At 72.3% G+C, this 57,671-nt stretch carries 35 protein-coding genes and 1 pseudogene (1 of these 36 running past the window's edge); 17 read left to right on the top strand and 19 right to left on the bottom strand.

Features of this window, described 5'->3' with window-relative positions; translation table 11 throughout:
- The 10 genes from GA0115233_RS11210 to mftA all read right to left on the bottom strand — a co-directional run.
- Window positions 1-251, bottom strand: partial view of an adenylate kinase gene (locus GA0115233_RS11210; RefSeq protein ID WP_093720022.1) — the 5' end (the start) only. It extends 304 nt beyond the left edge of the window; 251 of the gene's 555 nt are visible here — the first part of the coding sequence; the start codon lies at window positions 249-251; its stop codon lies beyond the left edge, outside the window.
- 118 nt (window positions 252-369) lie between these two features.
- Window positions 370-1,023, bottom strand: a complete 654-nt coding sequence (locus tag GA0115233_RS11205; RefSeq protein WP_093720021.1) for an SDR family NAD(P)-dependent oxidoreductase — start codon at window positions 1,021-1,023, stop codon at window positions 370-372.
- Between the two features lie 18 nt (window positions 1,024-1,041).
- A complete protein-coding gene (gene acs / locus GA0115233_RS11200) occupies window positions 1,042-2,946 on the bottom strand; it encodes an acetate--CoA ligase (RefSeq protein ID WP_093720020.1) in 1,905 nt (634 codons plus the stop codon).
- A gap of 127 nt (window positions 2,947-3,073) precedes the next feature.
- Window positions 3,074-4,555 (bottom strand): mycofactocin biosynthesis glycosyltransferase MftF, encoded by a 1,482-nt coding sequence (mftF, locus tag GA0115233_RS11195; protein WP_093720019.1) that lies wholly within the window; start codon window positions 4,553-4,555, stop codon window positions 3,074-3,076.
- Window positions 4,552-5,337 (bottom strand): mycofactocin-coupled SDR family oxidoreductase, encoded by a 786-nt coding sequence (locus GA0115233_RS11190; protein WP_093720018.1) that lies wholly within the window; start codon window positions 5,335-5,337, stop codon window positions 4,552-4,554. Before GA0115233_RS11190 ends, mftF begins: the two co-directional genes overlap by 4 nt.
- Window positions 5,334-6,080: a mycofactocin biosynthesis peptidyl-dipeptidase MftE gene (mftE, locus tag GA0115233_RS11185; RefSeq protein WP_093720017.1), complete on the bottom strand. Its 747-nt coding sequence runs from the start codon at window positions 6,078-6,080 to the stop codon at window positions 5,334-5,336. The genes GA0115233_RS11190 and mftE overlap by 4 nt, the downstream gene beginning before the upstream one ends.
- Window position 6,081: 1 nt before the next feature.
- On the bottom strand, window positions 6,082-7,254 hold the full coding sequence (gene mftD / locus GA0115233_RS11180) for a pre-mycofactocin synthase MftD (protein ID WP_093720016.1): 1,173 nt from the start codon (window positions 7,252-7,254) through the stop codon (window positions 6,082-6,084).
- Entirely contained in the window at window positions 7,251-8,486 is a 1,236-nt protein-coding gene (mftC, locus tag GA0115233_RS11175; RefSeq protein ID WP_093720015.1) for a mycofactocin radical SAM maturase, read from the bottom strand. The genes mftD and mftC overlap by 4 nt, the downstream gene beginning before the upstream one ends.
- Complete coding sequence (mftB, locus tag GA0115233_RS11170) at window positions 8,483-8,788, bottom strand: mycofactocin biosynthesis chaperone MftB (protein WP_093720014.1); 306 nt, start codon at window positions 8,786-8,788, stop codon at window positions 8,483-8,485. Before mftB ends, mftC begins: the two co-directional genes overlap by 4 nt.
- Before the next feature lie 10 nt (window positions 8,789-8,798).
- Window positions 8,799-8,912 (bottom strand): mycofactocin precursor MftA, encoded by a 114-nt coding sequence (gene mftA, locus GA0115233_RS11165; RefSeq protein WP_093720013.1) that lies wholly within the window; start codon window positions 8,910-8,912, stop codon window positions 8,799-8,801.
- A gap of 356 nt (window positions 8,913-9,268) precedes the next feature.
- Between mftA and mdo the strand changes: the two genes are divergently transcribed.
- The 4 genes from mdo to mftM all read left to right on the top strand — a co-directional run bounded on the left by mdo (window position 9,269) and on the right by mftM (window position 14,303).
- Window positions 9,269-10,561 carry an NDMA-dependent methanol dehydrogenase gene (mdo, locus tag GA0115233_RS11160; protein WP_093720012.1) on the top strand — a complete coding sequence of 431 codons (1,293 nt, stop codon included), beginning with the start codon at window positions 9,269-9,271 and terminating at the stop codon, window positions 10,559-10,561.
- Between the two features lie 77 nt (window positions 10,562-10,638).
- Window positions 10,639-11,808: an AAA family ATPase gene (locus GA0115233_RS11155; RefSeq protein ID WP_093720011.1), complete on the top strand. Its 1,170-nt coding sequence runs from the start codon at window positions 10,639-10,641 to the stop codon at window positions 11,806-11,808.
- Between the two features lie 13 nt (window positions 11,809-11,821).
- Entirely contained in the window at window positions 11,822-13,351 is a 1,530-nt protein-coding gene (locus GA0115233_RS11150; RefSeq protein ID WP_093720010.1) for a VWA domain-containing protein, read from the top strand.
- Between the two features lie 13 nt (window positions 13,352-13,364).
- Entirely contained in the window at window positions 13,365-14,303 is a 939-nt protein-coding gene (gene mftM, locus GA0115233_RS11145) for a mycofactocin oligosaccharide methyltransferase MftM (RefSeq protein ID WP_093720009.1), read from the top strand.
- Window positions 14,304-14,316: 13 nt separating this feature from the next.
- Here the strand turns inward: mftM and GA0115233_RS11140 are convergent, their stop codons facing one another.
- The 3 genes from GA0115233_RS11140 to GA0115233_RS11130 are packed head-to-tail and all read right to left on the bottom strand — an operon-like array spanning window position 14,317 to window position 17,634.
- Window positions 14,317-14,982 carry a MadR family response regulator transcription factor gene (locus GA0115233_RS11140; protein WP_093720008.1) on the bottom strand — a complete coding sequence of 222 codons (666 nt, stop codon included), beginning with the start codon at window positions 14,980-14,982 and terminating at the stop codon, window positions 14,317-14,319.
- Window positions 14,979-16,349, bottom strand: a complete 1,371-nt coding sequence (locus GA0115233_RS11135) for a MadS family sensor histidine kinase (protein ID WP_093720007.1) — start codon at window positions 16,347-16,349, stop codon at window positions 14,979-14,981. Before GA0115233_RS11135 ends, GA0115233_RS11140 begins: the two co-directional genes overlap by 4 nt.
- A gap of 10 nt (window positions 16,350-16,359) precedes the next feature.
- The gene (locus GA0115233_RS11130; RefSeq protein ID WP_093720006.1) at window positions 16,360-17,634 is read right to left on the bottom strand and encodes an iron-containing alcohol dehydrogenase; all 1,275 of its coding nucleotides are present in this window, start codon (window positions 17,632-17,634) and stop codon (window positions 16,360-16,362) included.
- 224 nt (window positions 17,635-17,858) lie between these two features.
- On the opposite strand from GA0115233_RS11130, the gene GA0115233_RS11125 reads away from it, so the two are divergent.
- From GA0115233_RS11125 to GA0115233_RS11095, 7 genes are all read left to right on the top strand, one after another.
- The gene (locus GA0115233_RS11125) at window positions 17,859-19,097 is read left to right on the top strand and encodes a helix-turn-helix domain-containing protein (RefSeq protein ID WP_093720005.1); all 1,239 of its coding nucleotides are present in this window, start codon (window positions 17,859-17,861) and stop codon (window positions 19,095-19,097) included.
- Between the two features lie 123 nt (window positions 19,098-19,220).
- Window positions 19,221-20,738 (top strand): aldehyde dehydrogenase, encoded by a 1,518-nt coding sequence (adh, locus tag GA0115233_RS11120; protein ID WP_093720004.1) that lies wholly within the window; start codon window positions 19,221-19,223, stop codon window positions 20,736-20,738.
- Window positions 20,738-21,142 (top strand): DUF779 domain-containing protein, encoded by a 405-nt coding sequence (locus GA0115233_RS11115; protein WP_093720003.1) that lies wholly within the window; start codon window positions 20,738-20,740, stop codon window positions 21,140-21,142. The genes adh and GA0115233_RS11115 overlap by 1 nt, the downstream gene beginning before the upstream one ends.
- 99 nt (window positions 21,143-21,241) lie before the next feature.
- Window positions 21,242-21,640 carry a hypothetical protein gene (locus GA0115233_RS11110; RefSeq protein WP_093720002.1) on the top strand — a complete coding sequence of 133 codons (399 nt, stop codon included), beginning with the start codon at window positions 21,242-21,244 and terminating at the stop codon, window positions 21,638-21,640.
- Entirely contained in the window at window positions 21,641-21,910 is a 270-nt protein-coding gene (locus tag GA0115233_RS11105) for a hypothetical protein (RefSeq protein WP_093720001.1), read from the top strand.
- 4 nt (window positions 21,911-21,914) lie between these two features.
- Entirely contained in the window at window positions 21,915-22,478 is a 564-nt protein-coding gene (locus GA0115233_RS11100) for a suppressor of fused domain protein (protein WP_093720000.1), read from the top strand.
- Window positions 22,479-22,493: 15 nt separating this feature from the next.
- Window positions 22,494-23,150 (top strand): class I SAM-dependent methyltransferase, encoded by a 657-nt coding sequence (locus GA0115233_RS11095; RefSeq protein ID WP_093719999.1) that lies wholly within the window; start codon window positions 22,494-22,496, stop codon window positions 23,148-23,150.
- Window positions 23,151-23,163: 13 nt separating this feature from the next.
- Here GA0115233_RS11095 and GA0115233_RS11090 read toward each other — a convergent pair whose 3' ends face one another.
- Window positions 23,164-23,469 carry a hypothetical protein gene (locus GA0115233_RS11090; RefSeq protein ID WP_093719998.1) on the bottom strand — a complete coding sequence of 102 codons (306 nt, stop codon included), beginning with the start codon at window positions 23,467-23,469 and terminating at the stop codon, window positions 23,164-23,166.
- Between the two features lie 450 nt (window positions 23,470-23,919).
- Between GA0115233_RS11090 and GA0115233_RS11085 the strand changes: the two genes are divergently transcribed.
- On the top strand, window positions 23,920-24,129 hold the full coding sequence (locus GA0115233_RS11085) for a hypothetical protein (protein ID WP_093719997.1): 210 nt from the start codon (window positions 23,920-23,922) through the stop codon (window positions 24,127-24,129).
- On the opposite strand, the gene GA0115233_RS11080 is transcribed toward GA0115233_RS11085, so the two are convergent.
- From GA0115233_RS11080 to modA, 4 genes are all read right to left on the bottom strand, one after another.
- Entirely contained in the window at window positions 24,108-28,271 is a 4,164-nt protein-coding gene (locus GA0115233_RS11080; RefSeq protein ID WP_255310137.1) for a bifunctional nitrate reductase/sulfite reductase flavoprotein subunit alpha, read from the bottom strand. The genes GA0115233_RS11085 and GA0115233_RS11080 overlap by 22 nt on opposite strands.
- Before the next feature lie 258 nt (window positions 28,272-28,529).
- Window positions 28,530-29,612, bottom strand: a complete 1,083-nt coding sequence (locus GA0115233_RS11075; RefSeq protein WP_093719995.1) for an ABC transporter ATP-binding protein — start codon at window positions 29,610-29,612, stop codon at window positions 28,530-28,532.
- Window positions 29,609-30,481, bottom strand: a complete 873-nt coding sequence (modB, locus tag GA0115233_RS11070; RefSeq protein WP_093719994.1) for a molybdate ABC transporter permease subunit — start codon at window positions 30,479-30,481, stop codon at window positions 29,609-29,611. The genes GA0115233_RS11075 and modB overlap by 4 nt, the downstream gene beginning before the upstream one ends.
- A complete protein-coding gene (modA, locus tag GA0115233_RS11065; RefSeq protein ID WP_093719993.1) occupies window positions 30,478-31,305 on the bottom strand; it encodes a molybdate ABC transporter substrate-binding protein in 828 nt (275 codons plus the stop codon). The genes modB and modA overlap by 4 nt, the downstream gene beginning before the upstream one ends.
- A 342-nt stretch (window positions 31,306-31,647) precedes the next feature.
- On the opposite strand from modA, the gene GA0115233_RS11060 reads away from it, so the two are divergent.
- Both GA0115233_RS11060 and GA0115233_RS11055 read left to right on the top strand, forming a co-directional pair.
- A complete protein-coding gene (locus GA0115233_RS11060) occupies window positions 31,648-32,175 on the top strand; it encodes a GNAT family N-acetyltransferase (RefSeq protein WP_093719992.1) in 528 nt (175 codons plus the stop codon).
- Between the two features lie 35 nt (window positions 32,176-32,210).
- The gene (locus tag GA0115233_RS11055; protein ID WP_093719991.1) at window positions 32,211-32,951 is read left to right on the top strand and encodes a MerR family transcriptional regulator; all 741 of its coding nucleotides are present in this window, start codon (window positions 32,211-32,213) and stop codon (window positions 32,949-32,951) included.
- 51 nt (window positions 32,952-33,002) lie between these two features.
- Here the strand turns inward: GA0115233_RS11055 and GA0115233_RS11050 are convergent.
- Window positions 33,003-34,656 (bottom strand): annotated as a pseudogene (locus GA0115233_RS11050) (TlrC/CarA/OleB/SrmB family ABC-F type ribosomal protection protein).
- A 375-nt stretch (window positions 34,657-35,031) separates the two neighbouring features.
- On the opposite strand from GA0115233_RS11050, the gene GA0115233_RS11045 reads away from it, so the two are divergent.
- The 3 genes from GA0115233_RS11045 to GA0115233_RS11035 are packed head-to-tail and all read left to right on the top strand — an operon-like array spanning window position 35,032 to window position 57,644.
- On the top strand, window positions 35,032-36,357 hold the full coding sequence (locus GA0115233_RS11045) for an MFS transporter (protein ID WP_176711728.1): 1,326 nt from the start codon (window positions 35,032-35,034) through the stop codon (window positions 36,355-36,357).
- A 60-nt stretch (window positions 36,358-36,417) separates the two neighbouring features.
- On the top strand, window positions 36,418-49,911 hold the full coding sequence (locus GA0115233_RS11040) for a non-ribosomal peptide synthetase (RefSeq protein WP_093719989.1): 13,494 nt from the start codon (window positions 36,418-36,420) through the stop codon (window positions 49,909-49,911).
- Window positions 49,908-57,644: a non-ribosomal peptide synthetase gene (locus GA0115233_RS11035; protein ID WP_093719988.1), complete on the top strand. Its 7,737-nt coding sequence runs from the start codon at window positions 49,908-49,910 to the stop codon at window positions 57,642-57,644. The genes GA0115233_RS11040 and GA0115233_RS11035 overlap by 4 nt, the downstream gene beginning before the upstream one ends.
- Window positions 57,645-57,671: the final 27 nt, after the last annotated feature.

Here is a 57,671-nt window from a genome sequence, read left to right as displayed (position 1 = left end):
TCGAGGAGGTAGCCGCCGCTGGCGTCCGGGAGTGCGAGGCGTTCGCGCACCATGCCGGCGGTGACGTGGTCGGGGACGAGTTCCCCGGTGTCGAGGTAGCGCTGGGCTTCCTGGCCGAGCGGGGTCCGGCGTGCGACATGGTCCCGGAACAGGTCTCCGGTGGAGATGTGGGGGACGCCGAGCCGCTCGCTCAAGGCGACGGCCTGGGTGCCCTTGCCCGCTCCGGGAGGCCCGATGAGGATGATTCGCATCAGCGATGCGCACCTTTCCGTGAGAGCTGTTCGTCGGTGGCCCGTTCGGCCGATTGCTTGATCGCAATATCCGCTGTCGGACTCGCGGTTCGGTCGGTTCCCTCTGGCAGCACGGTGGTCAGGCGGCCCGGGAGGCGCAGTCGGGTTCGGCGCTGAGGACCAGCACCGGGCCCTGGGCCGGATCCATCCGGTGGGTCAGCAGATCGCACAATACTTCGGCCAGGCCGACGAGGTGCGCCGCCGCGTCCAGCGACGGGCTGGGGATCAGCGTATGTACGTCCACCCGGGGTGCCAGCTCGGCGGCCAGCGACTCGGTGAGTTCGGTCAGCCCGGCCAGCGTGGCGTCCCGGGCGCCGCCGCGCCCCGTCGCCGCGACCACGTTGACCACCGATCCGCCGTGCGCCGCCATCCAACGCCGGTAGGCGCGCTGGACGAAGCTCAGCGGCATCACCAGGTCCCGCTGGAACGTTTCGCGCAGATCCAGCGGATCCAGTTCCATCAGCGGTCCCGTGCGGGGGCGGCCCGCGACCAGGTTCACCACGTGGTCCAAACGGCCGAGCCGCTCCACCACCGTGTCGACGACCCGGCCGGGTCCGGCAGCGTCCGACGGGGTGAAGGGCAGCGCGAGCACGGAGGAACCCCGCGGAACGGGCGCGCCGGCGACTGCCACCCGCGCCCCGCGTGCCACGAGGCTCGCCGTCACCGCCGGGGCCGGCTCGCCCTCCCCGGTGACGAGGACGACCCGGCCGGTCAACGTACTGATGTGTCCCATGACCGCACACCCTGCCGATCAGCCGGACTGCTCGGACGCGTCGGCCAGACCGGCGTGGATGCGGTCCATGACCGAGGCGTCCGCGAGCGTGGACACATCACCGACCTGCCGGTTCTCCGCGACATCCCGCAACAGCCGCCGCATGATCTTGCCCGAGCGGGTCTTGGGCAGCTCGGGGACGACCAGGATCCGCCGCGGCTTGGCGATGGGCCCGATCTCCCGCGCCACGTGCTCGCGCAGGGCGTCCACCGCGACCTCGCCCCCGGCACCCTCGCGCAGGATGACGAAGGCCACGATCGCCTGCCCCGTCGTCGCGTCCGAGGCACCGACCACCGCCGCCTCGGCCACCGCCGGGTGGGAGACGAGCGCCGACTCCACCTCGGAAGTGGAGATCCGGTGCCCCGACACGTTCATCACGTCGTCGACCCGGCCCAGCAGCCAGATGTCGCCGTCGTCGTCGTAGCGGGCGCCGTCCCCGGCGAAGTAGTAGCGCTGCGCCGCGAACCTCGCCCAGTACGTCTGCCGGTAGCGGTCGTCGTCGCCCCACACCCCGCGCAGCATCGACGGCCACGGCTGGTCCAGCACCAGATAGCCGCTCTCGCCCTTCGCGACCTCCACGCCCTGGTCGTCGACCACCTTCGCGGAGATCCCCGGCACCGGCGTCTGCGCCGAACCGGGCTTGAAGGAAGGGGAGTCGGGCGACGGCGCGATCATCACGGCGCCCGTCTCCGTCTGCCACCAGGTGTCCACGACCGGCGCCCGCCCGGCCCCGATGTGCTCGCGGTACCACCGCCACGCCTCCGGGTTGATCGGCTCACCCACACTGCCGAGCACCCGGATCGAGGACAGGTCGTGGCGGGCCGGGATGTCCTCGCCCCACTTCATGAACGTCCGGATGAGCGTGGGCGCCGTGTAGTACACGGACACCCCGTACTTCTCGATGATCTCGAAGTGCCGCCCCTCGTGCGGGGTGTTGGGCGTGCCCTCGTACAGCACCGATGTCGTGCGGTTGGCGAGCGGGCCGTAGACGATGTACGAGTGCCCGGTGATCCAGCCGATGTCGGCGGTGCACCAGTACACGTCGGTGTCCGGGTCCAGCCCGAACACCGTGCGGTGTGTGCAGGCGGCCTGCGTGAGATAGCCGCCGGAGGTGTGCAGGATGCCCTTCGGCCTACCCGTAGTGCCCGAGGTGTAGAGGATGAACAGCGGGTGCTCGGCGTCGAACGCCTCCGGCTCGTGCCGGTCGGACTGGACGTCCACCAGCTCGTGCCACCACAGGTCGCGGCCTTCCGTCCACGGCACGTCGGTGCCGGTGCGCCGGACCACCAGGACATGCTCCACGCCCGGCGTGTCGCGGGTCGCCTCGTCGGTGTTCGCCTTCATCGGCTCGACCCTGCCCCGGCGGTACTGGCCGTCCGAGGTGATCAGCAGCCGCGCCCCGGCGTCCTCGATCCGGGACTGCAGCGCGGCCGGTGAGAACCCGCCGAAGACCACGCTGTGCGGCAGCCCCAGCCGGGCGCACGCCAGCATCGCGAACACCGCCTCCGGGATCATCGGCAACTGGATCGCCACCCGGTCACCGGCCCGCAGACCGAGCGACAGCAGCGCGTTCGCCGTACGGCAGACCTCGCGCCGCAGCTCCGCGTACGTGATCGTGCGGGTGTCGCCCGGCTCGCCCTCCCAGTGGAAGGCCACCTGATCGCCGTGGCCGGCCGCCACATGCCGGTCGACGCAGTTGTACGCCACGTTCAGCTTCCCGCCGGTGAACCAGCGGGCGAACGGGGCGTCCGACCAGTCCAGGACCTCGCTCCACTCGGTGTCCCAGTCCAGCTCGCCCGCCTGCCGCGCCCAGAACGCGAGGCGGTCGTCCACGGGCTGCGCGGTCTGGCCGTGACGGCTGTGGTGGTCGGAACGGGGCGACATACGGTTCCTCCAGTGAGGTGCGGGTGCGGCCGACGGCCCCGCTGAGGGCGGCGGGACCGTCTCCGAGAGCCACAGTGGGCGGACAGGGTTGGCGGCAGGTTGGCGGCGCCGAGGCCCTTCGTTCCGATCAGCCCGGCTGCGGCCGGGCGCCGGTCCAGCGGCTCACCATGCGCAGGGCGAGCCGGGGCCGCAGCGGGGCGGTGGTGCGGTGGCGCACGGCGCCCTGCCAGACGCCCCAGCCGTAGGCCAGGTCGTCCAGGCGGCGCAGCGCGAGATGGGTGAGCGGTGGGAGCGGGCTGCCGGAGCGGCGGTGGTCGAGCAGTCCGTCGGCGACGGCGGCGGTGAGCAGGAGCCATCGGGCCCGCTTGTCCACGGCGGCCGCGGCGAGCGCGACCGGCCAGTGGTGGCGGGTGGCGCAGCGCAGCAACTGTTCCGCGGTGCCCCGCACGGCGGCGACGGACAGCAGGGCGCCCGCGCGTGCCGGGTGGTCGGCGTCGGGCATCCGGCGCGCCACCCGTACGGCCGTCACCCCGGTCAGTACGGCCGCGGCGGCCACCGGCACGGGCCTGCCCCGCAGCAGCAGGGCACAGGCGGTCAGCGACCAGGGCGCCGCGTACAGCGGCGGCACCTGCCCGGGGTGCCGCAGCGCCAGGGCGGCGGCCCCGGTGCCGTAACTCGCGCGCTGCGCCAGCCAGTTGCGCAGGTCCGTGCGGTGGCGATGGCCGACCCTCGCGGAAGGTACGTACCGCACACGCCAGCCCGCCTCGTGCAACCGCATGCACAGGTCGACGTCCTCACCGACCCGCAGAGCCGTGTCGAACCCGGCGCCCACGGCCGCCCTGCGCACCACGATCGTCGCGCTCGGCACGTACGACAGCGCCGACACCGGCACCACCGGCCCCTCCGCCGCGCCCATGTCCAGCGGCGAGCGCAGCTTCTCGTACCGGTCCAGCAGCCCCGGCGACGGCACCGGCAACGCCACCACACGCGGCGCGACGAGCGCCACCGCCGGATCGGTGAACTGCGCCAACAGCGGCGCCAGCCAGCCTGGTTCGGGCACCACGTCCGAGTCGCAGAACGCCACGAATGCGCTACGACAGTGCCGCAGCCCGGTGTTGCGGGCGGCGGCCGGGCCCTGGTTGTACGGGTGCGTGAGCAGCCGGGCTCCGTGCCTGCGAGCCACGTCCGCCACGGCGGCGGGGGAGTGGGAGGTGTCGTCGACGACCAGCACCGGCAGACCGGTGGTGGCCGGGTCGCGGCGCAGGGCGTCGAGCAGCCGGTCGAGTTGGTCGGCGCGGTCACGGACGGGGATGACGACGGTGGTGTCCCGCACCGGTACCGGAGCGGGGCGCGGGTGGGCGATCCCGGCGTCCAGCAGGCGCCGGGCGAGCGCGGCGCTGGGGCCGTCCGTCACGGAGAACCGGCCGTCACCGAGGCGCCGTACCGCCGCCTCGGTCAGCCTCATCAGTCGCAACGGCGAGCCGCCCATCATCAGCCGCCCGTCCGCCGAGCGGTGAGAGCCGGGGGCGAGTTCGACGGTGAACCCGTCGGGGAGCCGGTCACCGGCCGGGGGAGCGAGGAGGTCCGGTGGGGCGGGTGCCAGTGTCATGAGGTGAATCCTCCGTCCGCGTGCAGTACGGAGCCGGTGACGGAGACCGAGTCGGCCGAGCAGGCCCAGGCGACCACGGCGGCCACCTCCTCCGGTTCCAGGGGGCGTTCGGTGAGCTGCCGGTCGGCGAGTGTGTCGACGTCGGTGAGGCCGTACAGGCCGGCGGTGGCCCGGAGCATGGCGGTGCGGGTGGAGCCGGGGGACACGGCGAGGGCGTTCACGCCGGTGCCGCGCAGGTCGCAGGCGAGGCCGCGGACCAGGCCGACGACGGCGTGCTTGGCGGCACAGTACGCGCCGAGCCGCCACAGGCCGCGGTGCGCGGCGGCCGAGGCCAGCGCCACGAAACGGCCGCTGCGGGGCTCCGGGCGGCGCAGCAGCGCGGGTACGGCGGTTCGGGCGAGGTGGGCGACGCCCAGGACGTCCACGTCGAGCAGGGTTCGCCACTGGGCGTCGGTCTGCTCCCACACGGGGGCGCCGCCGAGGATGACGGCGGCCCCGGCGACGGCGGCGTCGAGTCCGCCGAACTCGCGCTCGGCGAGGTCGACGGCGGTGCTCAGCGCCTGCTCGTCGCGCACGTCCGCCCGGACCGCGCGTACCAGCTCGAACTCCTCGGCGAGGGCATCGAGTTGGCCCGGTTCGGCCAGCGGATACGGCACCTCGGGGTCGTCCGCGCAGCGGTCCACGGCGACCACCGCCCATCCGCTCCCGGCCAGCCGCCGCACGGTCGCTGCCCCGATCCCGCGCGCGGCGCCGGTGACCACGGCGACCCTGGGGCCGGTCATCGTTCGGCCCTCGCGGGCTGCCCGAGCCGGCCCCGCGCCGACACCTGCCAGGCGCGGATGTCGGTGGCGAGCCGGTCCGCCATGCCGTCGAGAAGCCGTTCGCCCTCGCTCGCGCGGGCCCCGGCCGGATCGCCGAGCACACCGGACGGGCTCACCCCGCGCACGGACTCGGTGACCAGCCGGTCCATCAGCAGATGGACGGGCTGGGTCGGCCCGGCCACGGCTCGTTCCTTCCGCACCGCGGACGACCGCAGCCGCAGCATCATCGAGGTCTCGGTGTGGCCCGCGTGGGCGTCGGAGCCCGGCGGCATACACGGCCACCACGCCACGTCCCGGCTCTCGTCGCGCAGCCCGCGCACCGCGTCGGCCAGGCTCACCAGGTTGCCGCCGTGCCCGTTGACCACGAGCAGGCGGCCCGCCCAGCGCAGCATGGAGCGGCCGATCTCCGTGATCAGCAGCCGTAGCGCGTCATGGCCGACGGACACCGTGCCCGCGAACCCCTCGTGCTCACCGCTCGCCCCGTACGACTGCGGCGGCGCGACCAGCACGTCCACGTCGCCGTCCAGCCGCTGGGCGGCACGCGCCGCGACCACGCAGGCCACGGTGGAGTCGGTGTCCAACGGCAGGTGCGGGCCGTGCTGTTCGCAGGAGCCCAGCGGCAGCAGCACCAGCGGGGCCCGGCCGGTCAGGTCCGGCCAGGCGAGATCGGCGAGCCGGGGCGCCGGGGCCGGTCCGGGCGTCATCTCACACCGCGCCCAGGGTCCGGGTGAAGCCAGGCGGGATCACCACGTCGTCGCGGGTCAGTTCCCGCACGGAGGAGCGGCCGAGGCCCAGCAGTGCCGAGTCGATTCCGCCGCGCAGAATGTCGAGTACGTTCTCCACCCCGCTCTGCCCGCCCGCGGCCAGCCCCCATAGGTAGGCGCGGCCGATCATCACGGCTCGGGCACCCAGCGCCAGAGCCTTCACCACGTCGCTGCCCCGGCGCACCCCGCTGTCCAGCAGGATCTCCACCTGGGAGCCGACGGCGTCCGCGATCGCGGGCAGCGCGCGGATGGGGGCCGGGGTGCTGTCGAGGTTGTTGCCGCCGTGGTTGGACACGGAGACGGCGGTGACCCCGGCGTCGACCGCGCGCAGGGCGTCGTCGACCCGGCACACGCCCTTGAGCAGGAACGGCCCGTCCCACTGGGCGCGCAGCCAGGCCACGTCCTCCCAGGACGGGGGAGGGGTGCCCATCCACTCGCCGTACGCGCCGAAGAACGTCGGCGGGTCCTGGCCCTCCTCGGTGAGATTGGGCGTGGTCAGGTCGGGCAGCCGCCCGGACTTGACGAAGTCGAGCAGCCAGCGCGGACGGGCGACGGCCTCGGGGGCGAAGCGCACCATCTCCTTGAGGGTCAGCCGCTCGGGAATGCGGGGGCTGCCCCAGTCACGGCCGTGCGAGAACGACCAGTCGAGGGTGACGATCAGCGCCTTGGCGCCCGCCTCCCGCGCGTACTGCATACGGCGCAGCATCGCGTCCTTGGAGCCCATCCAGTACATCTGGAAGAAGACCCGCGGATTGGCCGCCACCACCTCCGTCAGCGGCTTGCTCGCGAACGAGCTGAGGCCCATCGCGGTACCGCGTGCCGCGGCGGCGCGGGCGACCGCCACCTCGCCGTCGGGGTGCACGGCCTGCACCCCGGTCGGGGAGATGATCACCGGCAGGGAGATCTCCTCGCCGAGCACGGTCGTCGACTGGTCGCGCTTGGCCGACAGCCCGGCGACGTGCGGGGCGAAGCCCAGCTCCGCGAACGCCTTGGTGTTGTCGTCGTAGGACGTGCCCTTCTCGGAACCGGCGAGCAGGGCGCCGTACACCGACTTCGGCAGTCGCCTGCCCGCCCTGCGCTGGGCCTCGGCGACCGTCTCGAACCACTTGCTCATGACGTTCCTTTCAGGTGCTGCGCGAGGGGGGCACCGGCCAGCGGGCTCTCGTCGCAGAGGCGGTCGGGCCGCGCGGTGCGCACCGCGGGCATGCCGAGGGGAACGGTCCGGTGGGAATGGTCCTTGCCCTGGCGCGGCAGCGCGCCGGCGTCCACCGAGGCGAGCGCGGCGGCGCCGTGGCCCTTGACGCACTCGGGGTCGGGTCCGTCCAGCGGCAGGCCAGTGAAGAACTTGGCGGCCATACAGCCGCCCTGGCAGGAGTCGTACGCCGGACAGCCCGAGCAGGCGCCCGCGGTGGTGGGTCTGCGCAGGTCGGCGAAGAGCGCTGACTCCCGCCACACCCGGTCGAAGCCGCCGGGGGAGCGGACGTTGCCCGCCTTGAACGCGTCGTGAATGGCAAAGGGGCAGGCGTACACATCACCCACCGGGTCGATCAGGCACACCACGCGTCCGGCGCCGCACAAGTTCAGGCCGGGCAGCGGATCGGAGCCGAGCGCGTTCAGGTGGAAGAAGGAGTCACCGGTGAGCACGCGTTCGCCGTGCGCCAGCAGCCAGGTGTAGATGTCGAGCTGCTGCGCGGAGGTGGGGTGCAGGTCGTCCCACACATCGGCGCCGCGGCCGGACGGCCGCAGCCGGGTGATGCGCAACTGGGCACCGTAGTAGTCGGCGATCGCGGCGAAGTCGTCAAGCTGAGGCACGTTCTGACGAGTCATCACCACGGAGATCTTGAAGTCGCCGAAGCCGGCCTCCGCCAGGTTCTCCATGGCGCGGATCGCCATGTCGTACGAACCGGGGCCGCGTACGGCGTCGTTGACCTCGCGGGTGGCGCCGTCGAGGCTGATCTGGATGTCGACGTAGTCGGTCGCGGCGAGCCTGCGCGCCCGCTCGGGGGTCAGGCGCAGCCCGTTGGTGGAGAACTTGACGCCGACCTGGTGGCCGACGGCGTAGTCGAGCAGTTCCCAGAAGTCGGGGCGGACGGTGGGTTCACCGCCGCCCACGTTCACGTAGAAGACCTGCATGCGCTGGAGTTCGTCGATCACGGACTTGATCTCTTCCGTGGACAGCTCCAGCGGGTCGCGCCGCCCGGAGGAGGACAGGCAGTGCGCGCAGGACAGGTTGCACGCGTACGTCCACTCCCAGGTCAGGCAGATCGGGGCGTTGAGGCCCCCCTTGAACTGCTCCACGAGAGCGGGCACGCGCTCGGCGGGCGGGGGATCGTGCAGGGTGGTCATGGCGGCGCTCCGGTTCCACTGCGCTGGGGGACGATCATGTCGGCGGCGGCCAGGGAGGCCAGGGCGCGCCGGAAGGCGGCCCGCCGGGTGTCGGGCACACCGGCCAGGGCGTGCCCGACGCTGGGATGGCGGTCGAGTCCCCGTACCAGTTCGACGAGTTCGGGTGCCTTCAGGAAGGACAGCCGGCGGTTGCCGAAGTGGTAGGCGAGCGCCCCGAACGGCTCGGGGCGCAGCGCGACGGACGGGCTCAACCGGTATGGCGCCGCCAGGTCGAGAGCGGCGGCCTTCGCGTGGCTGGACATGGGGCCGGGGCTAGTAGACGCCGCACATCCCGTCGATGGAGACCTCTTCCACGAGGACCTCCTCGACGAGTTCGTCGGCGTGGTGCGCGGTGTCCGTCTCCGCGGTGATCTGTTCCTCGTGCATGGCGAGCCTCCAAGGGAGTGGGGTGCGGGGAACGCCGGTTCGCCGACCGGCCGTTCTCGACGCTACGAGCGGCCCGCCGCGCCGCTCACCCTGCATCCGGCCCCCCTCGACCTGACCGGTCGGACAGGTGCGCCCCCGCCACCGCCGGGGCCCTCTCCGATCGGTCAGGCCGGGCCCCCTCCGACCGCGCCCCGCTGCCGTCCGAGCGGCCGGTGTCGCCGCCCGGCGCATTCCCGGAGGGTGAGGCACGCCACCAACACCGGCACCGTCCGCGCTCCACCCGGACCCTGCGCCGCCGGCGAGGGAGCAGCCGGACACCGTACGCGCCTCGTTGCGCGGAGAGGAATGTCGCGATCATGCAGGTCGAAGAACTTCTCAAGCCCTTCCCGATCAAGGAGTTCCACCCCTTCCCCCGGGCGCTGATGGGTCCGGGCGCCCACGAGCTGATCGGCCCCGAGGCCAAGAAGCTGGGATTCCGGCGCACCCTGGTGATGACCACCGGGCTGCGCGGCAGCGACACCGTGCACAAGATCGTCGAGTCGATGAAGTACCACGGGCTCGAAGTCGTCGTGTACGACAAGGTCGAGTCCAACCCCAAGGACTACAACGTCATGGACGCCGTGGCGCTGTACCAGGAGAACAAGTGCGACTCCTTCGTGTCGATCGGCGGCGGCTCGTCGCACGACGCGTGCAAGGGCGCCCGGATCTCCGTGGCCCACGACGGGCGCAGCGTCAATGACTTCGAAGGCTTCAACAAGTCCGAGAACCCCAAGAACCCGCCGCACATCGCCGTCTCCACCACGGCCGGAACGGGTTCGGAGACGTCCTGGGCGTACGTCATCACCGACACCACCACCGACCCCGACAACCCGCACAAGTACGTGGCGTTCGACGACGCCTCGGTGGCCACCCTCGCCATCGACGACCCGACGCTGTACTACGACTGCCCGCTGGACTACACCGCCCAGTGCGGCTTCGACGTCCTCGCCCACGCCTCCGAGCCGTACGTCTCCCGGCTCAACTTCCAGCCCTCGCTGGGCAACGCGCTGCACGCCATCCGCCTCACCGCCCGCCACCTGCGCCAGGCGGTGTGGAACGGCCAGGACCTGGCCGGCCGCGAGGGCATGATGTACGCCCAGTACATCGCCGCGCAGGCGTTCAACTCCGGCGGACTGGGCATCATCCACTCCATCTCGCACGCGGTCAGCGCCTTCTACGACACCCACCACGGCCTCAACAACGCCATCGCGCTGCCCCGCGTCTGGGCGTTCAACATGCCCGCCCACTACGAGCGGTTCGCCGACATCGCCGAGGCGATGGGCGTCGACACGCACGGCATGACCAAGGTGCAGGCCGCCGAGGCCGCGCTCGCCGCGGGCATCCGGCTGCTGCGCGACGTCGGCATCCCGGAGAAGTTCACCGACGTCCAGCAGGACACCTACTCCAAGAACCGCCTCGGCCAGGGCCCGACCAAGTTCTACGAGCAGGCCAAGGAGATCAAGGGCGACGCGCAGGACATCGACCGCATCACCCACCACGTCCTCGGCGACGCCTGCACCCCGGGCAACGCCAAGGAGTGCACGTTCGAGACGGTCCGGCCGGTCGTGGAGCACTGCATGACCGGCGACCTGGACGACCTGCTCGGCTGAGCACCGCGTACTCGGGAGCGGGGGGACGCACCGTGGGAGGTCATCCCCCCGCTCCCGCCCCATCGGACGGAGGAACCGTGCCCGCCACACCCGCAAGCCACCCCTTCGGTTCGGTCGACGAGGTCACCGAGCGGTTCGCCGCCGAGGGCTACATCGCCGACCGACGCCTCGCCACCACCGTGTACCTCCAGACCCGCCTCGACAAGCCGCTCCTCCTGGAGGGCCCGGCAGGCGTCGGCAAGACCGAACTCGCCCGCACCCTCGCCGCCGCCACCGGCCGCCGCCTGCTGCGCCTCCAGTGCTACGAGGGCCAGGACGAGAGCCGCGCACTGTACGAGTGGGACTACGGCAAGCAGTTGCTGTACACCCAGATGCTGCGGGAGAAGATCGGCGAACTCACCGCCGACGCCCCCGACCTGGCCTCCGCCGTGCACCGCATCGAGGAACAGGACAGCGTCTTCTTCTCCGACCGGTTCCTCGCCCCCCGCCCGCTGCTGGAGGCCGTGCGCGGCGAGCAGCCGGCGGTGCTGCTGATCGACGAGGTCGACCGGGCCGACGAGGCGCTGGAGGCCGTCTTGCTGGAGTGCCTGGGCGAGTACCAGGTGTCGGTACCGGAGATCGGCACCTACACCGCGAAGGTTCCCCCGTACGTGGTGCTCACCTCCAACAACACCCGCGATCTGTCGGCCGCGCTGAAGCGCCGCTGCCTGCACCTGTTCCTGGACTACCCGGACGCCGGGCGGGAGTTGGAGATCCTGCGGGCCAAGGACACCGGACTTCCCGAGGCCGCCGCCCGCCACCTGGTGGACGTCGTGCGCGGGCTGCGCGAACTGCCGCTCCGCAAGAGCCCCAGCATCTCCGAGACCGTCGACTGGGCCCGCACCCTCGCCGTGCTCGGCGTCGACGAACTCGACCCGGCGATCCTCGCCGACACCGCCAACGTGGTCCTGAAGTACGAACGCGACCTCAACCGGGCGCTGGACGTACTGCCCCGCCTGGTCGACCCCAACCGCACCCTGCCCGAACCGGGCCACGACCACCATCACCACCACGACGGGCACCACCACGATCACGATCATGACCACGAGCCGGACGGCCGCACGGTCCGCGCCGCCATGGACCGGCAGGGCCGCCACGACGAGGGCTACTACGGCGCCCCCGGCGCGGGGCCCGCCCACCGTCCCGCGACCGGTGTGGGGCAGGGCGCCCGCTCGTTCGCCGCCATGGCGCGGCGCCGCACCGACTGACCGGGAGGCGTGCATGGAATCCGGGGTGCACCGATTCGTCCGCGTACTCAGGCTGTTCGGCCTGCGTGTCTCCGTGGCGGAGGCGATGGACGCCATGCGCGGCGCCGCCCAGCCCGGTGTGCTCGCGGACCGCGAGACACTGCGCGCGGCCCTGCGCATGACGCTGGTGAAGGACCGCCGCGACCACGAACTCTTCGACGAGCTGTTCACGGCGTTCTTCTCCCTGCGCCCGGTCGGCGGCGGCGCCGACGGCCACGGGCACGGCCACGAGCACGACGACCTGACCGACATCGGCGAGCTGGAGTCGTTCACCGTCTCCGACGAGCCCTCCGAGACCCCGCAGCAGGGCCACAGCCACGGCAAGCCGTCCGACATCCGCGACTTCTTCGACCAGCAGGACCTGGCCCAGCAGTACAACCTGCACCAGGAGGCCAACAAGATCGACCTGGCGTCGATGACCGACGAGATCGTGCTGTCCAAGGACGGCGCCACGGGCGGACGTGACGACACCCCGTCCGTGCAACTGGAGACCGAGCGGCTGCACGGCGCCGGTGTCCCCGGACGCCTCGCCGCCTCGACCGGACAGCCGATCGACACCGCCCTGACCGTCGCCCAGCGCGACGCCCTGCTCGGCTGGCTCGCCGACCAGGACGACGACCCCGAGGAAGTCGGCGAGCTGCGGAGCCAGTTGACGGGGATCATCGAGGACCTGCCGGAGCTGCTCCGCCGTCACCTCGACCGGCTGGCCGAACTCCACTCGGTGGCCGTGGAATCCGCCCGGATCGCCGAACGCGCCCGCCTGGAGACCGTCGACGAGGACGAGCGCGGCCAACTGGAGGAGGCGCTGCGCAGGATCGGGCGCACGGTCCACGGCGCCCTCACCAGCCGCAGACAGGTCAGGCCCGCCGGACGTGTCCACCCGGGCCGCACCATGCGGCACAACATGCGCTACGACGGCGTGCCCTTCCGGCCCGTCACCGTCACCCGCGCCGAGGACCGGCCCCGCCTGCTGGTCCTCGCCGATGTCTCCCTGTCCGTGCGGGCCACCGCCCGCTTCACCCTGCACCTCGTGCACGGCCTGCAGTCCCTGTTCGGACAGGTCCGCTCGTACGCCTTCGTCGACGAACCCACCGAGATCACCGAACTGTTCGCCGAGCACCCACTGGAACGGGCCCTCGGCCTGGTCTTCGACGGGCTCCCGGCCGGCGGCCTGCTGGACGTGGACGCCACCTCCGACTACGGCCGCACCTTCGAGACCCTGCTCGCCGACCACGCCTCGGCGCTCGGCCGCCGCACCACCCTGCTGGTGCTGGGCGACGGCCGCGGCAACGGCAACCCGCCACGCACCGAGACCTTCGCCGAGATCACCCGCCGGGTCCGCCAGACCATCTGGCTGACCCCCGAACCCCGCTACTCCTGGCACCTGGGCCGCTGCGACCTGCCCGCCTACGCCGAACACTGCGACCGCGTACAGGTCGTCGCCGACCTGGCCGGACTGGAACGCACCGCCCACCGCATGACCACGGAGGCCGTGGGCCGATGAAGGGGGAGTCGTCGTGAGCGTCCCGAGCCTGCGCGACGCGATCGCCGCGCGCCGCATCGACCCGCTGGCGCCCGGCACGCCCGGCCTGTACGCCGACCACCTGGTCCGGGTCGTCCGCGAGCCGCACCCGGTGCCGTCGGACGGACCGCGGCCGATCGTCCGCACCGCCCACTTCGTCCTGCGGCGCCGGGGCCGCCGCGTCGAACTGGGCCACCGCCTGCGCCCCGACCAGCTCGACAACGACCTCGCCGGACTCCTCGCCGAGGAACTCTTCGCCCCCGGCTGGCTCTCCGGCAGCGACATCTTCGAGCGGGTCTTCACCGGCGTGGTCCGCTCCTGCGTCGACGGCCCCCTTCCCGCCTGGACCACCTTCTACGGCAACACCCTGACCCGCATCCGCCAGTCCTTCCAGCACCCCGAGCAGGCCGACCACTCCTCGATCGCCGGGTTCGCCCCCGTGTACCGGTACGCCCTGGACCTCGTCGGCACCGACTCGGTGCTGGACCTGGGCTCCTGCTTCGGCTTCCTGCCCATGCTGCTGGCCGAGCGCGAGTCAGGGGGGTCGGGGTCGGGGAGCGTCATCGCCTCCGACCTCTCCGGTGGCACCATGCGCCTGCTCGGCGCCGTGGCCGGGGCCCGGGGCCTGCGGCTGGACGTGCTGGTCTGCGACGCGGCCCAGGTGCCGCTGCCGGACCGCGCGGTCGACGCGGTCACCGTCATCCATGTGCTGGAGCACCTCGACGCCGAGCACGGCGACGCCGTCCTGCGGGAGGCGCTGCGGCTGGCACGTCGGCGCGTGGTGGTGGCGGTGCCGTACGAGGACGAGCCGACCGCCGCGTACGGGCATGTGCGGTGCTTCAGCCCGCGGGAGCTGACCGCCCTGGGCCGCCGCAGCGGCCGTACCTTTTGGGTCGCCGCCCACCACGGCGGCTGGCTCGTCGTCGACCGCTGACTTCCCCGCCCCGTCAGATCACGCCCAACTTGGTCGCCTCGTACACCACTTCGGCGCGGCTGCCGGCGTCCGTCTTGCGCATGATGTTGCGGACGTGGAACTTCACGGTCGTCTCGGAGATGTACAACTCCGCGCCGATCTCCCGGTTGCTGAGCCCGTGTGCCAGCAACTGCAGGACCTTCAGCTCCCGTTCGGTGAACCTGGGCCGCTCGGGCTGGACCCGCATGGAGCGCACCATCGCGGCGGCCGCGTGCGAGTCGAAGGCGCTCTCGTTGCGGGCCACCGCGCGGATGGAGCGCAGCAGTTCCGTGGTGTCGACGTCCTTGACCACATAGCCGCGCGCCCCGTGGTGGATGGCCTGCACCACCAGCGAGTCGTCGAGGAAGGTGGTCAGCACCAGCACCGCCAGGTTCGGGTGGCGCTGCGTCAGCCGCTTGCACAGCTCCAGGCCCTCCGTGTCCGCGGCCGTGGACAGCTTCAGGTCGAGCAGCACGATCTCCGGACGCGCCCGCTCCACCACGGCCTCCGCCTCGGCGGCCGTGCTCGCCTCCCCGACCACCTCCAGATCGCTCTCGCGCTCCAGGATGGACCTCAGCCCGTGCCGGACGATGGCATGGTCGTCGACCAGCACGATCCGCAGCGCCTCGGTGGCCGTCCCGGCCTGCTGTTCGATGGTCATCCGGTGCCTCCTACGGCGTCTCTCACCGGCAGCGGAACGTCGACCCGCAACAGGACGCCCCCCATCTTCGACCGGCGGATGGACAGTCTTCCGGCGAGTTCCTCCGCGCGCGCGACCATGTTCGCCAGACCGCGGTGGCGCCCGCCCAGGTCGGTGACCCTGGCCATGCGCAGGGCGCGGCGCAGCTGAGCCGGTTCGCCGTCACCGTCGTCGGAGACGGTCAGCACGACCGCGTCGGGCAGATAGCGCAGCCGGACCAGGGCCCGGCGGGCGTTGCCGTGGGTGGCGGAGTTGAACAGGGCCTCGCCTGTCAGCCGCAGGATCGACTGCTCCGCCTGGGGCGGCAGCGGCACCGGACGGCCCGCCACCTGCACCCGTACGTCCAGGTCGGTCGGCAGATGCACCGTGGACAGCCGCTCCAGCATCACCGGCAGCGGCCCGACCGGCTCCTTGGAGGTGCGGTTCAGGGCGTAGATCGCGGCGCGGAGCCGCTCCACCGCCTGCCGGTTGAGATCCTTCGCCCCGGCCAGCCGTTCCGCGATGTCCGCGGCGGGACCGCCGAGGGCCGCCAGTTCCGCCCGGCACACCTCCAGCGTCATGCCCGCGCTCAGCACGTACTGCGAGACGCTGTCGTGCAACTCCCGTGCGATACGGCGCCGTTCGTCGTCCAGCGCCTGCCGGTGCATGGCGTCCAGCAGCCGCGCCTGTGTCTCGGCCAGCTCGGCGCTGCGGGCGGCCAGGTCCCGGGCCTGCTGCTCGGCCGCCTCGGACAGTTCGTCGGCCCGGCCGCGCAGCGTGGTCGCGGCGTGGAACAGGAAGGTGTGATGCAGTGCCACGGCGGCCTGGTTGGCGAGCACTCGCAGGATCGCCAGATCCGTGTCCGCGACCTCGACACCGGCGCCGGGCTGGGCGGCGATACCGCCAACCGGTTCGTCGTCCAGTGTCATCGGCGCCCGCACCCAGTCACAGCCCTGCCCGGGCCCCTGCGCCTCCCAGGGCCGGGTCCGCAGCAGCTCCAGGTGGTAGCGCGCCTCGGCCGGTATCCGGGTCTCGTCGTCGATGAGCACGTCGTCCGCGTAGAGCAGGAACCGGGGCCGCGCGGCGCGCAGTGCGCCGTCCGCGACCGCCAGCAGCAGCCAGCGGGCCCGCAGATGCTCCGCCGCGGTCCGTACGACCGTCTCCACCAGCGCGCGCGGCCCCTCCGCGGTGCGCACCAGGGCGCGGGATATGCCGTCGAGAGCCTCCACCGTGCGCTCCAGCCGCTCGGTGGAGCGCACGTACGCCGGGTAGTACGACCGTTTGCCCGACCGCAGCCCGGTGAGCACGCCCAGGTCGGCGGTGTGGTGCGACGGTTCGAGCTCGCTCACCGGGACCGCCTCACAGCGCTTCCCGGAACAGCGTCTCCACGTCCCGCAGTTCCACGAGCCTGGGGTTGGTCGCCATGCAGGCGTCCTTCAGCGTCGTACGCGCCAGCACCGGCACATCGCCCTCGACGACTCCGAGGCTGGCCAGCCCCTTCGGCACCCCGACATCGTCCGCCAGCGCCCGCACCAGATCCGCGAGCCGGGCCGCCACCTCGTACGCGGGCACTCCCTGGGTCGGCAGTCCGGCCGCCGCTCCGAGCGCCACGAACCGGTCCGGCCACGCCTCGGCGTTGAACCGGATCACATGCGGCAGCAGCACACCGTTGACGACGCCGTGCGGGGCGTCCAGCAGCCCGCCGACCTGGTGGCTCATGGCGTGCGTGGCGCCCAGGATGGCGTTGGTGAACGCCATGCCCGCGTGCAGGGCGGCCTGCGCCATCGCCAGGCGGGCGCCGAAGTCCCTGGGCTCCAGCTGGGTGCGCAGCAGGTTCCCCATGATCAGCTCGACCGCGTGCAGGGCGTGCATGTCGGTGAGCGGATTGTGCGCCCGGGACACGAACGCCTCGATGGCGTGGGTGAGCGCGTCCAGTCCGGTGGCCGCGTTCAGCCAGGGCGGCATGGTGGTCAGCAGCCGCGGGTCGATCACCGAGATGTCCGGGACAAGCGTCCGGCTCACGATGGTGATTTTGATGTGGGCGGTGGTGTCGGTGATCACCGCGAACTGGGAGACGTCCGCCCCGGTGCCGGACGTGGACGGCACCATCACGGTCGGCGGGATCGGCTGGACGACCCGGTCCACACCCTCGTAGTCGAGGATCCGCCCGCCGTTGCCCGACAGGATCGCCACACCCTTGGCCGCGTCGATGACCGAGCCGCCGCCCACGCCCACGATCACATCGCAGCCGCTCTCGACGTACCGCTCGTAGCCGCCCTGAACCTCGTGATCCTTGGGATTGGGCGTGATGTCCGACCACACCACGGGGCGCAGACCCGCCCGCCTCAGATGGGCCACCGCCTCGTCCGCCCAGCCCGCCGCCATCAGCCCGGGGTCGGTGACCAGGAAGGGACGCCGGCCCCCCAGACGCAGCGCGCAATGGCCCAGCTCGGTGAGCGAGCCCGGGCCGAAGACGATCTCGGGGACATGGAACTTGGCCAGCCGCGCCGACTCCCGGACGGCGGCCGTGCTCGTGCGCTGCGGGCCCAGCAGTTCGCCCTGGTGCTCGTCGCGGCTCCAGTCGGCGCTCGGGTCGTTCCCGCCCGTCACTACCTCCTCGGACGTGAGCGACATGCGACCTCCCAAGGGCGTGCAGCCCGCTACGCAGACGCAACGCCGATTTTACGCCGGGGTGGCTGACAACACTGGCGTCCGACCGGCAACCACGCTAGGCGAGCCCTCCCGGACGCGACACCTGTCCGATCGGACAGGTACCCAGGACCCGGCCGGAGGGGTGCGCCGGACCGGCCAAGGTGGACAATAGTCGCTTGTCCCCGTTCTACGGCAGGGAAAAGCACATGTCACACCGCAGTGACCTGCGGCGCCGCAGGGTCAGTCTGGAGAGCGAGTGGTCCCGCTGGGTGCCGCGCATGAAAGCGGCGGGATCGCATCCGGTCGGCGTGGAGACGGTGCGCCGCGATGTCACCGAGTCCTGGATGCGGTCACTGAGCAGTGTGGACCCTGACCGGGACAGCGCCCCCGTCACCGACGAGGGACGCGTCGAGGACCGCTGGAGCGGATCACCGCTGCGCGCCCCCGTCGACGGCCTCGCCGACGAACTGCGCGACATCGCCGACGACGCCGGCTTCGTCACCGCCGTCACCGACGAGTCCGGCACCATCCTGTGGACCTGCGGCGGACCTACCATGCGCCGCCGCGCCGAACGCGTCAACTTCGCCCCCGGCGGCCGGTGGGACGAACACGCCATGGGCACCAACGCCCTCTCCCTCGCCCTGCGCACCGGCCGCCCCACCTCCGTCTTCTCCGCCGAACACCTGGTCACCGCCCTGCACGGCTGGGTCTGCTACTGCGCCCCCGTGCACGGACCCGACGGACGCATCCTCGGCGTGCTGGACATGTCCAGCACCTGGGACCGCTCCAACCCGCTGGCCATGGCCACCGTGCGCTCGCTCGTCGCCACCATCGAATCCCGCCTGCGCACCGAGGCCCCCGTCCCACCCCCACGCACCACCAGCCCCCTCAACCTCACCTGCCTCGGGAGCGAACAGGCACTCCGCGACGGCACCCCCCTGCCCCTGCGCCCCCGCCAGGTCGAGATCCTCACCCTGCTCGCCCTGGAACCCGACGGCTTCTCACCCGAGCGCCTGCGCGACGCCCTCTACGGCGACCGAGCCGTCACCACCTCCACCTTCAAGGCCGAGATCTCCCACTTGCGCCGCGCCCTCGACGGCGGCGTCGCCACCCGCCGCTACGCCCTCACCACCCCCGTGACCTGCGACGCGGCCGACGTACTGCGCGCGCTGGAACAGGGCGACACCGAGACCGCGCTGCGCCTGTACCGCGGCCCGCTGCTGCCCCGGTCCGAGGCGCCCGGCATCCAGGAGTGGCGCACCCACCTGGAGGTGTCCGTCCGCGCCGCCGTACTGGCGTCCACCAACCCCGACGACGCCCTGCGCTACGGCGAACGCGCACCCTACGACGCCGAGGTGCACGAGCACGCCCTGAACCTCCTGGACTCCCGCGACCCGCGGCGCGCCATAGCGGCCGGACGCCTGGCGGCGGCGCTCCGGGACTGACCGGCACCCAGGCTTGCGCGGGCGCCAACCTCACGCCAACCCGTCGGTCGCACAGTGCGGAACAGCACGACGGCACGGACCGTCGCGCAGCACCGCACTCACCCTTCACCTAGGAGAGCCGCCATGGTGTACGCGCAGCCGGGAACCGACGGCAGCATCGTCAACTTCGCCAAGCGATACGACAACTTCATCGGCGGCGACTGGGTCGCCCCCGTGGAGGGCCGCTACTTCGCCAACACCACGCCGGTCACCGGCAAGACGTTCTGCGAGGTCGCCCGCTCCTCCGCCGCCGACATCGACCTCGCCCTGGACGCCGCCCACGCCGCGGCCCCGCGCTGGGGCAGCACCTCGACGACCGAGCGGGCGAACATCCTCAACAAGATCGCCGACCGCCTTGAGGAGAACCTGGAGAAGCTCGCCGTCGCGGAGAGCTGGGAGAACGGCAAGCCGGTGCGCGAGACGCTGGCCGCCGACATCCCCCTGGCGATCGACCACTTCCGCTACTTCGCCGGAGTGGTCCGCGCCCAGGAGGGCAGCATCGCCGAGATCGACGAGGACACGATCGCCTACCACTTCCACGAGCCGCTGGGCGTGGTCGGCCAGATCATCCCCTGGAACTTCCCCATCCTGATGGCCGCCTGGAAGCTCGCGCCCGCGCTGGCCGCCGGCAACTGCGTGATCATCAAGCCCGCCGAGCAGACCCCCGCCAGCCTCCTCTACGTCGTCGAGCTGATCGCCGACCTGCTCCCGCCGGGCGTCCTGAACGTCGTCAACGGCTTCGGCGTGGAGGCGGGCAAGCCGCTGGCGTCCAGCCCGCGCATCGCCAAGGTCGCCTTCACCGGCGAGACCACCACCGGCCGCCTGATCATGCAGTACGCGTCCGAGAACATCATCCCGGTCACCCTCGAACTCGGCGGCAAGAGCCCGAACATCTTCCTGCCGGACGTGCTGGCCGCCGACGACGACTACCTGGACAAGGCCGTCGAGGGCTTCGTGATGTTCGCGCTGAACCAGGGCGAGGTGTGCACCTGCCCGTCCCGCGCGCTCATCCACTCCTCCATCTACGACGAGTTCATGGCCCGCTGCGTGGAGCGCACCAAGGCCATCGTCAGCGGCGACCCGCTGGACCCGGCCACCATGATCGGCGCCCAGGCCAGCAACGACCAGTACGAGAAGATCCTCTCCTACATCGACATCGGCAAGCAGGAGGGCGCCGAACTCCTCACCGGCGGCGGCCCGAGGCCGGTGCCCGGACTGGACGGCGGCTACTACGTCGAGCCCACCATCTTCCGCGGCACCAACGACATGCGGATCTTCCAGGAGGAGATCTTCGGCCCCGTCGTCTCCGTCACCACCTACGACTCCGTCGACGAGGCCCTGAGCATCGCCAACGACACCCTGTACGGCCTGGGCGCCGGCGTGTGGACCCGGGACGGCAACACCGCCTACCGCCTCGGCCGCGGCATCAAGGCGGGGCGTGTGTGGACCAACTGCTACCACGCCTACCCGGCGCACGCGGCGTTCGGCGGCTACAAGAAGTCCGGCATCGGCCGCGAGACCCACAAGATGATGCTGGACCACTACCAGCAGACCAAGAACCTGCTGGTCAGCTACTCCGGCCAGAAGCTCGGGTTCTTCTGATGACGGCCCGCACCAGGCGCGTGGAGCTGACCCCGGCCGCCGAGGACCTGGTGCGACGGCTGACCGCGATCCACGGCCCGGTGATGTTCCACCAGTCGGGCGGCTGCTGCGACGGCAGCGCGCCCATGTGCTACCCGCGAGGCGAGTTCAAGGTCGGCGCCGCGGACGTCCTCCTGGGCCACGTCGCCGGTGACACCCCGTTCTGGATGAGCGCCGACCAGTACGCGTACTGGCGGCACACCCACCTCACCGTCGACGTGGTCCCGGGCCGGGGCAGCGGCTTCTCCCTCGAATCCCCCGAGGGCGTCCGCTTCCTGATCCGCTCCCGGGTCCTCACCGACGAGGAGTGGCGGGCCCTCACCGCGGAACCCCCGCTCCCGACCGGAGCGGACACCGCGCACTGACGACCACCGCGCCGGCGCAGGCGGTGGGTGAGAGAGGGGCCGGACACCGAGCAGGTGCCCGGCCCCGTCGGCCGTTCGTCCGCCGCTGAGGATCACCGGATGACGTACGGCAGGCTGGGCGACGTGATCGCCACGGGGTTGACAGACCGTCTCGACGCGCGTGACAGGACGGCGCTGGAACGCAGAGCCCGCATCAAGGCCGGCGCCGAGGAACCCTTCCCCCTCGATCCCGGCGGCTGGTGGTACGCGGTGCCGGGCGAGACGTACGAGGGCCTCTTCGACGCGCTCGGCCTGCACGACCGCTTCCCGGTCACGCTGTACGAAGGCTCCGGCGTCGAGGACTTGCCGTGGCGCCGACCGGCGTTGCCCACGTTCGTCACGCCGGAACTGGACGGCTGGCGGCTGATCTTCGGGAACCTGCCCGATGTGGTCGGCATCGACTGGGACGACTGGATGGGCGCGACGGAACGGCTGAGCGCCGCGTGCGGGCAGGCGTAGATGTTCTACGAGGACTCGGCAGGGGGCTCGGACGTCTGGGTGGTCGCGGAGAAGGGCGTCATCCGCCGTCGTTACGCGGCCGAGAACGACCCCGAGTGGCTCGGCGACCCGGACGAGGAGTTGGAAGGGGCAGCCGAGGCCTGCCGCCACCTGTCGATCGACCCCACCACTCTCGGCCCGACCACCCGCATGAGCGGCTGCGGCTGGCTGGCCCTGACGGAGCCCGACGTCGGACACGAGGGGCTCCCTGCCCTGGTCGGACTGGAGTGACGACATGGCAGTGGAAGCGGTGGAAACGCATGTGCGGGCGTTCTTCGCGGGCCATGAGGTGGAGGCCGTCGACTACGACCTGGGCCCGGGTCGACGGGACGCCGTGCCCAGGCTCCGCATCCTGGTGGTGGCACCGGGCCCCCGTGGCGACGCGTGGGCGTACGTGACGGCCGGATGCTGGGATGTCATGCAGCGCGGCGGCCACGGCCTGGAGTTCGTGATGACAGCGCACGCCCGGGACGAGCGCTTCCTGCACCTCATGGCGATGATCGCCTACTACCACTGCGGCGGCCACCAACTCGATCTGGCCCACAGCATGCCGATCGGCGAACCGTGGGTACCGGGCTCGACCTGCGACCACCTCCTGATCACCCTCCCGTACCTGCACGGCCCCGACCTCGAACACTGCCCCCTGCCCGACGGTGGCCACGCCCGCATCCTGTGGACACTGCCGGTGACGACATCGGAGATCGAGTACCGCCGACGCCACGGCCACGAGGCGCTGGAGCAGCGCTTCGACGAGGCGGCGATCATCCCGACGGACCCGTTCCGGAAGCCGGTGGTCTGAGCGAATGAAGGCTCGATGAGAATCGTGTCGCCGCGTGTCCTGCGTGCCCTCGAACGGTTCAACGCGGACCACCCGTGGGACCACAACGCCCACTACCACCGCTGGATCCTGCGCCGGCTGCCGAGGCACATCGACCGTGCCCTGGACGTCGGTTCAGGCAGCGGCGACTTCGCAAGACTCCTGGCCGGACGGGCCAAGGCGGTTGATGCCGTCGAATCAGACCCGGAGATCACCCGGCAGGCCCGGAACCTGACCCCTCCCGAGCTCCCGGTCACCTTCACGGTCGCGGACGCCATGACGGAGCTTCCCGAAGGCCCGTACGCCGCCATCACGTGCGTGGCCGTCGTCCACCACCTGCCCTTCACCGAGGCCCTGTTGACCTTCCGCCGTCACCTGGCACCGGGCGGGACACTCGTGATCGTCGGCCTGTCCCGCGCCCACGGCCCCATGGACCACCTGCTCGGAGCCCTGGCCGTCCCGGCCAACGCCACCATGGGCTGGCTGAAGAACAAGGGCCGCCGGGCAGAACGACCGGTCTCCATGACGGCCCGAACCCGCCAGGCGGACATGACGTTTGACGAAATCACCCGCGAAGCCAGAGCCGCCCTGCCGGGAGTACGCCTGCGGCGACGGCTGTTCTGGAGGTACACGCTCGTGTGGAGGCGGCCGTGAAGGCGGGTGGGGGTCAGGTCAAGCCGTCGCTGAAGCAGTAGACGACGTACAGCCCGTAGAGGGCGAGGAGTAGACCGAGGAACCGAGTCCACGCGGGCACGGTTTGGCGCTGGTGGATGTTCCACATACACCGCAGCCGCGTCACCGCCAACACCACGCCGAGTGCGGCGGCCACCGCGAACACGCAGAACACCACGGGCCGTTCACCCCAGGACGCGTTCCGCGCTCCGCCATCGCCGACGACGAGGATCAGGTACGGTGCGATGTACTGAGCCGGACTGAACTCCTGAAGTCTTTCAGAGCTGCCGGAAACCGTCATGGGGGAGCCTCCGAGCGATGGCGGATGTTGGCATTGCGGTGCCCCGTGTGATCACTCAGAACCTAGCCCTCTCGTGATCACGAACTCCATGCGCTCCGGCGTATATGCCCGGAAATGTCTTCCGACTTGGCGAAATTGCGCTGTGGATCGTGCCGTTCAGTAACTCCGGGTGCTTGCGGGGAGGACAGAGCGTCAGTTTGCGGCTAGAGTCCCTCGTTGGGCACGGTCGGCTTCGGCTGGCTGCGACGGGAATGGGTCCGACGTCCCTTTCGGGCGTGGCTGCCAACTGAGTTGGCGCTGCGTCAATCGCGACAATTTCATACGCGGCCTGTACGTCGGCAGGGCCTCAGTTGATCATCCGTTTGTGGGTGGTCGGCCTGAGACACCTGCCCTCCTGCCTCTGGATCGCGCTCAGCTCGGCTACCCGTCGTCCGCGGGAGGGACCCGAGCGTGGAACTGCAGATCGTCCTGGCCATTCTGGGCGTGGCCAGCGTGATGTCCGCCTTTCTGTTCGCCCTGAAGGGCTTGCTCGACCAGATCCCGGAGGTCATCCGTTCCTGGCGCCGTGTCGTGGACGAAGCCCGCCGGGCCCGCATCGATCCTGAGCCCGCACCTGAAGAGGGGGACGGGGGTCCCGGTCAGTACACGTCACGTACGTAGCGCTTCTCCGCCGCCAGGCGCTTGACGTACGCGTCCGCCTCGTCCCTGTCCAGGCCGCCGTGCGCGACGACTATGTCCCGCAGTGCCTGGTCGACGTCCTTCGCCATGCGCCCGGCGTCGCCGCAGACGTAGAAGTGGGCGCCGTCCTGGAGCCACTGCCACAGACGGGGACCGTGTTCGCGGATGCGGTCCTGGACGTAGACCTTGTTGCGCTGGTCGCGGGAGAAGGCGAGGTCGAGGCGGTCGAGGTGGCCGGATGCCCGGTACGCCTCCAGGTCCTCGCGGTAGTAGAAGTCCGTGGCCTCGCGCTGTTCGCCGAAGAAGAGCCAGTTGGGGCCGGTGTGCCCACGGACCTGGCGGTCTTCGAGGAAGCCGACGAAGGGGGCCACGCCGGTACCGGGACCGACCATGATCATGGGCGTGGCGGGGTCGGTCGGCGGCCGGAAGTGCGGCGACCGCTGCACGAAGACCTGCACCGGACCGTCGTCCGCGTGATCGGCGAGGTACGTCGAGCACACGCCCTTCCGGTCCCGGCCGAGGTCGTTCGTGTACCGCACGACCGAGACCGTGAGGCGGACCTCGCCGGGGTGGGCGAGCGGGCTGGAGGAGATGGAGTACAGGCGGGGCTGCAGCCGCTTGAGGACGCCCGTCCAGTCCGCGGCCGAGGCACGGATGGGGAACTCGGCGATGACATCGGCGGCCTGTCGGCCCCAACTCCACTGCGCGAGCGCGTCCTTGTTGTCCGGCCGCAGCAGCCGCTTCAGCATGTGGCTGCCCGTGCGCTCGGTGACGAACCTGAGCAGGTCGGTGGTGATGCGGGAGATGTCCAGGCGGGTGCGCAGCGCCTCTTCGAGGGGGAGGGGAGCACCCGTACCGAGGTCGACCGGCTCGTCGGGGTCGAGTCCGGTGAGCGCGAGCCATTCGGCGACGAGTCCGGGGTCGTTGGCCGGCCAGACACCGAGGGCGTCTCCGGCGTCGTAGGCCAGTTCACCGCCGCGCGTGTCGAAGGCGAACTGCCGCACTTCCTTCTGCGAACCGGGCAGGCTCAGCAGCCGGTTGCCGATCAGGAGCGTGGCGAACGGGGAGGCCTTGGTGTAGGCGGAGGGCGCGGCGACGGCGCCCCTCCCGGGGACCGGAACGGTGGATGTGGCTGCCTCGGCCGCACGCACCGGCACGGGCTGCTGTTCGTCCGCCGTGGCCAGCGCGGTAAGCACCTGTTCGAGCCACTCCGCGGCCAGTTCCTCGAAGTCGGGTTCGCAGTCGGTGCGGGGCAGGATACGGGTCGCGCCGAGCGCGTCGAGGCGCTCGTCCAGGCGGCGTCCGTGACCGCAGAAGTCGTCGTAGGTGGAGTCACCGAAGGCCAGGACGGCGTAGCGGATGCCCTCCAGGCGGGCGGCGCCCGGCGCGGACAGCGCGTTCCAGAAGTCGGCACCGTTGTCCGGGGCGTCGCCGTCGCCGAATGTGCTGGTGACGAGGAGGACATCGGTGTCGGGCGTGAGGTGCTCCGGGGTCACGTCGGCCATGGGGATCAGCTCGGGTGTGCGGCCGGTCGAGGCAAGGCGTGCGGCCGCGGCCGCGGCGAACTCCTCGGCGTTGCCCGTCTGCGAGGCCCACAGGATGAGCAGACGACGGGTCGGTGCGACAGCCGCTCCCGACCGCGCCGCAGGGGCGGTCACCGCGGCACGGGAGAACGCACCGGCGAGCACCCCGTCGACCCACAGGGCGTGCTCCGGCTCGAAGGGCGCCCCCGGCGGCAGCACCGGCACCCGACCGTCGCCCGGCGGCGCGGCGGCGAGGCCGGACAGAAACCCCGAGAGGTACTGCCGCTGCGGCTCGCCGAGCGGCGCGGGGGACAGGTCGCTGATACCGAACGCGGCGGCGAGCGCGTGCACGGGGGAGTCCGCGGGCACGGACACCACCTCGGGCTCCGGAGCGGCGTGCTCGCTCGGCACCGGAGCAGGCGCCTTGGCGAGCGTCACCGCGCAGACCTTGAACTCGGGCTGGAAGGACAGCGGGTCGATAGCGTCGCTGGTGACGGCGTTGATGCTGAGGTACTCCCCGAACAGGTCGTTCCAGTGGAACGGCGCGAAGCAGGTGCCGGGCCGCACCCGGTCGGTGACCCGGGCGGGCAGCACGGCACGTCCGCGACGCGAGGCGACCTCCAGATGGTCCCCCTCGGCCACACCCAGAGCCGCCGCGTCCTCCGGATGCACCTCCACGAACGATCCCGGGTTCAGCTTGTTGAGCTTGGACACCTTGCCGGTCTTGGTCAACGTGTGCCACTGGTGCTGGAGACGGCCGGTGTTGAGGACGAACGGGTAGTCGTCGTCCGGGAGTTCGGCTGCGGGCAGATGCGGACGGGCGAAGAACCGGGCGCGCCCGCTCGGCGTGGCGAAGGCCAGCCGGGGCCGGGTCCCGTCCTCCCGCTCCAACAGGGCCTGGCTGACGCCGTCATTGAGGTACCGGATCGGATTCCGGTCCGCCCCGTCCACGGCCGCCGCCGGCCACTGCACGGGCGTGGCGCGCAACCGCTCGTACGTCACACCCCGCACATCCCATCCGGTCTTCGGGTTCCAGGCCTGTTTCAGCTCCTCGAAGACCTCCTCGGCCGAGGCATAGGTGAAGCCCTCCGCGAAGCCCATCTCGCAGGCCACCCGCGCGATCAACTGCCAGTCGGGCAGGGCCTGTCCGGGCGGATCGACGACGCCCTGCACCAGCGTGAGGTCGCGCTCGGAGTTGACCATGATGCCGTCGGACTCCGCCCACAGCGTGGCGGGCAGGACGACATCGGCGTACGCGTTGGTCTCGGTCTCGGCGAACACGTCCTGCGTGATGACGAGTTCGGCGGCCTCAAGCCCGGCGATGACGGTCTTGCGGTTGGCGACGGAGGCAACGGGGTTGGTGCAGATGATCCAGCACGCCTTGATGTCGCCCGCAGCCATCTGCTCGAACATCTCGATCGTGCCGCGCCCGCCCTCGGTGCGCAGGGAGCCCTCGGGGATGTTCCACAGCTTCTCGACGAACGCCCGCTCGTCCTCGACCAGGACGGAACGCTGGCCGGGCAGACCGGGCCCCATGTAACCCATCTCGCGCCCACCCATCGCGTTGGGCTGGCCGGTCAGCGAGAAGGGCCCGGAACCCTGGCGGCAGATGGCACCCGTGGCCAGGTGCAGATTGACCAGGGCGTTGGTGTTCCAGGTGCCGTGCGTGGACTGGTTCAGGCCCATGGTCCAGCAGCTCATCCACTCACCGGCCGCGCCGATCCACTGCGCGGCCTGCCGGATGTCGGCCTCCGGGATGCCGGTGATCTCCGCGACCTTGGCGGGCGGATAGTCGGCGAGGAAGGGGGGCATCTCCTCCCAGCCCTCGGTGAACTCGGCGATGAACTCCGGATCCGTATGACCGTTCTCGACGAGCAGGTACAGCAGCCCGTTCAGCAGCGCCAGGTCAGTACCGGGCTTGATCTGCAGGAACAGGTCGGCCTTGTCGGCGGTGGCGTTGCGGCGCGGATCGACGACGATCAGCTTGGCCCCGGCCGACTTGACCCGGTCCATCATCCGCAGGAAGAGGATCGGGTGGCAGTCGGCCATGTTGGATCCGATCACGAAGAACACGTCCGCGTGATCGAAGTCCTGGTACGACCCGGGCGGGCCGTCCGCGCCCAGCGACAGCTTGTAGCCGGTCCCCGCGCTCGCCATGCACAGCCGCGAGTTGGACTCGATCCGATTCGTCCGCACGAATCCCTTGGCCAGCTTGTTCGCCAGGTACTGCGCCTCCAGGGACATCTGCCCGGAGACGTAGAAGGACAGCGCGTCGGGCCCGTGCTCGTCCAGGATCGCCCGCAGCCGGGCGGCGACCGACGAGATCACCTCGTCCACATCGGTCCCGACCGGCTCGGCACCCCGCCCGGCCCGCACCAGCGCCTGCCCCAGCCGTCCCGGCGCGGCCATCATGTCCGCGCTGGTCGAGCCCTTGGTGCACAGCCGCCCCTGGTTGGCGGGGTGCGCCTTGTCCCCGTACGCCTTGGCCACGCGGCGGCGCCCGTCCGCAGGGTCCCGGGTGATGTCCAGGACGATGCCGCAGCCGACCCCGCAGTACGAGCAGACCGTTCGGACGCTGCCGTCCTTCGAGCCAGTTGCCACCGGAAATCCCACCCCGTCGCGCGTGTACCGCCATGAGCCGGGGCCGCCCCGCCGGTGGCGGACAGCCCCACGCACGACACGGTATGAAGATCGAATTACCGGCCCGTCACGCATCGGGAACGCCCGGGGTTACGCCACCCGCACACACCGCTCGACGATCATGTGAGACAGGGGCGGGAGAACGCCGACGTCAGCGGCGCAGCCTGCACCGACGGCGGCAGGTCCGTTACGAGTACCTGCTCACCGACGCCGGTTCGGTCAGGCGAGGTACGCGTGTGTCCGGGCTGCCTTGACCGTCGCCCAGACCGTCGCTCCCGGGCGCAGCTCCAACTCGGCCGCGGCCACGGCGGTGAGGTCGGCGGCCAGGGGCAGTTCGCCGGTGAGATCCGCGCGGATCCGGTCGCCGCGCGTCTCCAGCCCAGCCACCTCGCAGCGCCAGACGTTACGGGCGCTGGAGCCGACGGGCCGGTCCCGGTGCAGGGTGACGGCGCTGGGCGGGAAGGCGACGAACACCGGGCCGGTGAAATCTTCCGCCGTGGTCACCACGGCCCCGCCCGCCACGCGCACGGCGTGCCCCTCGGCCTTCCCCCGGTACAGATTCAGGCCCACCAACTGGGCGATGTAGTCCGTACGAGGATGACGGGCGATGTGAGACGGCGTCCCTTCCTGGACGACACGGCCGTGCTCGATGACGACCAGGTGATCGGCCAGCACCATAGCGTCCAGCGGGTCATGAGTGACCAGCACCGCGACCGCCTCGAAGTCGGCCAAGTGGCGCCGGAGTTGGGTGCGCACCTCCAGCCGGGTCCGGGCGTCGAGCGCGGCGAGGGGTTCGTCGAGCAGGAGCAGCCGGGGGTTCACGGCCAGGGCGCGGGCGAGCGCCACACGCTGCGCCTGCCCGCCGGAGAGCCCGCGGGGCTTGGCCCCCGCGTGGTCGGTGAGGCCCATGCGCTCCAGCCACTCCGCGGCCAGGGCGCGGGCCTCCGCTTTGGTGGCGCCGTGACAGCGCGGCCCGAAGGCCACGCTGTCGAGCGCGGTGAGGTGCGGGAAGAGCAGGTAGTCCTGGAAGACGACCCCCACCGGACGGGACTCCGGCGCCGTACCGCCCAACTCGGCACCGTCCAGCAGCAGGTGCCCGTCGGACAGCGGCACGAGACCGGCGAGCGCGCGCAGGGCGGTGGACTTTCCCGCCCCGTTGGGCCCGAGCAGGGCGACGACGTCACCGGGCGCCGCTGCCAGCCGCACGTCGAGGCGGAACGAACCGCGTTCCACCACCAGCCGCGCGTCGAGCCCACCATTTACCCGCTCTGCTCCCCGAGCGGCCTCCTCGATGTCGGTCATGAGGCGCTCATCCAGCGGTCGCGCAGCCCGGCCAGGACCGCGACGGACACGGCGAGCAGCACCAGACTCAGGGCGATGGCCGCCTCCGGGTCGCTCTGCAGGGCCAGGTACACGGCGAGCGGCATGGTCTGGGTACGGCCGGGAAAGTTCCCCGCGAAGGTGATCGTCGCGCCGAACTCCCCCAGCGCCCGCGCCCACGCGAGCACGGCACCGGCCGCGATGCCGGGCGCGATCAGGGGCAGCGTGACCCGGCGGAAGGCGGTGAACCGGGAGGCGCCCAGCGTCGTGGCGGCCTCCTCGAAGCGCGGGTCGGCGGCGCGCAGTGTGCCCTCGACACTGATGACGAGGAACGGCATCGCGACGAACGCCTCGGCCACGACCACACCGGTCGTGGTGAACGGAAGCGTGATCCCGAACCAGTCGTCCAGCGAACGCCCCACGACCCCGTTCCGCCCGAGTGCCATCAGCAGCGCCACACCGCCCACGACCGGCGGCAGCACGAGCGGAAGGGTCACAAGGGCCCGTACGAGACCGCGCCCGGGGAACTCGACCCGGGCGAGCAGCCACGCCAGCGGCACCCCGATCACCAGACACACCGCGGTGGCCACGGTGGCGCACACCAGGGAGAGCCGCAGGGCATCCCACACCTCGGCGCTGGTCAGCAGCTCGGGCATGCTCCGCCAGGGTGCGCGGATCAGCAGGGCGACGAGCGGCAGGACGAGGAAGGCCAGGCCGATGAGCGCGGGCAGGAGGAGCGGCAGCGGGGCGCCCCGACGGTTGCGGCCCCGCCGGGGTGCCCCGGTCCGCCGCCCCGGACCACCGGTGAGGGTGTCCACGGCGGCGGTCGTATCGGGAGACGGCGAGGTCACGGGTTGAGGAACCCGGCCTCGTTCAGGACCTTCTGGCCCTCGGGGGACTTCACCAGCTCGATGAACGCCGTCGCGGCATCGGTGTTCTCCGACGCCTTGAGCAGGGTGATCGGGTAGTCGTTGACGGCCTCGGCGGACTCGGGGAAGTCCACCCCCTGCACCTTGTCGCCCGCGGCCTTCACGTCGGTCCTGTAGACGACCGCCGCGTCGGCCTCCTTCAGCACCACCTTGTTGAGGGCCGCCTTGACGTCCTCCTCGTAGGAGACCGGGGTGACCTTCAGCCTGCTCGCGTCCAGGGCCTTCTGCGCGGCGGCACCGCACGGCACCGCCTCGTCGCACAGGACGACCTTCAGGTCCGAGTTCGTGAGGTCCTTGAGGGAGCCGATCTTGTCGGGGTTGCCCGGCAGGGTGGCGATCTCCAGCTGGTTGCGGACGAAGGCGGTGGGCGCGCCGGAGTTGTCGCCCGCGTCAGTGACGATCTTCATCGTCTTCGGGCTCGCCGAGGCGAACACGTCCGCCGGGGCGCCCGCGGTGATGCTCGCCGCCAGGGCGTCGCTGCCGCCGAAGCTGAAGGTGACCTTGGTGCCGGGGTGCTCCTTCTCGAACTCCTTGCCCAGCGTCGTGAAGCTCTCCTTCAGCGAGGCCGCGGCGAAGACGATCACCTCATCGGACAGCTCGTCCGAGCCGGATGCGCCGGGGGAGGAGCCGGAGCCCGACGTCGAGGAGCCGTCGCCGGACGAGCAGGAGGCCAGAGCCAACAGAGCGGCGGTGCTCAAGCCGGCCATCTGGACCATCCGACGGGTCCGGCGCGCGGAACGGATCATTACGGGCACTCCCTCTGGTAGGTGCGCATACGCCGATCATACTGCCGCATGTGCAAGCCAAAAGTCCGCTGTCGTATCGCATGAGCGGTAATGCTTGTCGATTGGCTTGGCATGTGCGTACCTACAGGACGCGACTCCGAGTGCGGTCCTGCACTCCTGGCGCGGGGGCGTGCTTGCGGCGAGTACCGATGGCCGGATGGTCGCTGCCGCCGGAACCCTGATAGCTTCCCTGTCCGTACTTCAAGCCTTCCGGGCCGGGGCATTGCCTCCCGCCGGGGAGGCTTTTTTTCTGGGATTTTCTGCCCCGGGCCTCACGACCCCCACCCAGTACCAGGGAGATCCATGTACGAGATATCCGTGCGCCTCGCCCAAACCACGGACCGCCCGACGATGGAGCGCCTGTGGCTGCTGTTCCGCCATGACATGTCGGAGTTCAGCGGTGCTCTGCCCAACCCTGACGGCACCTATCGAAGTGAACGGCTCCAAGCCGCGCTCTCGCAGGACGACTGGGCGCCCTACCTCCTGACCAGCGGCAGGTCCCCGGTCGGCCTCGCCTGCGTCCGCGGTCTGACCGGCCCGGTGCGCGTGCTGAGCAGTTTCTTCGTGGTGAGGGCGGCGCGCAGGTCGGGGCTCGGGCTGCGCGCCGTGCGCGAGGTCGTCGCGGCGCATCCGGGGCCCTGGGAGATCGCCTTCCAGGACAGCAATGCCGGAGCGGTCGCCTTCTGGCGCCGTGTCGCGACCGAGCTGGTCGGCGACGCGTGGACCGAGGAGCACAGACCGGTACCGGGCCGCCCGGACCTGCCGCCCGACACCTGGATCAGCTTCGACGCTCCGGCCGGCGTCGGCTCTGCCCCGCCCGGGCGGGCTTGACCTTCGAGTCAGGTCGAAGGTTTACGTTCGATGCCATGACGAGCTACCGCATCTCGCAGCTGGCGGAGCGCTCCGGAGTGCCGGCCACGACGCTGCGCTTCTACGAGGACGCCGGGCTCCTGCCCGCCGACCGCACACCGGCCGGGTACCGCGTGTACGGCCAGGACGCGGTGGAGCGGCTGGCGTTCATCTCCTCGGCCAAGCTGTTGGGGCTGACCTTGGAGGAGATCCGGGAACTGCTCGACGTACGGGAGGAAGGCGTGTGCGCGTCGGTACGGGCCCGGCTCCTGCCGCTGGTTGCCGAGCGGATCACGGAGACGGGCGCACGGATCACCGAGCTGCGCGCCTTCGCCGCCCGCCTGGCCGCGGCGAGGGCCGAGCTGTCGGGACTCGCCCCGGAGGGCGCGTGCGGACCTGACTGCGGATGCACGACGGCCCCTGGGCTGGCCACTTCTCTGAGCCAGGACCAGCCGTGGCGCGACGTCCCCGTCGCATGCACGCTGGGCGGCAGCGAGCTGGACGAGAGCACCGGCCAGTGGCGGCAACTGGTCAGCCAGGCCGACAGGCGCGAGGAGATCCCGGACGGCATCCGGCTGGTGTTCCCCGCAGGCGCCGACCTGGCGGTGGAGATCGCCACCCTGGGCGCGGCGGAGCAGGGCTGCTGCGCGTTCTTCGACTTCACCCTGCACCTGACCCCGTCCGCTCTCCATCTGGAGGTGCGGGCGCCCGAGAGCGCCGCCAAGGTCCTGGCCGACCTGTTCGGGGCAACCGCATGACCGGTCAGTAGCCGCTCTCTGTACCCGCGCCCCGAACACCACGACTGTCTGTCACCCCACCCGGACCCCCGCTGCCTGCGGCAGTTCCAGATGCTCGCCCTGGAACCGTGCCCGCAGCGCACGGTCGTGGGTGACCAGCACCATTGACCCCGAGTATCCGGTCAGCGCCTCCTCCAACTCCTCGACCAGCGCCGGTGACAGATGGTTCGTCGGTTCGTCGAGCAGTAGGAGATCGGCGGGCTCCGAGACCAGCCGGGCCAGGTCCACACGGCGGCGCTGGCCGTACGACAGCTCGCCCATACGCGACCGCAGTTCCGCAGGGCGGAAGAGGCCGAGGGCGAGCAGGGCGTCGGCGTGTTCGTCGGCGGAGCCGACGCGCCCCAGCCCGAACGCCTCGGCCACCGTCAGGTCCGGCGGCCACGGCGTCTCGTCCTGGCGCAGATGACCGACCCGGCCGGGCACCCGTACCGAGCCTTCGTCCGGTACCAGCTCACCGGCGAGCAGCTTCAGCAGCGTCGTCTTTCCGGCTCCGTTGGGGCCGGTGACGAGCAGCCTGCCGCTGCGGTGGAGGGTGAGGGAACGCAGGTCCAGGCGGTCACCCACACGTACGTCCGACAGCTGTACGGCGGGCAGTTCCGCCGCAGCGGTTCCGGTGCCTCCCTCCGCGACGGTCCCCGTCGTCGCCACGCGCGCCGTGAAGGCCAGCGGGTCCGGTGGCGGTGCCACAGGGTTCGCGGCCAGCCGCTCGCTCCGCTCACGGGCGTTGCGGATACGGGCCATCGCGCCGTGCGCCCGGCCGCGGGCCCGGAAGCCGCCGTGGCCGAAGTTGGCCAGTGACGCCTTGCGCGGGATGGCGTGGAGGCGGGCGGCGTGACCGGCGGCCAGCCGCTCGTTGCGGGCCAGTTCGGACCGCCACTCCTCGTATTCCCGGAGCCGGCGGCAGCGCTCCGCCGCCTTCGCCGTGCGGTAGCCGGTGTATCCGTCGCCGTAGCGGGTGATCTTCCCCGCCTCGGCCTCCAGGACCGTGGTGGTCAGGCGCTCCAGGAAGACGCGGTCGTGAGTGACCACGAGCACCGTGCCGTGGTGTGCCCGCAGTTGGGCCTCCAGCCACTCCACGGCCTGTTCGTCCAGGTCGTTGGTCGGCTCGTCCAGGAGCAGCAGCTCCGGGCGGGCGGCGAGAACGCCTGCCAGAGCGAGGCGGGAGCGCTCGCCGCCGGAGAGGGTGCCGAGCCGGCGCTCACGGTGGAGGGCAGGCAGGCCGAGGTGGTGCAGCGCGATGCTGACCCGGTGGTCGGCTCGGTAGCCGTCCCGGGCCTCGAAGCGTCCGAGGAGCGCGCCGTAGGCGGCGAGAGCTGCCGGGTCCTCGCCGTCGCCGAGCGCCTGCTCGGCCCGGCGCAGCTCCGCCTCCAGGGCACGCAGGTCCGCGAGGGCCAGGTCGACGGCGTCCTGGACGGTGGCGGTCGGGGGCAGGGGGGATGGTCTGGGACAGATAGCCGACGCCGTCGGCGGCGGTCACGGTCACCTCGCCGCTGTCCGGTCGCTCCCGGCCCGCGACGAGCCTGAGAAGCGTGGACTTGCCCGCACCGTTGTCCCCGATCAGTCCGGCCCTCTCGCCGGGCTTGAGCGTGAAGGAGACGTCGTCCAGAACGGTGCGGCCGGAGTAGGCCTTGGTGACGTGGGACAGAGTGAGTTGTGAGGTGTGCAAGATCAAATCCCTCCTGGCCTGGCGGGCTTCGGCCCGGGCCGGATCGGGGTGGACGGCTGCGCAGCGAGGCGCGACGACGGCGGAGCGGTGCTCTACGCGGTCGGCGCCGGTGATCTCACAGGGAACCCATGGGCAGGACCGTACGCCACGATGAGCGCCCTGGCAAGACGATACGTCTCGACTTGTTGTATCCGTCGATGTGGACGAACCGTGCAGGGAACCCTCCGCGGGCCGTTCACGAGTTCACTGCACACTTCACGAATTGTCTTGATCAAGGGGATTGTGTGATTGCTGCATGAACATCTAGCCTGACGCTGCTCGACTGCCCGGCACCGCTCAACTGGCTTATGACGCCGCGAGTTTGTGGAGAGGTACGTGGGGGACCAACAGTCCGCATCGGAGGCCGTGCGCCTTCGGCCGGAGGGAGTACGGGGGTCGGCGCTGACCCTGGTGGCCGCGCAGGCGACCACATCCTTAGGCACCGCGGTCACCGGTTTCGGCATGAACGTCTGGGTCTTCGAGGAAACGGGGTCCTTCGCGCTCTTCGCCACGCTCGCCGTCGTGGCCGCGTTACCGGGCCTGCTGCTCGCCCCCGTCGCGGGCGTGGTCGTGGACCGCTACGACCGCCGCCTGGTGCTCCTGGTCTGCCAGGGCGTCGGCGGGACCATGCTCGCCCTCACGCTGCTCGCCGCGCTCACCGACAGCCTCAGCCCGCTGCTGGTGGGAGTCCTGTGGGCGGTGATGAGCACGGTCGGCGCGTTCTCCTGGCCCGCGGTGAGCGCGAGCATCACCGTGCTGAGCAGCCCGGAACGGCGCCCGAAGGTCAACGGCGTCGCGGAGACGCTGATGGGCACGGTCACCGTGGGCTCCCCGGTGCTCGGTGCGGCCCTGTACCGGTTGATCGGGATCGAGGGGATCGCCGCCTTCGACCTGGTCTCGTACGCCGCCTGCCTGGGCCTCATCGCGTACATGCGGTTCCCGAGAGGGCACAAGGACGCGGGTCCGGAACGTGGCGCGGGCGGCGGACCCCGGTTCCGCGACGACCTGCGTGAGGCCTGGCGGTTCCTGTCCGGCCGACGGGACCTGCTCCGCCTGCTGGTCTTCTTCGTGCTGGTCAACGTCGGGCTCTCGATGTTCACCGTGCTCTACTCGCCCTACGTGCTCTCCTTCGCCTCCTCCGGGGTGCTCGGCATACTGCTCTCCCTGGGCGGAGCCGGCACGATCGTGGCCGGCGCGGTGTACTCCGCGACGGGAGGCCCGGCCGCCAAGCACGTCGGCGTGCTCGCCGGGGCCCTGCTCGCGGGCCTGAGCATGGCGGCGCTCGGCCTGCTGCGGGAGCCGTACGTGCTGTACGCGGTCGCCTTCCTCTACGGCACCTCCGTACCCCTGCTGAACGCCTCCAGCCAGACCATCTGGCAGGCCAACGTCCCACCGGAGCTACAGGGCCGGGTGTTCAGCCTGCGCCGCATGCTCGCCTGGAGCATGACGCCGGTCTCCATGGTGGCGTCCGTCCCGTTGGCGGAACGATTCGCCGCACCGCTCGTGAAGGAAGGGCGGCCCGCCGCCGGGATCTGGGGGACCGGCGCGGCCGGGGCCCTCGGCCTCACGGCCACCCTGTGCGGCCTGTTGTGCCTCCTCGTCATCGCCCTCACCCAGGCGACCGGCGGGCTGAGGACCGAAGGCGAACAACCCGTCGGCTGAGCGCCGGTCATCGCAGTCACCTTCTTCGACGCACCCACTCGACGAATCCGAGGCATCGTCATGGACCAGCCACATCTTGCTGCCCTCACCGCGGAGGAGCGGGCCCGCCTGCTGCGGCGGGCCCGGGCCGCCGGGCTCGCCAGGACCGCCCGGGCCGCCGGGCCGGCCCCGGTCGGGCCCAGGGAGGGCACCGGTCCGGTGCCGCTCTCGGCGGCCCAGGAGCGGATGTGGTTCCTGGCCCGGCTCGACGAGGAGGGCGCGAGCGCGTACCAGGTGTCCTCCGCGGTACGGCTGCAGGGCGAGGTCGACCTGCCCGCCCTGCGCCGCGCCCTGGACACCCTGGTGGCCCGCCATGAAGCGCTGCGCACCACGTTCCCCGAGACACCGGACGGCGAGCCGGTGCAGCACATCGCCGCGTCCGGCACGTTCGAGCTGGAAGTGGACACCTCCGGTGGCCTTCTCGCGGCTCTGAGCCGGGCTCGCGCCCACCGCTTCAGGCTGGACAGGGGGCCGCTGATCCGTGGGGTGCTGGTCCACGACGGGGCCGCGAACCCCGAAGGCCCCTTCGGGACACTGATCCTGACCATGCATCACATCGTCTCGGACGGCTGGTCCATGGGCCTGCTCCTCCGCGAACTCGGCGCCCTCTACGCGGCCTTCCGCGAGGGCGGCCCCGATCCGCTGCCCCCGGTGCCCCTCCAGTACGGGGACTACGCCGTGTGGCAGCGCCGCTGGCTCACTGGTGAACGCCTGCGGGAGCAGGAGGAGTTCTGGCGCGACCGGCTCGCCACGGCGCCCGCCCTGTGCGAGATCCCCGTCGACCGCCCGCGGCCCGCCCGCCAGGACCACTCCGGCGGCACCGTCTCCTGCCGACTGGACCCCGAACTGACCGCGAGACTCAGAGACCTCGCCCGCCGCAACGACACCACCCTCTTCGTCACCCTGCTGGCCGCCTGGGCCGCCGTGCTCGCCCGGCTCTCGGGCGAGGAGGAGGTCGTCGTCGGCACCCCCACCGCCAACCGGGGCCAGCCCGGCACCGAAGGCGTGGTCGGGCTCTTCGTCAACACCCTCGCCCTGCGCCTGGACACCTCCGGCACGCCCACCGTGGGGGAGTGGCTGCGCCGGGTGAAGGAGACCACCACCGCCGCGCTGGCCCACCAGGACCTGCCCTTCGAGCAGGTCGTGGATGTCGTACGCCCGGAGCGCAGCCTGGCCCACAGCCCACTGTTCCAGATGTTCTTCGCGTGGCAGGACGCCCAGGAGCGGGACGTGGACGTGCCGGGCCTGACGGCCGTGTCCCTGCCCGCCGACCCGCGCGTCCTCGCCAAGTTCGACCTGATGCTGAAGCTCACCGACGCCGGGGACTGCATCGAGGGCGGCATCGAGTACGCGCGTGCCCTGTTCGACCACGCCACCGTGGAGCGCTACCTGGGGCACTGGAACCACCTGTTGCGCGGCATGGCCGACGGCGACGGCATCCGGCTCGACGCGCTGCCGCTGACCCCTCCCGCCGAACAGGCCCTGCTCCTGGAGGACTTCAACGCCACCGCCGCCCCCGTCCCCGAGACCTGCGCCCACCGGGTCTTCGAGGCCCACGCCGCCGCCACGCCCGACGCCGTCGCCCTCGTCCACGCGAGCGGCGAGCTGACGTACGCCGAACTCGACGCCCGTGCCGATCAGTTGGCCCATCGGCTTCACACGCAGGGCGTCCGCCCCGGCGACCGAGTCGCGATCTTCCTGGAGCGCGGCCCGGACACGGTCGTGTCGGTCCTCGCCGTCCTGAAGAGCGGGGCCGCCTACGTTCCGCTGGACCCGGGCTATCCGGCGGAGCGGCTCGCGTACATGCTCGCCGACAGCGCACCGGCGGCCGTACTGACGGGGCCCGCGTCCCACGCCCTCCTCGACGGCCACGTCACGATCGACGTCACAGCCGACCTCGGCGACACCGTCGGCGCCCCGGCCCCGCGCGTCACCGTCGAGCCCGACGACATCGCCTACGTCATCTACACCTCCGGCTCGACCGGCGACCCCAAGGGTGTGATGGTCACCCATCGCGGCGTGGTCAACCTCGCCGCCTGGCAGCGCTCCGCCTTCGGCCTCGAACAGCCGCGCAACATCGCGCAGTTGTTCTCCTACAGCTTCGACGGCGCGGTCGGTGAGACGGTGATGGCCCTCCTCAACGGCGGCACGCTCGTCATGCTCGACCCCGGCGACATCGAACCCACCCGGCTCGTGAACGCCCTCAACCGGCACCGGATCAACGTGCTCGTCTCCGTACCCTCCCTGCTCCGCCAGATCGACCCGTCCCGGCTCACCGGCGGCCGCGACCTCATCGTGGTGTCCGTGGGCGAGGCCTGCACCAAGGACCTCGCCGAACGCTGGTCCCGCCACGTGCGCTTCATGAACGGCTACGGACCCACCGAGTACACCGTCTACTCCCACCTGTGGGAAGCCGACCCCGAGGCCGTCGCCGCCCACAAACGCATGCCCATCGGCCGAGCCGTCCACAACACCCGCACCTACGTGCTGGACCGCGCCGGAAACCCCCAGCCCGTCAACGTCGCCGGGCAGATCCACCTCAGCGGGCCCGGCATCGCGCGCGGCTACCTGGGCCAACCGGCCGCCACCGTCGACCGGTTCGTGCCCAACCCGTTCGTCCTGCGCGAGACCTTCGACGACCGGGGCCCGCTCCGCCTGGAATCCGCACTCGCCGACATCGCACGGTTCGCCACCCGCCACGGGCGCACGCACACCCCCGTCGCCGCGCACCCCGTTCTCATCCCCGAAGAGATCCTCGACCGCGTCCGCGGCCTCGATCGCGATCTGATCGACACCACCCGCCGCTTCCTGCGGCGCAACGCCGCCGACCGGACCGCGCACGTGGGCTTCTGCCGCTACTTCCTCGAAGGCGAGAACGCCGGATACCGGGCCGCCGGACTCGACGGGGAGGTCCTGCGCACCCTGCTGGGAGATCTCGACGGACTCACCGGCGTGGAGATCGGCTGCGGCAACGGGGAGGTCCTGCACACCCTGGCCGCCGCCGGAGCCAAGGCGGTCGGCATCGACCTCAGCCCCTTCTTCGTCCAGGCCCTGCGCCGCGACGGCCTGGACGTCCGCCACGCCCAGGCCGACGTCGAACCCTCCAGGATGGCCGAGGAGTTCGGTATCCGCGAGGGATCCCTCGACTTCGCCGTCTCCACCATGGTCCTCGACCGCACGCACCGCCCCCGCCATTTGCTCGCCAACATGATGGCCGTCCTGCGCCCAGGCGGCCGGTTCGCCCTCCAGACGGTCCTGCCGGTCGTCCCCCTCGACGACGGCGAGGTCACCGACCCCCTCGTCTACACCGACGACGCCCACCGGATCACCCCCGGCCGCGACGCCGCCGAGGACCAACTCGCCCTGATCGCGGAGCTACGGGCCCTGGGAGCCACCGGCCTCACCCTGCGCACCCTGCCCTACATCGTTGCCAGCAGCGACGGCGTCCAGCGCTACGAGCTGTACAGCTTCTCCGGCGTACGCGGTCACGTCAGTGCCGCCGAACGCGCCTACGACCTCATGTACCGCACCGGTGATGTCGGCCGCTGGCTTCCCGACGGCAATCTGGACTTCCTCGGCCGCGACGACTTCCAGGTCAAGGTCCGCGGTTTCCGCGTGGAACCCGCCGAGATCGAGAAACGTCTCACCGCCCACCCCGGCGTACGGGAGGCGGCCGTCGTCGCCCACGGCGAACGGCTCCTCGCCTACGTCGTCTCGGCCGAGACCCCCGACGCCCTGCGTACCCACGCCGCGGCCACCCTGCCCGAGTACATGGTGCCCGCCGCCTACGTCGCCGTCCCCGCGCTGCCCCTGACCCCCAACGGCAAACTCGACCGGGCCGCCCTGCCCGAACCCGACGCCTCCGCCTACGCCCGCCGCGCATACGTCCCCCCGTGCGGCGAGACCGAGGAGAGCGTCGCCGCCGTCTGGAGCGAACTGCTCGGCGTGGAGCGCGTCGGCCGCCAGGACGGGTTCTTCGCACTCGGCGGCCACTCCCTGGTCGCCGTCCGTGTGGTGGCCCGGTTGCGCGAGAGGCTCGGCGTGGAGGTCCCGCTCAGCGCCGTCTTCGAGGCGCCGACCCTCTCCGCGTTCGCCGAGGCCGTCGCCGCCGCCCACCCCGTCGTGCTGCGGCCGCTCGAACCGGCGCCCGCGGGGACCGCGCCCGTCGTCTCGGCCGCGCAGCGCCGACTGTGGCTGCTGTCCCGCTGGGACACCGGCGGCCACGCCTACCACATCCGCTGGTCGGCACGGCTCGTCGGCGCACTCGACGCACACGCCCTGCGCCGCGCCCTCGACCGCATCCTGGAACGCCACACGGCCCTGCGCACCACGTTCGAGGACGCCGACGGCACCCCCGTCGCACGGATCGGCGAGGCAGGCTTCTCCTGGACCGCGCCCGAGCGCGTGGACGACCCCTTCGACCTGGCCACCGGCCCCCTGATCCGCGGCAGCCTCAGCCGGGACGAGGACGGCACCCACACCCTCGTACTGACGGCACACCACGTCGTCGCCGACGGTGAGTCCCTGCGTATCCTCGTCCGTGAACTCGGCGTCCTGTACACCGCGTTCAGCCGCGGGGAACCCGATCCGCTGCCGCTGCCGTCCGTCCAGTACGCCGACTACGCGCACTGGCAGCACGAGCGGCTCGCCGGAGACGGGCTCGCCGCCCAGGAGCGCTACTGGCGCACAGCCCTCGCCGGAGCACCCGCCCAGTGCGAACTGCCCACCGACCGGCCCCGCCCCGCGCGGCCCGACTACGCCGGAGGACTGATCGACCTCACCCTCGATCCGCAACTGGCGTCCAGGGTGAGGGAGTTCAGTGCCCGCCACGGCGTCACCCCGTTCACCACCCTGCTGGCAGGCTGGGCCGCCACCCTGGCCCGGCTGTCCGGGCAGACCGAGGTTGTCATCGGTACGCCCGCCGCCGGCCGTGGCCATGCCGACATCGAGGACCTCATCGGCTTCTTCGTCAACATGCTCCCGCTGCGCCTGGACACCGCCGCCGCCCCCACCCTCGGCGACTGGCTGACCCAGGTCCGTGACCGCGTGGTCGCCGCGCAGACCCACCAGGACCTCCCCTTCGACCGGATCGTGGACGTCGTCCAGCCCGCCCGCTCCGCCGACCGGCACCCGCTGTTCCAGACCGGCTTCACCTGGCAGCACGAACCCGAGGAACCCCTCGTCCTGCCCGGCGTCGAGGTACGCCCCGGACCCGCGCCCCGCCACACCACCTCCCGCTTCGACCTGACCCTCGCCCTCACCGAGACCGCCGACGGCCGGATCAGAGGCGCCGCGGAGTACGCCACCGCCCTGTTCGACGCCGCCACCGTGCGCCGCTTCACCGACTGCTGGCTCACCCTGCTCGGCGCCATGACCCAGGCCGACGAGCGCACCGAACTGGCAGCGCTGCCGCTGCTCGGCCCGGACGACCCGCAGACCGCGGCCGAGAGCACCACAGCCCCGTATCCCCCCGACAGCCGGCGCGTGGACCGGCTCGTGGACGAGTGGATCGCCCGCACACCCGAGGCCACCGCCCTCGTGCACGGCGACCGCGAACTCAGCTACGCCGCCCTCGGGGAGTTGGCCGCCGGCCATGCCGAGGCACTGCGCGCCCACGGGATCGGCCCGGGCGACCGCGTCGCACTGGCCCTGCCCCGCTCCGCGGACCTGGTAGCCCTCCAGCTCGCCGTCCTGCGCGTGGGCGCGGTGTTCGTGCCGGTGGACCCCGGGCACCCGCGGGCCCGCCGTGAGTTCATGGTCGCGGACAGCGGGGCGAAGCTGCTGATCACCGAGGATAGCTGGACCGCCGTCGGCGGCCCGGACGCGCCGCCGCTCGCGCCCGGCGCGGCGTACATCATGTACACCTCCGGCTCCACCGGCACGCCCAAGGGCGTGATCGCCCCGCACAGCGGCATCACCCGCCTCGCCCTCCCCGGCGGCTACGCGGGGTTCGGCCCGGACGACCGCACGGCCTTCGCCGCCAACCCGGCCTTCGACGCGTCCACCATGGAGGTCTGGGCCCCGCTGCTGACCGGCGGCGGGATCGTCGTCGTGGACCAGGACGACCTGCTCGACCCGCTGCGCTTCGCCCGCGCCCTGGACCAGCACGGCATCACCGTGCTGTTCCTCACGACCAGCCTCTTCCTCCGCCTCGCCGAGTACGGTGCCGAGGCCGCGGAGGCGCTGGCGAGGCTGCGCTGCCTCCTGGTCGGCGGGGACGTGATGGACCCGGCCAGGCTCCGGGCGTTCCTCGCCGCGCACCGGCCCGGCCGGTTCGTGCATGTCTACGGCCCCACCGAGACCACCACGTTCGCCCTGGCCCACGTCCTTCAGGACGTCCCGGCCGAGGCCCGCCGAGTACCGCTCGGCCGTCCCGTCGACCGGACGACCGCCCACATCCTGGACGACCGGCTGCGGCCCGTCCCGGCCGGCGTGACCGGAGAGATCGTCATTGGCGGCGACGGAGTCAGTCCCGGCTACCTCAACCGGCCGGAACTCACCGCCGAGAAGTTCGTCTCCCTGCGCGGCCGCCCCTGCTACCGCACCGGCGACCTCGGCCGCCGCCTCCCCGACGGAACCATCGAGTTCCTGGGCCGCGGCGACGGACAGATCAAGATCCGAGGCTTCCGCGTCGAACCCGGCGAGACCGAGGCGCTGCTCGCGACGGTGCCGGATATCCGGGAGAGCGCCGTACTCGCCCGCGACAACGGCACCGGCGACAAGGAACTGATCGCGTACTACGTCGCCGACGCCCCGGTGCCCGCTGCCGACCTCCGGGAGCGTCTGGCCGCCGAACTCCCCGACCACCAGGTGCCCTCGGCGTACGTGCACCTGCCCGCGCTGCCCCTGACCCCCAACGGAAAGCTGGACCGCGCCGCCCTGCCCGCCGCGAGCCCCGACGCCTACGTCCGCCACGCCCACGAGGCCCCCGAACCCGGCCTGGAGGAACGGCTCGCCGTGATCTGGTCGCAGGTGCTGGGCCAGGAACGGGTCGGCCGTCACGACGACTTCTTCGACCTGGGCGGCCACTCCCTGCTGGCCGTACGCGTGCTGAGCCGGATCCGCTCCGGCCTGGGCGTGGAGGTGGCCCTCGCCGATCTCTTCGCCGCGCCCACCCTCGCCGGCTTCGCCGCGGCCGTGACCGCCGCCCGTCCGGCCGGCCGCCCCGCCATCCGGCCCGCTCCGCGCCGGGACGGCGGCCCGGTCTCGTCCGCCCAGCGCAGACTCTGGTTCCTGTCCCGGACACAGGAGGCCAGCCGCGCCTACCACGTGCCGTTCGGGCTGCGGCTGACCGGAGACCTCGACACCGCCGCCCTGCGCCGCGCCCTGGACCGGATCGTCGCCCGGCACGAGATCCTGCGGACCGTCTTCGCGCAGGTGGACGGCGAACCCGTGCAGCGGATCCACCCGACGGCCCAATTCACCCTCGTCGAGCAGGAGTCGTCCGCCGAAGACCTCGCGGCCGTCATCGCCGAGGAGGCGCTCGCCCCCTTCGACCTGGCCGCCGGGCCGTTGATCCGGGGCAGGCTCGTCCGCCTCGCCGAGCGGGACCACGCCCTGCTGATCACGATGCACCACATCGTCTCCGACGGCTGGTCACTGCGCCTGTTCCTGAACGAACTGGCCGTGCTGTACGGCGCGTTCACCCGTGGCGAGTCCGATCCGCTGCCACCGCTGCCCATCCAGTACGGCAACTACGCGGCCTGGCAGCACGCCCGGGCGGCCTCCGAGGAACTCGACGACTCCGCCGCGTACTGGCAGCAGAGCCTGCGAGGCGCCCCCGAACTGCTGGAGCTGCCCACCGACCGCCCCCGCCCCGCCCGGCAGGACCACGCGGGCGCCGTGGTGGAGTACGCGCTCGACCCCGAACTCACCGCCCGGCTCACCGAAGTGGGCCGCAGGCACGGGGCCACGCTCTACATGACCCTGCTGGCGGGCTGGGCGGCCACGGTGGCCCGGCTCAGCGGCCGCCGGGACGTGGTGATCGGCTCCCCGGTCGCCCATCGCGGGCAGCGCGAGGCCGAGGACCTCATCGGCTTCTTCGTCAACACCCTGCCGATCAGGCTCGACGCCGCGGGGGACCAGACCGTCGCCGACTGGCTCGCCCAGGTCAAGGAGCGGGTCCTCGCCGCCCAGGCGCACCAGGACGTGCCGTTCGAACGGATCGTGGAACTCGTCCGCCCCGGCCGCAGCCTGTCCCACGGCCCGTTGATCCAGGTGGAGTTCGTCTTCCAGGCGAACCGCGACGACGGGGACGTACCGCCCCGGCTGCCGGGCCTGCGCACCGAGCCGCTGCCCGCCGCCCCGCACGTCACCTCCCAGTTCGACTTCTCGCTCAAGCTGACCCAGACCGGGGACCGCGTCAGCGGAGGAGTCGAGTACGCCACCGCGCTCTACGATCACGGCACCGTCCGCCGCTACCTCGGCCACTGGCGCACCCTGCTCGCCGCCCTCGCCGCGGACGACGACGCCACCCTCGACTCGCTGCCGCTGCTCACCGAGGCGGAGGAGACACGGGTACGGGCGCTCGCCGCGGGGCCCGACGCCAATCCCGGCGAGCCGACACTCGCCCATCTGCTGATCGAGGCCCAGGCGCGGCGGACCCCGCACGCGCCCGCCGTGGCCGGTGCCCCCGGCCACGCCGGGCTCGACTACGCGGAGCTGGACGCCTGGGCCAACCAGATCGCGCACCGGCTCCGCGCCCTCGGCATCGGCCGCGGCGACCTGGTCGCACTTCACGCCCGGCGCGGCCCGGCCGCACTCGCCGGACTCCTCGGCGTGCTCAAGGCCTCGGCGGCGTACGTGCCACTGGACCCGAACTACCCGGTGGCACGCCTGGAGTTCCTCCTTGGCGACACCGCGCCGGCGGCGGTCCTGGACGACGGCAGCGGCACCCTGCCCGCCACCGCCGTACCGGTGGTCGGTCTCGACCGCGGCACGGAACCGGAGTCCGCACCGCCCACCACCGCCGAGCCGGACGACCTGGCCTATGTGCTGCACACCTCGGGCTCGACCGGCACCCCCAAGGGCGTCGCCGTCGAACACCGGGCACTCGTCGCCTACTTGCGCTGGGCCGCGGACGTCTATCACCCCGTAAGCGGGTCCGTGGTCTCCTCCTCCCTGTCCTTCGACGCCACCGTCACCAGCCTGCTCGTGCCGCTGGTGTGCGGAGGACAGGTCCGTTTCGTGCCCGAGGGCGCCGAGGTGGACGGGGTGCGCGGACTGCTCAAGGACCCCGGGGCCCGAGGGCTGTTGAAGATCACCCCCGCGCACCTGGACGCCCTGGGACGGCTGGCGCTGGCCGACGGCGAGCCCGTGCATGTGGGGACCCTCGTCGTGGGCGGCGAGGCGCTGCCTGCCGCCACCGTCGACCTGTGGCGCGAACTCGCCCCCGACGCGCGGATCTTCAACGAGTACGGGCCCACCGAGGCCGTGGTCGGCTGTGTGCTGCACGAGGTCACCGGGACCGTGCCCGGCCGACCGGTGCCGATCGGCAGCCCGGTGCCGGGCACGTCCCTGCACGTCCTCGACGAACGGGGCCGCCCCGTTCCCCCAGGCGTGACAGGGCAGTTCCACATCGGCGGGGCCCAGTTGGCCCGCGGCTACCTGGGCCGACCCGAACTGACCGCCGAGCGCTTCCACGACACGGCTCAGGGACGCCTGTACGCCACCGGGGACCTGGGCCGGATGCTGCCCGACGGCACCCTGGAGTACCTGGGGCGCGCCGACGGCCAGATCAAGCTGCGCGGCTTCCGGATCGAACCCGGCGAGGTCCAGGCCCACCTCCTGGCGCTGCCCGGCATCCGCGAGGCCGTCGTCACCGTGCGCGAGGACGCGGCGGGCGAGCGGCACCTGACGGTGTACTACGCCGCGCCGGAGGACACCCCCGACCCACGCCCCGCGCTGGCCGAGACGCTTCCCGAGCACCTCGTCCCCACCGCCTGCCTGAGGGTGGACGCCCTGCCGCTCACCCCGAACGGCAAGACCGACCTCTCGGCGCTGCCCGACCTCGACGCGGGCGCCTTCGCCGCCGGCGCGGACACCGAACCCGAGGGCCCGGTCGAGAGCGCGCTCGCGGAGATCTGGGCGGACCTGCTGGGCCGTGACGGCGGAGTCGGACGCACCGACAACTTCTTCAACCTGGGCGGACACTCCCTGCTGGCCGTGACGATGCTGGAACGGATGCGGCTGCGGGGACTCCACGTGGACGTGGGCGCCGTCTTCACCGCACCCGACCTGGCGGCACTGGCCGCGTTGGTCACGGTCGCCGACACTCCCCAAGAGCGGGGGCCGGACAGCCCCGGAGAGCGGGGGCCGGACAGCCCCCTGACCGCCTTGACCCCCCAGGCCCGAGCCGCGATCGAGGCGGCCGTGCCCGGCGGCGCGGCGAACGTCCAGGACGTGTATCCGCTCGCCCCCATGCAGGAGGGTGTCCTCTTCCACCACCTCCTCACCGAGGCGGGCGACCCCTACCTGCTCACCGTGGGCCTGTCCTTCGACAGCAGGGACCTGCTCGACCGCTACCTGGACGCCTTCCGCGCGGTCATGGCCCGCCACGACATCCTGCGCACCGCCGTACTGTGGGAAGACCTCCCCGAACCGGTGCAGGTGGTCTGGCGCGAAGCACCGCTGCCCGTCACGGAAGTGACACTCGACCCCGCCCAGGGACCGGCCCTGGAGCAGCTCCGCCGCAGGTACGACCCGCGACGCCACCGCCTCGACGTGCGCCGCGCACCGATGCTGCGCATGTACGCCGCCGCCGAGCCCGGCACCGCGCCACAGCGGTGGGCCCTGCTGATGGTCAGCCATCACCTCATGGACGACAACACCACCTTCAAGGTGCTGTTCGCCGAGATCCAGGCGTTCCTGCGCGGAGAGGAAGCGGCGCTGCCCGACCCGGTGCCCTTCGGCGCGTTCGTCCGCAGGGCCCGCTCCGGCCTCGACTCCGCCGCCGCGGAGGCCTTCTTCGAGAAGATGCTCGGCGACGTCACCGAGCCGACCGCACCCTTCGGGCTCACCGGAGTGGACGGCGACGGCCGCGAGGTCACCGAGCACACCACGGTCCTCGACCCGGTCCTCTCGGCCCGGCTGCGCGCGAGGTCCCGCGCCCTCGGAGTCACTCCCGCCGCCGTGTTCCACCTGGCCTGGGCACAGGTGCTGGCCAGGACCGCCGGCCGGCAGGACGTGGTCTTCGGGACTGTCCTGTCCGGCCGGCTGGGCGGCGCGGACCGGGCCGTCGGCCCGGCCATCAACACCCTGCCTCTGCGGCTGCGGGTCGACGAACGCGGCGCCCGCACCGCCCTGCTGGACTGCCAGGCAGAACTTGCCGCACTGCTGCGCCACGAGCACGCCCCGCTCGCCCTCGCCCAGCGCGCGAGCGGCGTACAAGCACCCACACCCCTGTTCACCGCGCTGCTCAACTACCGGCACGGGGCGCCCCAGGCACCCCGCGACGGCTGGCCGGGCATCCACTGGGAGCATGCCGAGGAGCGCACCAACTACCCGCTCATGCTGGCCGTCGACGACCTCGACGAGGAGTTCCACCTCACCGTGCAGGCGGCCACGCCCGCCGAACCCTCCCGGGTGGCCGCCCTCGTGGCCCGCGCCGCCGAAGTCCTCATCGAGGCTTTGGAGGAGCGGCCCGACACTCCGGTGGCGGGACTGGACGTGCTGCCGGAGACGGAGCGGGCCGACGTGCTCCACCGCTGGGCCGGGCCCACGACCCGGTACCCCGACGTCTGCCTCCACGAACTGGTCGAGGCCCAGGTCCGCAGGACGCCCGACGCAGTAGCCGTGACCGACGACCACGAACAGCTCACCTACGCGGAACTCGACACCCGAGCGGCCCGGCTGGCCGCCCGGCTCCTCACGGCGGGCGTACGCCCCGACGACCGGGTCGGTGTCCACGCCGAACGCGGCATCCCCCTGGTGACCGCCCTGCTGGGCGTCCTCAAGGCCGGCGCCGCCTACCTCCCCCTGGAGCCCGCCAACCCCGCCGAACGGCTGGCGTTCCTCGTCCGCGACGGCGCCCCCGCCGCCATCCTCACCGACCGGGAAGGCGCCTCCTTCGAGGACGTGCCCACGTTCGACATCCGGCAGCCGGACGCCGTGGCCGACGCGCCCCCTCGTACCACCGTGGGCCCCGGCAACCTCGCCTACGTCATCCACACCTCCGGCTCCACCGGAACCCCCAAGGGAGTCATGGTGGAGCACCGCTCGGTGGTCAACCGGCTGCTGTGGATGCAGGACGCCTACCGACTGGGCGCCGAGGAACGGGTCCTGCAGAAGACCCCCTACGGATTCGACGTGTCGGTCTGGGAGTTCTTCTGGCCGCTGCTCACCGGCGCACGGCTCGTCCTCGCCCGCCCCGACGGCCACCGTGACCCCGCCTACCTCGCCGAGCTGATTCAGCGGGAGCGGATCACGACCGTCCACTTCGTACCGTCGATGCTACGCGCGTTCCTCGCCGATCCGGCCGCCGCGGCCTGCACCGGTCTGCGCCGGGTGCTGTGCAGCGGCGAGGCCCTGCCCGACAGCCTGGCCGCCGAGTTCCACCGGCTGCTGCCGGGAACCGAACTGCACAACCTCTACGGTCCCACCGAGGCCGCCGTGGACGTCACCGCCGCGCCCTGTCCGCCCGGCCGCCCGGTCACCCTGGGCCTGCCCGTCGCCAACACCCGCGTGTACGTCGTGGACGAGCAGGGGCGGCCCGCCCCCGTCGGCGCGGCGGGGGAGCTGTGGATCGGCGGTGTGCAGGTGGCCCGCGGCTACCTGGGCCGGCCGGAGCTGACCGCCGAACGCTTCCTCGACGACCCCTTCACCGAGGGCGGTCGCGTCTACCGCACCGGTGACCTGGCCCGCCGCCTGCCCGACGGCACCCTGCGATACCTGGGACGCACCGACTTCCAGCTCAAGGTGCGCGGCATCCGCGTCGAACCCGGGGAGATCGAGGCCGCCCTCGCCGCCCAGCCGGGAGTGCGGGACAGCGCGGTCACGGCACAGGGCGAGGCCCTCGTCGCGTACGTCACCGGCGACACCGACCCGGCCGCCCTGCGCTCCGCCCTCGCGGCCACCCTCCCCGACCACCTGGTGCCCAGCGCGTACGTGCTCCTCGACTCCCTGCCGCTGACCCCCAGCGGCAAGCTCGACCGGGCCGCCCTGCCCCCGCCGGACGGCACCGCCCTGGCCCGCCGCCCCTACGAGGCGCCCACGGGCGAGACGGAGGAGACCCTCGCCGCGATCTGGGCCGAACTCCTCGGACTGGAACGGGTCGGCCGCCACGACGGGTTCTTCGAACTCGGCGGGCACTCGCTGCTGGCCGTCACCCTCATGGAACGCATGCGGCAGGCCGCCCTGCCCGTCGACGTCCGCACCCTCTACCAGGCCCCGACGCTCGCCGAACTGGCCAGCGCGCTCGGCGGCCCCGACCGCCGGGCGGCGATACCGCCCAACCTCATCCCTGATCCCGCCGCCCCCCGGACCGAGTCCGGCCCCACCGTGGAGCTGACCCTGTGAACCACGACGACCTGCTCACCGCACTCGGCGCGCGCGGCGTGGAACTGCGGCGCGAAGGCGACGCCCTCAAGGTCCGCGGGCCCGCTCTCGACCCGGAGGAGATCGAGGCGCTGCGCCGCCACAAACCCGCCCTGCTCGCCCGCCTCGCCGAAGAACTCGGCGAAGGCGAGGGCCCCGGCGAGGCCTGGTGGACCCCGCCGCGCCGCATCACACCGGCCATGCTGCCCCTGGTCACCCTGGACCAGCGGGACGTGGACGCCGTCGTGGCGACCGTCGACCGAGGCGCCGACAACGTCCAGGACATCTACCCCCTGGCCCCGCTGCAGGAGGGCGTGCTCTTCCACCACCTGGTCTCCGGCGAGGCCGACCCGTACCTGATGACGCTCGCGTTCTCCTTCGACAGCCGGGTCCGGCTGGAGGCGTTCCTCGCGGCCTTCCAGAAGGCGGTCGACCGGCACGACATCCTGCGCACGGCCGTGGTGTGGGAGGACCTGCCCGAACCGGTGCAAGTGGTGTGGCGGAACGCGACCCTGCCCGTCACCGAGGCCGACGTCCCGGACGCGGGCGACCGGGCCGCCCGGCTGCGGGCGATGACGGACGCCCGCGCGCTGCGCCTTGACCTGACCCGCCCGCCGCTGGCGGGAGCCGTGATCGCCCCGGACGCCCCCGGCACGGGAGGCTGGCTGGCCGTCCTGCTGTGGCACCACCTGATCGCCGACCACGTCACTTTGGAGGTCGTCCTCCAGGAGGTCGGCGCGCACCTGGAGGGGCGGGCGGCGGAGCTGCCCGAGCCCCTGCCCTTCCGGGAGTTCGTCGCCCGGGTCCGGGCCGAGTCCGGCGAACGGGACCACGAACGGTTCTTCACCGGCATGCTCGGCGACGTCACCGAACCCACCGCCCCCTACGGCGAGACCCGTGCCACCGGCGACGGTACCGGCGTCACCGAGGTGCGCCGGCTCGTGGACGCGCCGGTCGCGGCCCGGCTGCGGGAGCGGGCCGGGCACCTGGGCGTCAGCACCGCGGCCCTGTGCCACCTCGCCTGGGCACACGTCCTGGCCCGGCTGACCGGCCGCGAGGACGTCGTCTTCGGCACGGTTCTCTCGGGCCGCCTCGGCGGCGGGGACGGCTCCGACCGGGCCGTCGGCCCCTTCATCAACACCCTGCCCGTCCGGGTGGACACCGGCGCCCCACCCAGCGCCGTGCACGGCACCCTCACCGAGCTGCTGGCCCACGCACACGCCTCCGCCGCACTCGCCCAGCGGTGCAGCGCCGTACCCGCCCCCGCCCCGCTGTTCACCACCCTCCTCAACTACCGCCACGCGCTGCCCGCACAGGGACTGCGGTGGCCCGGCATCGAGCCCCTGCACGGTGAGGAGCGCACCAACTATCCCCTCACCCTCTCCGTGGACGACCTCGGCACCGGCCTCGGACTCACCGTGCAGGCCGCCGCGCCCCTCGACCCCGAGCGTGTCTGCGGGTACGTCCACACGGCCCTGGCCGCCGTCGCCGACGGCACCCCGGGCCCCGTCGACATCCTGCCGCCGCACGAGCACGAGGAACTGGTCCACACCCGCAACCGGACCGCGACCCCGCTGCCGGATCTGCTCGTCCACGAGCAGATCGCCGAGCACGCCCGGCGTACCCCCGACGCCGTCGCCGTCGTACACGCGCAGAACACCCTCACATACGGTGAACTGGACGCGCACGCCAACCGGTTGGCGTGGCGCCTGCGCGCCCTCGGGGTACGCCCCGACCACCGCGTCGGCGTCCGGCTGCGACGCGGTACCGGGCTGGCCGTGGCCCTGCTCGGCATCCTCAAGGCGGGCGGCGGGTACGTGCCGCTGGACCCGGACTACCCCGCCGCACGCCTCGCCCGGATGACCGAGGACGCCGCCCCGGTCGTCGTCGTGGACGAGGAACTGCTCGCCGAGACGGCCCGCACCGGCCCCGCGCACGCCCCCGGCCGCGACGGACTCGCCCCGCACCACCTGGCGTACGTCATCTACACCTCGGGATCGACCGGGCGTCCCAAGGGAGTCGAGGTGGAGCACGCCCAGCTCCTGCACTCCACCCACGCCCGAGCCCTCGCCTATCCCGGCGCCCGCAGCTTCCTGCTGTTGTCCTCCCCGTCCTTCGACAGCTCGGTCGCCGGCTTCTTCGGCACGCTCACCCAGGGCGGGACCCTCGTCGTCGCGACCGAACCCCGTGACCCGCGGACCACGGCCCGCGAACTCCTGCGCCACCACGTGGACACGCTGCTGTGCGTGCCCTCCCTCTACGGTGCGCTGCTCGACGAACTCGACGGCCTCGGCGCCCTGGAGGACTGCCCGCTGACCACCGCCATTGTCGCCGGAGAGGTCTGCCCGCCCGAGTTGGTCGCCGACTCCGCCGCCCGGCTGCCCGGCACCACGGTCGTCAACGAGTACGGGCCGACCGAGGCCTGCGTCTGGGCCACCGCCCACACCTGCGGGCCGGACGACAGCGGCCCCGTCCCCATCGGCACCCCCATCGCCAATGCCCGCGTCTACCTGCTCGACAGCCTGGACCGGCCCGTACCGGACGGCGTGACCGGTGAACTCGTCATCGGCGGCGCCGGCGTGGCCCGCGGCTACCTGGGCATGCCGGACCGGACCGCCGAACGCTTCTGCCCCGACCCGTTCCTGCCGGGCGGCCGTGTCTACCGCACCGGAGACCTCGCCCGCCGACGCCCCGACGGCACCCTGGACTTCCTGGGCCGCCGCGACGAGCAGGTGAAACTGCGCGGCCACCGCATCGAGCCCGCCGAGACCGAGGCCGTCCTCGCCCCGCACGTCACCGCGTGCGCCGTGGCCGTGCGCGACGACGTCCTCGTCGGGTACGTCGTCGGCGACGCGCCCGTCGAGACCCTGCGCGCGCTGGCCGCCGAGCAACTGCCCGACCACCTCGTCCCCACCGCCTGGGTCACCCTCGACGCCCTGCCCCTGGCCCCCAACGGCAAGCTCGACCGAGCCGCCCTGCCCCGGCCGTCTCTCCGCCACGACGACGACATGACATCCGAGGCGCACGCACCGCAGGGCGAGACGGAAACTGTGGTCGCGGGGATCTGGGCGGAACTCCTGGGCGTGGAGAGGGTCGGACGCCACGCGGACTTCTTCGCCCTCGGCGGGCACTCCCTGACCGCGGTCCGGGTCACCTCCCGGGTCCGCGCCGCACTCGGCGTGGACACCGCCGTCACCACCCTCTTCGACGCGCCCGTCCTCGCCGACTACGTCCGCGCCCTCACCGCCGCCCCGGACCGCCCCGCCCTGCCCCCACTCACCCGCGCACCCCAGGGGCAGACCCCGGTTCCCTCCTCCGGCCAGCGACGCCTGTGGCTGCTGTCCCAGACAGAGGGCGCCGACCGCGCGCACCGGGTACGTACGGCCCTCCGCCTGCGCGGAGCCCTCGACGAGCCCGCGCTGCGCCGCGCCCTCGACGCGATCGTGGCCCGTCACGACGTCCTGCGCACCGTGTTCACCGAGGACGGCACCCCGCGTGTGCTCCCCGCCCGTTCCGTGTGGACCGACGACCTCGACGCCCCCTTCGACCTGGCCCGCGGCCCACTGCTGCGCGGACACCTCACTCGTACCGGTCCCGAGGAGTGGGAACTGCGCCTCGCCGCGCACCACATAGTCTCCGACGGCTGGTCGGCCGGCCTGCTGATGCGCGAACTGTCCGCGCTCTACCGGGCGTTCACCGCGGGCGACCCCGACCCGCTGCCCGCACTGCCCGTCCAGTACGCCGACTACGCCGCATGGCAGCGGTCCCTCGACCTCGACGAGCAGGCCGCGTACTGGAAACGAACCCTCGACGGGGCCCCGCACCTCGTCGAGCTGCCCGCCGACCGGCCCCGACCCGCCCGCCAGGACTTCGCGGGGGCGTTCGCCGACTGCACGCTGGACGCCGCGCTCACCCAGCGACTGACCGACTTCAGCCGCCGCCACGGCTGCACCCTGTTCGTCACCCTGCTCGCCGCCTGGGGTGCCACGCTCGCCCGGCTCTCCGGCGGGCCCGAGATCGTCGTCGGCACCCCCGCCGCGGGCCGCGGCCGCCCCGAGACCGACGGCCTGATCGGCTTCTTCGTCAACATGCTCCCCCTGCGCCTGGACACCACCGGCGACCCCACCGTCGCCGACTGGGTGGACCGGGTCCGACGGCAGGTGACCGGTGCCCAGGCCCACCAGGACCTGCCCTTCGAGCAGGTCGTGGAACTCCTCGACCCCACCCGGTCACCCGCCCACACCCCGCTGTTCCAGACCGCCTTCACCTGGCAGGCCGATCGGCCCGCCGTCCCCGACCTGCCCGGCATCACCGTCGAACCGCTGGACCCGGGCGCGCACGACAGCGCCTCCTACGACCTCACCCTCGCCCTGGCCCAGGCCGACGGCCGGATCCACGGCGGCGTCGAGTACGCCACCTCCCTGTTCGACCGCACCACCGTCGACCGCCTCCTCGGCCACTGGCGCACCCTGCTGACCGCCCTCACCGACGACGACCGGCTGCCCCTCTCCCGGCTTCCGCTGCTCACCCCCGCCGAGCGGGAGCAACTGATCGAGGACAGCACGGGTCCGCGCCGCGACCACGAACCGGCCTGTCTGCACGACCTGTTCGAGGCACAGGCGCGCCGAACCCCCGAGGCCACGGCCCTGGTCCACGGCACCCGCCACCTCACCTACGCCGAACTCGACGCCTACGCCGACCGGATCGCCCACCACCTGCGCTCCCTCGGCGTCGGCCCCGACGACCGGGTCGGCATCCGCACCGACCCGGGCCCCGGGCTGGTCGCCGCCGTCCTCGGCGTGCTCAAGGCGGGCGGCGCCTACCTGCCCCTCGACCCGCAGGCCCCGGCGGACCGTCTGCGCACCCTGACCGAGACGGCCGGCGCGGTCACCGTCCTCGGCACGGACGAGCTGGACGCCCTGTCCCGCCCGGCCGCCACCGAGGCCGTGCGGGAGCGCACCCCGGTACGACCCGACCACCTCGCGTACGTCATGCCCACCTCCGGCTCCACCGGCGAGCCCAAACTCGTCATGGTCGAGCACCGGGCCGTCGTCGCCTCCACCCGGGCCCGCACAGCCGTCCACGGCCCCGCCGGACGCTGCGTTCTCGCCGTCCCGCTCGGCTTCGACGCCGCGGCAGCCGCCCTGTTCGGCACCCTCACCACCGGCGGCACCCTGGTCATCGCCGAGCACGACCTGGCCGAGCTGCCCGCCCTGCTGCGGGAACAGCGCGTGCAGACCCTCATCTGCGCCACATCCGCCCTGCTCACCGTCCTGCCGGTGCTGGACGCCCCCGCCCTGCGCCGGATCGTCGTCGGAGGCGACCCCTGCCCGCCCGGCCTCGCCGACGAACTGGCGCGCACCCACCCGGACGCGCTCCTCGTCAACGAGTACGGCCCCACAGAGGCCACCGTGTGGGTCACCCACCACCAGTGCCGCCCCGGAGAGACCACGGTCCCGGTCGGACACCCCGTGGAGAACATGCGCGTCTACGTCCTCGACCCGCACGGCGAGCCCGTACCGACCGGCGTCACCGGGGAGGTCTGCCTGGCGGGACCCCAACTCGCCCGCGGCTACCTGGGCCGCCCCGACCTCACCGCCGAACGGTTCGTCACCGACCCCTTCACCGGCGGCCGTATGTACCGCACCGGCGACCTGGGCCGCCGCCGCACCGACGGCACCCTGGAACTCCTCGGCCGCGCCGACGACCAGATCAAGATCCGCGGCATCCGCGTGGAACCCGGCGAGATCGAGACCCGGCTGCGTGAACACCCGCGCTGCGGACGGGCCGTGGTCCTCGCCAGAGCCGGCACGCTCGTGGCCTACCACACCGGACCCGCCACCCCCGGGGAACTGCGCACCCACCTGGTGCGCACCCTCCCCGACTACCTGCTGCCCGGCGCGTATGTCGCGCTGCCCGCCCTGCCGCTCACCGGCAACGGAAAGGTCGACCGTGCGGCCCTGCCCGATCCGGCCCCCGAAGCCTACGTCCGGCGCGCCTACGAACGCCCCGTAGGACCCGTCGAGAACGCCCTCGCCGAAGCCTGGGCGGAACTCCTCGGACAGGAACGGGTCGGCCGGGGCGACAACTTCTTCGACCTCGGCGGCCACTCACTGCTGGCCGTCTCCCTGGTCCACCGGCTGCGCGGCCAAGGGCTCGCCCTGACCCTCGCCGCGGTCCTCACCGAAGCGTCCCTGTCCGACCTGGCCGCCACCGTCACCGCCATCGACGGTCCGACCGTGACCGCCGCCTCCCCGGCCCCCGAACCCGGGGAACTGACCGCCGCGGCCGGCATGGTCCCCGGCGGAGCGGACAACATCCAGGACCTCTACCCGCTGACCCCGCTCCAGGAGGGCATCCTCTTCCACCATCTGCTCGCCGAGGAGGACAACGAGGACCCGTACCTGACCACCCTCGTCTTCCGCCTCGACTCCCGCGCACGGGCCGAAGGTACACTGGCCGCCCTCCAGAAGGTGATCGACCGCCACGACATCCTGCGCACCGCCGTCGTCTGGGAGAACCTGCCCGGCCCCCGCCAAGTGGTGTGGCGCCAGGCCCACTTGCCCGTCACCGAGACCACCGCCGAGCTGATCTCCGGCCCGCGCAGGATCGACGTACGCGAAGCCCCGCTGCTGCGGGCGTCCCTGGCCCCCACGGCCGACACGGACGACGCGTGGCTGCTCGCCCTGCACCTGCACCACCTCGTCGGAGACCACTCCACCCTGGAGACGGTCTTCGCGGAAACCCAGGCCCTCCTCCGCGGCGAGGCATCCGACCTGCCTGAGCCCCGCCCGTTCCGCGCCTTCGTCGACCACCTCACGGCGACCGCCGACCCCGCCGCCGACGAGGAGTTCTTCACCGCCCTGCTCGGCGACGTGGACGAACCCACCGCGCCCTACGGCATCCTCAGCGCACAGAGCAGTGCCCGGACCGACGAACACCGTGCGGAACTCACCCCCGCCACAGCCGAACGGCTGCGCGCCTCTGCCCGCCGTCACTCCGTCGGCCCCGCCGCCCTGTGGCACTTGGCCTGGGCCCTGGTCCTGGCCCGGCTCACCGGCCGCGACAACGTGGTCTTCGGCACCGTCCTGCTCGGCCGCTCGGCCGCCGAACCCGGAGCGCTCGGCCCGTTCATCAACACCCTGCCGCTGCGACTGCGCACGGACGACACCCCGGCCCCCGAGGCCCTGCGATCGACGCAGCGCCAACTGGCCGACCTGCTCCGTCACGAGCACGCCTCCCTGGCGCTGGCTCAACGTTGCAGTTCCGTCCCCGCGCCCGCGCCGCTGTTCACGTCCCTCCTCAACTACCGCCACCAGGACACACCGACAGCCGTCGCACACCCCGCTACCACCGCTCCGCCGGTGGCCGCGGCCGACCGGACGAACTACCCGCTCACGGTCTCCGTCGACGCGTCGCACGCTTCCTTCGCCACGACCGTCCAGACCACAGGCGATATCGACCCGGCACGCGTCACCGGCTACCTGCACACGGCCGTGACGGAACTCCTCGCCGCCCTGGACGAGCCCGATCCCCTGGCCTTGAACGCCATCGATGTGTTGTCGGTGGGGGAGTGGGGGGTTGTGGTTGGTGGGGGTGTGGGTGGTGTTGGGGGTTGGGGTGTGTGCATGAGGTGTTTGAGGGGTGGGTGCGGGCGGCGTGTGATGCGGTGGCGGTGGTTGATGGTGGGGTGCGGGTGTCGTATGGGGAGTTGAATGCGCGGGCGAATCGGGTGGCGCATG

Origin of the sequence: Streptomyces sp. DI166 (assembly GCF_900091315.1) — a bacterium.
Taxonomy (GTDB): Bacteria; Actinomycetota; Actinomycetes; order Streptomycetales; family Streptomycetaceae; genus Streptomyces; species Streptomyces fuscus.
Note: the sequence above shows the minus strand (reverse complement) of the source record. Positions and strands in the feature narration are given on the sequence as shown.

Coding starts and splice junctions, on each gene's coding strand:
- GA0115233_RS11040 (WP_093719989.1), top strand. CDS start 36,418: ATGGACCAGCCACATCTTGCTGCCCTCACCGCGGAGGAGCGGGCCCGC.
- adh (WP_093720004.1), top strand. CDS start 19,221: ATGGTGTACGCGCAGCCGGGAACCGACGGCAGCATCGTCAACTTCGCC.
- GA0115233_RS11205 (WP_093720021.1), bottom strand. CDS start 1,023: ATGGGACACATCAGTACGTTGACCGGCCGGGTCGTCCTCGTCACCGGG.
- GA0115233_RS11150 (WP_093720010.1), top strand. CDS start 11,822: ATGGAATCCGGGGTGCACCGATTCGTCCGCGTACTCAGGCTGTTCGGC.
- GA0115233_RS11095 (WP_093719999.1), top strand. CDS start 22,494: ATGAGAATCGTGTCGCCGCGTGTCCTGCGTGCCCTCGAACGGTTCAAC.
- mftC (WP_093720015.1), bottom strand. CDS start 8,486: ATGACCACCCTGCACGATCCCCCGCCCGCCGAGCGCGTGCCCGCTCTC.
- GA0115233_RS11105 (WP_093720001.1), top strand. CDS start 21,641: ATGTTCTACGAGGACTCGGCAGGGGGCTCGGACGTCTGGGTGGTCGCG.
- mftE (WP_093720017.1), bottom strand. CDS start 6,080: ATGACGCCCGGACCGGCCCCGGCGCCCCGGCTCGCCGATCTCGCCTGG.
- mftB (WP_093720014.1), bottom strand. CDS start 8,788: ATGTCCAGCCACGCGAAGGCCGCCGCTCTCGACCTGGCGGCGCCATAC.
- GA0115233_RS11110 (WP_093720002.1), top strand. CDS start 21,242: ATGACGTACGGCAGGCTGGGCGACGTGATCGCCACGGGGTTGACAGAC.
- GA0115233_RS11130 (WP_093720006.1), bottom strand. CDS start 17,634: ATGTCGCTCACGTCCGAGGAGGTAGTGACGGGCGGGAACGACCCGAGC.
- GA0115233_RS11055 (WP_093719991.1), top strand. CDS start 32,211: ATGACGAGCTACCGCATCTCGCAGCTGGCGGAGCGCTCCGGAGTGCCG.
- GA0115233_RS11125 (WP_093720005.1), top strand. CDS start 17,859: ATGTCACACCGCAGTGACCTGCGGCGCCGCAGGGTCAGTCTGGAGAGC.
- mftF (WP_093720019.1), bottom strand. CDS start 4,555: ATGACACTGGCACCCGCCCCACCGGACCTCCTCGCTCCCCCGGCCGGT.
- GA0115233_RS11100 (WP_093720000.1), top strand. CDS start 21,915: ATGGCAGTGGAAGCGGTGGAAACGCATGTGCGGGCGTTCTTCGCGGGC.
- GA0115233_RS11075 (WP_093719995.1), bottom strand. CDS start 29,612: ATGACCGACATCGAGGAGGCCGCTCGGGGAGCAGAGCGGGTAAATGGT.
- GA0115233_RS11140 (WP_093720008.1), bottom strand. CDS start 14,982: ATGACCATCGAACAGCAGGCCGGGACGGCCACCGAGGCGCTGCGGATC.
- acs (WP_093720020.1), bottom strand. CDS start 2,946: ATGTCGCCCCGTTCCGACCACCACAGCCGTCACGGCCAGACCGCGCAG.
- GA0115233_RS11190 (WP_093720018.1), bottom strand. CDS start 5,337: ATGACCGGCCCCAGGGTCGCCGTGGTCACCGGCGCCGCGCGCGGGATC.
- GA0115233_RS11060 (WP_093719992.1), top strand. CDS start 31,648: ATGTACGAGATATCCGTGCGCCTCGCCCAAACCACGGACCGCCCGACG.
- mftA (WP_093720013.1), bottom strand. CDS start 8,912: ATGCACGAGGAACAGATCACCGCGGAGACGGACACCGCGCACCACGCC.
- modA (WP_093719993.1), bottom strand. CDS start 31,305: ATGATCCGTTCCGCGCGCCGGACCCGTCGGATGGTCCAGATGGCCGGC.
- GA0115233_RS11090 (WP_093719998.1), bottom strand. CDS start 23,469: ATGACGGTTTCCGGCAGCTCTGAAAGACTTCAGGAGTTCAGTCCGGCT.
- mftD (WP_093720016.1), bottom strand. CDS start 7,254: ATGAGCAAGTGGTTCGAGACGGTCGCCGAGGCCCAGCGCAGGGCGGGC.
- GA0115233_RS11115 (WP_093720003.1), top strand. CDS start 20,738: ATGACGGCCCGCACCAGGCGCGTGGAGCTGACCCCGGCCGCCGAGGAC.
- mdo (WP_093720012.1), top strand. CDS start 9,269: ATGCAGGTCGAAGAACTTCTCAAGCCCTTCCCGATCAAGGAGTTCCAC.